Origin of the sequence: Jannaschia sp. GRR-S6-38, from assembly GCF_029853695.1 — a bacterium.
Classification (GTDB): domain Bacteria; phylum Pseudomonadota; class Alphaproteobacteria; order Rhodobacterales; family Rhodobacteraceae; genus Jannaschia; species Jannaschia ovalis.
The window spans coordinates 57,672-115,342 of sequence record NZ_CP122537.1 but is presented as its reverse complement, the minus strand read 5'-3'; the positions used below and the strand labels follow the sequence as shown (position 1 = coordinate 115,342).

Here is a 57,671-nt window from a genome sequence, read left to right as displayed (position 1 = left end):
GCGCGCGGCGCTGGCGCGCGACGGCCGGGTCGCGCTGCCGTCGGATTACGGCGAACCCTATGTCATCACCCGTCGCCTGATCGAGGAGGGGCGCGACCGGCTGGTCCTGCGCGCGCCGCTGTCCCTGCCGGTCCCGACGCGGTTCCTGCAGGGCACGGCGGATGCCGATGTCTCGGTCGAAACCGCGCTGCGCCTGCTCGATCACGCCGAGGGGCCGGACATGCGGCTGACCTTGGTCGACGGGGCCGATCACCGCTTCTCGACCGACGACCTGCTCCGCCTGATCGAACGCAGCGTCGCCGAGGTGATCGAACGCGCCACCGCTTGACGCGCGCACGCCCCGCCTGTCCCATCCGCGCGGGGAGGACGCGACGATGACGATGCTGCTGAGGGGGCTTCTGGCGCTGGTCATGGGCCTGGGCGTGGCGCTGGCCGGGCTCTGGGCCGCGGGGCCCTATGAGCCGGTCGATACCGAGATCGCCTTCGACGCCTCCGCGATGCCCGCCGACTTGGAGGGCTGGCTGGCCGATGCCGAGGCGCAGGTTGCGGGGCTGGACCCCGAGGCGGCCAAGCGCATCCTCTGGGCCGGCGCGCCGGGCGAACGGACCGACCTGGCCCTCATCTATGTCCACGGCTTCTCGGCCACGGGGTGGGAGCTGCGGCCCGTGCCCGACCGGCTGGGCGAGATGCTGGGCGCGAATGTCTTCATCACGCGGCTGACGGGGCATGGGCGCGATGGCGCGGCGCTGGCGCAGGCCCGCGCGGGCGACTGGCTGGAGGACATGGCGGAGGCAATGGAGATCGGCCGCCGCCTGGGCGAGCGCGTGGTGGTCATGGGCACCTCGACCGGCGGCACGCTGGCCGCCATCCTCGCCGCCGATCCGGCGCTGGAGCCGCAGCGCGCGGCGCTGACCGGCCTGATCCTCGTCTCGCCCAATTTCCGCGTCGCCAACCCCGCCGGCGCGCTTCTGTCCTGGCCCGCCGCCCGCGCCTGGGTGCCGCTGGTCGCGGGCGAGACGCGCAGCTTCGCGCCCCTGAACGACCGCCATGGCCGCCATTGGACGACCGAATACCCGAGCGTCGCGCTGTTGCCGATGCAGGCCGCGCTGGACCATGCGAGGGCGCTCGATTTCGCCGCGGCGCAGGTCCCCGCGCTCTTCTGGTTCGCGCCCGCCGACGGGGTCGTCGATCACGCCGCGACCGAGTCGGTCGCGGCCGCCTGGGGCGGGCCGGCGACGGTCTCGCGGGTGACGGTGCCCGCGGGCGACGACCCGCTGGCGCATGTCATCGCGGGCGAAATCCTGAGCCCGGGGGGCACGCCGGCGGCCATCGTGGCGATGGCGGATTGGTTGCGCGGGCTCTGACGCGCGGGTTGCAATCGTATGCAAAAGCCGCTTCCGCCGGGCGGCGGGGCGGCCTATCCTGCCTGCAAGCACCGGGGAGGGCGCCATGGCCGAGCATCTGAAGACCGCGAAATCGCAGGCCGATCGCGCCGAGGCCGATGCCCGGGTCCGCGCGACGGTCGAAGAGATCCTGAAGGATATCGAGGCCCGCGGTGACGCCGCGGTGCGCGACTTGTCGGAGCGCTTCGACGGCTACGCGCCCGAGAGCTTCCGCGTGTCGCAGGGCGAGATCGACGCGCTGATCGGCGCGCTGTCGGAGCGCGAGCTGGCCGATATCCGCTTCGCGCAGGAGCAGGTGCGCAACTTCGCGCGGGTCCAGCGCGAGTCGATGCGCGACGTCGAGGTCGAGACCCTGCCCGGCGTGATCCTCGGTCACAAGAACATCCCCGTGCAATCGGTCGGCTGCTACGTGCCCGGCGGCAAGTTCCCGATGGTGGCCTCGGCCCATATGTCGGTCGCCACGGCCAGCGTCGCGGGCGTACCGCGCATCGTGGCCTGCACGCCGCCCTTCAAGGGCCGCCCCAACCCCGCCGTGATCGCCGCGATGCATCTGGGCGGCGCGCATGAGATCTACGTCATGGGCGGCATCCAGGCCGTCGGCGCGATGGCCATCGGCACCCAGACGCTGGAGCCGGTGCACATGCTGGTCGGCCCCGGCAATGCCTATGTGGCCGAGGCCAAACGGCAGCTCTTCGGGCGGGTGGGCATCGACCTCTTCGCCGGGCCGACCGAGACCATGGTGATCGCCGACGACACCGTCGATGCCGAGATGGTCGCCACCGACCTGCTGGGCCAGGCCGAGCATGGCTATGACAGCCCCGCGGTGCTTCTGACGACCTCGCGCCGGCTGGCCGAGGCGGTGCTGGTCGAGATCGACCGGCTGCTGACGATCCTGCCCACGGCCGAGACCGCCGGCGCGAGCTGGCGCGACTACGGCGAGGTGATCCTTTGCGACGACCATGACGAGATGCTGCGCCTCGCCAACGAGATCGCGTCCGAGCACGTGCAGGTCATGACCGATCGCGACGACTGGTATCTCGAGCACATGCACAGCTACGGCGCGCTGTTCCTGGGCCCGCGCACAAATGTGGCGAATGGCGACAAGGTGATCGGCACCAATCACACGCTGCCGACGCGGAAGGCGGGGCGCTATACCGGCGGGCTGTGGGTCGGCAAGTTCCTGAAGACCCACAGCTATCAGAGGATCCTGACCGACGCGGCGGCAACGATGGTCGGGGAATACGGCTCGCGGCTCTGCATGCAGGAGGGGTTCGTCGGCCATGCCGAGCAGTGCAACATCCGCGTGCGGCGCTATGGCGGGGTCAACGTGCCCTATGGCGCGGGCGCGCCGCATCGCGATGCGGCCGAGTAGGGCGCGCGGCGCGGGGGATCGACCCCCGCACCGCCCGGCGAGAGGCACCGCCTCTCGCGCTCTCCGAAGTACTTCCGGCCAGGGGAAGCGGACATGATCGCCGCGCTGACGGATTGCGATGCCGGGGGCATGCGCGCGGCGCTGCGGGCGGATTTCGCGCCGGATGCGGCGATCCACCTGTTCCACCCGCTGGGCGATCTGCGCGGCCCCGAAGCGCTGGCCTCGGCGGCGTTCGATCCGCTCTGGGCGGCGCTGCCGGATGTCGAGCGGCGGGTCGATATCGCGATCCGTGGCCGCGACGGGCACGGGCAGGACTGGCTGGGGCAGGCGGGGCACTACGCGGGGTGCTTCGCGACGCCGTTTCTCGGCATCCCGCCGACCGGCCGGCTGGCGGCGCTGCGGTTTCACGAGTTCTTCCGCATCGAGGACGGCCGCGCGGTCGAGATGCAGGCGATCTGGGACCTGCCCGACCTGATGGCGCAGGCGGGCGTCTGGCCGATGGCCCCGCCGCTGGGCGCCCCGGGCCGGGTGCCGGGGCCGATGACGCAGGACGGCACGCGGGCCGCGGGCGACGGCGCGGCGGCGAAGCGCGTGGTGGGCGCGATGCTGGATCACCTGCACCTGAGCCCGCAGGGCGAGGCCGCGATGCGCCTGCCCGATTTCTGGCACCCGCGCTGCAGCTGGTACGGGCCGGGCGGGATCGGCACGGCGCGCGGCATCCGCGGGTTTCGCGATCACCACCAGATCCCGTTCCTCGACGCCATGCCCGACCGCCGCGGACTGGTCGACCAGGGGCATTTCTTCGCGCAAGGCGATTATGTCGGCTTCACCGCCTGGCCGGGGATGGAGATGACGCTGTCGGGCGGCGGCTGGCTCGGCCTGCCCGCCACGGGGCGGCGGATCACGATGCGCTCGCTCGATTTCTGGCGCGTGGAGGACGGGTTGATCCGCGAGAACTGGGTGACGGTGGACCTGCTGGACGTGCATGCGCAGCTGGGCACCGATGTGCTGGCGCGGATGCGGGTGCTGGCCGCGCGCTAGCCGCCGCCGGGCCAGAGCGTCACCACGCCGATCAGCGCGCCCACCCAGGCCACCCAGCCCAGTGCCATCAGCCGACCGTCCTGGAACAGGATCCCCAGCCCGAAGATCACGATCGTCCCCATAGGCAGCGAGGAGGCGAAGGGGATGAGTTCGAGCGGCGGCACGGTCAGGCAGAGCGCGAGGATCGCGGCGGCGACGACGCGCTGCGCGGGCGGGTCGACGAAGAGGGTCATGTTTCGGCCGAAATGCGCATCCGCCCAGCGCGCGGCGGGCCGGAGCCGGTTCACCGCGTTCCTCAGTTTCTCCCAGGCGACGCTGCGCCGCTCCAGAAGGCCCGGCAGCCACATGTGATCGCGTCCCAGCGCGACCTGGACGGCGAGGATGGCGATGACGGTGGCGAGGAGCGTGGGCACGCCGGGGACGCCGCCGATCGGCGTCAGCTCCAGCGAGGCGGGGATGGCCATCAGCGCGCCGACCGACCGGTTGCCCAGCCGTTCGTTCACGTCGCCGATGCTGGGCTGCTCTTCCTGCTCGGCCAGGTCGTCGAGCTGGTCGAGGATGTCGGTGGCTTGCGGCATCGGCGTCTCGGCTTCTCCGGAGGGCGTCGGAACCCGAACGCGGGGCGCGCGGGCCGGGTTCAGATATCGATCCCGCGATAGCGCTTGAACGGGTGGGGGGCGAGTGGTTGACTACGTATGCACCTTTCCGGAGAGCCCATGGACCTGCCCCGCACCCCCTCGTTCCGGCTGGACGGTCGGCGCGCCTTCGTGCCCGGCGGCTCGCGCGGGATCGGGCTGGGCTGCGCGGTGGCGCTGGCCGAGGCGGGCGCCGCGGTCACGCTGGCCGCGCGCAGCGCCGCCGCCGTCGCGGAGGCCGCGGAGGCCATGCGCGAAGTCGGGCTGGAGGCGGACGGGCTGGCGCTGGACGTGACCGACCTGGCGGCGGTGGAGGCGGCGCTCGACGATCGCGCGCCCTTCGATATTCTGTGCAATTCCGCGGGGCTCGCGCGGCACACGCCCGCCCTCGACACCATGCCCGGCGATTTCGACGCGGTGACGGCGATCAACCTGCGCGCGGCCTATTTCCTGGCGCAGGGCGTGGCGAAGCGCATGACCGGGCCGGGCTCGATCATCCAGATCTCCAGCCAGATGGGCCATGTCGGCGGGCCGGAGCGGGCGGTCTATTGCGCGACCAAGCACGGGGTCGAGGGCATGACCAAGGCGATGGCGCTGGAATGGGGGCCGCGCGGCATCCGGGTGAACACGATCTGCCCGACCTTCATCCGCACGCCCTTGACCGAGCCGACCTTCGCCGACCCCGCGCGCCGCGCCTGGATCGAGGACAAGATCGCGCTGCCGCGGGTGGGCCGGGTCGAGGACATCATGGGCGCCGTGGTCTATCTGGCCTCCGAGGCCGCGGCGCTGGTCACCGGCACCGCGCTCCGGGTCGATGGCGGCTGGACGGCGGCCTGATGGGCAAGCGGGTCACATCGCTCGACGTGGCGCGGGCGGCGGGGGTCAGCCAGTCGGCGGTGAGCCGCGTCTTCTCGAAGGGTAGCTCGGTCAGCGCGGGGATGGAGGCGCGGGTCCGCGCGGCGGCCGAGACGCTGGGCTACCGGCCGAACGTGTTGGCGCGCAGCCTGATCACCGGGCGGTCGCGGATCATCGGGCTGGTGGTGGCCTATCTGGACAATGCCTTCTTCGCCGACGCGGTCGAGAAGCTGAGCCATGCGCTGCAGGCGCGGGGCTATCACCTGCTGATCTTCACCGTGGGCAATTCCGGGGCCGAGCTGGACCGCGTCGTGGGCGAGCTGATGGATTACCAGGTGGACGGGCTGATCGCGGCCTCGGTCAACCTGTCGGGCGAGCTGGTGCGGCGCTGCGCGGCGGCGGGGCTGCCGGTGGTGCTCTTCAATCGCGGGGTCGCGGGCTCGGGGCTGTCGGCGGTGACCTCGGCCAATCGGGCGGGCGGCGGGAAGGTGGCGCGGTTCCTGATGGCGGGCGGCCATCGGCGGATCGCCCATGTCTCGGGCTGGCAGGGCTCGTCCACCGGGCGCGACCGGCTGGAGGGGTTCCGCGACGCGCTGGCGGGCGAGGGCCGGGCGCTGCACGCGCTGGCCGACGGGCTCTACCGCCGCGACGCCGCCGCCGAGGCCGCCCGCGCGATGATGGCGCGGTCCGATCCGCCCGACGCGATCTTCGTGGGCAACGACCACATGGCGCTGGCGGTGATGGACCTGTTGCGCCACGACCTGGGCCTGTCGGTGCCGGAGGATGTCAGCGTGGTGGGCTATGACGACAGCGCGCCCGCGGGCTGGGCCGCCTATGACCTGACGACGGTGCGCCAGCCCGTGCGCCGCCTGGTCGAGGCCGCGGTCGCCGAGATCCTGGCGCTGATCGAGACCCCGCAGCGCCAGCCGCAGCGCATCGAGATCGAGGGCCCGCTGGTCCTGCGCGGCTCGGCGCGGATACCCGAAGGATGGACCGAATGACCGGCTACATGGACCGCTGGGCGGATATCCCCGGCTACATCATCGGCATCACCAAGGAGATCTGGGAGGATCGGGGGATCGCGACCCTCCACGACTATTACGCGCCGGACATCATCGTGCGCTCGCCCGGCTCGGTGGTCGAGGGCAACCGCAATGTGATCGGCGCGACCATGGCGACGCTGGCGGAGTTTCCGGACCGGACGCTGCTGGGCGAGGACGTGATCTGGTCGGGCGAACCGGAGACGGGGGTCCTGTCCTCGCACCGGCTGTTCAGCCAGGCCACCCATCTGGGCGACGGCGTCTATGGCCCCGCGACGGGGAAGCGGCTGACCTACCGGATCATGGCCGATTGCCATGTCGCGGGCATCCGGATCGACGACGAATGGCTGATCCGCGACCAGGGCGCGATCGCGCATCAGCTGGGCATGGCCCCGCGCGACTATGCCGCCGACCTGATCGCGCGCGAGGGCGGCCCCGAGGCCTGCATCCGGCCGCTGACGCCCGAGACCGACCGGCCCGGGCCTTACTCGGGCCGCGGCAATGACAATGAATGGGGCGCGCGGCTGGAGGAGTTGCTCACCCGGATCATGGGCGCCGACCTGCGGCTGATCGGGCAGACCTACGACCGGGCGGCGCAGCTGGAATATCCCGGCGGCCAGACCTGTCACGGCCCGGCGGAGGCCGACCGGTTCTGGATGCAGCTGCGCGCGTCCTTCCCCGACGCGGAATTCGCCGTCCATCACGTGATCGGCCGCGAGGACCCGATGATGCCGCCGCGCGCGGCGGTGCGCTGGTCGCTCTGGGGGCGGCATTCGGGCTGGGGCGGCTTCGGCGCGCCGTCGGGCGCGATGGTCTACGTGCTGGGCATCACCCATGCCGAGTTCGGACCCTGGGGGCTGCGGCGGGAATGGACGCTCTATGACGAGACGGCGATCTGGAAGCAGATCCATCTGGGCCAGGCCTGACCGGACGGCCCCGCGAGGAGGAGAGAGATCATGACCCCCGACATCGTCCGCTACGGCGAGCTTCGGCCCTGCAAGACCGCCTTCATCGACGCGCATACGCCCGGATCGGACCGCAAGGAGAACTTCACCATCATCGGCGGCGGCGTGTCGGAATCGGCCGACCAGTTCGTCCACATCACCACGCCGCACGGCTTCAACATCGGCGCGGCGGGGCAGCCGCCGAAATGCCGCAACTCGCTGCACAGCCACCGGACGGCGGAGGTGTTCTTCGTGCTGTCGGGGCGCTGGCGCTTCTTCTGGGGCCGGCATGGCGACGCGGGCGAGGTCGTGCTGGAGGAAGGCGACATCATCGACATCCCGACCGGCATCTTCCGCGGATTCGAAAATATCGGCACCGATTACGCGATGATCATGGCGATCCTGGGCGGCGACGACGCGGGCGGCGGCGTGATCTGGGCGCCGCAGGTCATCGAGGACGCGGCCGATCACGGGCTGGTGCTGGGCGCGAACGGCAAGCTCTACGACACGAAGCGCGGCGAGCGCCTGCCCGCGGGTGTGGGCCCGATGCCCAAGCTGACCGAGGCGGAGCTGGCCGACTATCCCGAGATGTCGCCGATGCAGGTCGTGGGCTGGGGCGTGCGGCGCTACTGGGACATGGTGGCGCTGGCGAAGGACAAGCCGGTCAAGGTGATCGGCGCGACCGGGATCATCCGCGACCGGCCGGGCTTCGAGGTCGATTTGATCACGCGGAGCTCGGCGACCGAGACGCGGCACCGCCACGACCGGCCTTCGGTCCTTATGCCCGCGAAGGGGCATTGGAAGCTCGTCTGGGAGGGCGGCGAGACGGTGCTGGCGCCGGGGGACACGGCCTCGGTGCCCGGCGGGCTGGATCACGCGGCCTGGCCGTCGATGGAGGGCGAGGCCGCGCTCTACCACGTCGTGGCGACGGACGACCCCGCGGGCCCCAGCGCCATCGGCTGAGGCGTCACGCGCGGGGCGGACGCTTCATCTCGGCCACCTCGGCCCGCAGGGCGCGCACCTCGGCGAGGATCATCTCGGTCTCGCCCATCAGCCCCTCGCGCTCGGCCGCGGCCTCGCGCGCGTGCTCGGATTGCATGGCGTCGACGATGACCCCGATGAAGAGGTTGAGCACGGTGAAGGCCGTGGCGAGGATGAAGGGCAGGAACACCGCCCAAGCCCAGGGATAGGCCTCCATCACCGGGCGGACGATCCCCATCGACCAGCTTTCCAGCGTCATGATCTGGAAGAGCGTGTAGGCCGACCGGCCCAGATCGCCGAACCAGTCCGGGAAGTCGGCGCCGAAGGCCTTGGTCGTCAGGACCGAGAAGATGTAGAAGATCAGGCCCAGCAACAGCACGATCGATCCCATGCCCGGCAGCGCGTCCAGAAGGCCCTGCACCACGCGTCGCATCGCCGGCACCGTCGAGATGAGTCGCAGGCCGCGCAGCACCCGGAAGGCCCGCAGCGCCGAGAGCGCCCCCGTCGTCGGGATCAGCGCGACCGCGACGATCACCGTGTCGAACCATCGCCACGGATCCCGGACGAAGCGCGTGGGCGAGGCGACGAAGCGCAGCGCCAATTCGGCCACGAAGATCATCACTACCAGGCGGTCGAAGGCTGTCAGCAGATCGCCGATCGCGGCCATCACGGGATCGACGGTCTCGAGCCCGAGGCTGATCGCATTGGCCACGATGAGCCCGATCACCGCCCGTTCGAAGAGGGGGTGATCGACAAGCGCCCTGATCCGGTCCCGCATGTCCGTTCTTCCTGTTGTCCCTCAGGGCAGATGCGGACCGGGGGGCGGGTGTTCAAGGGCGAAATGCCGGGTCGCGCGTGCCGGGTGGCCCGCATTCCTAGGGCGCGTCATCCGGATCGGGCCCGTCGGCAGCGGGATGGGTGCCGTCCCCTTGCGCGGACGACGCCCTAAGCGGTGGACGGATGGGCGATCGCCCCGGTGGCCACCCGGGCCGGACCGGATTGCCGTGCGTCAAGGCCGCCCGTTCCGATCCGTGGCAAGGCTTCGCGCAAATGGCGGAGGGCCCATGGAAAATCTCGATCTGACGATCTCGACAGATGACGCGATCGACGCGCTGGTCGCCGACCTGCGCGCAAGGGTGGCGGAGGCGCGGGCGGAGGGGCTGATCTTCGGGCTCAGCGGCGGGCTGGACAGTGCTGTCCTCGCGGCGCTGGCCGTCCGCGCCGTCGGGCCTGCGGGATGCACGGCCGTCTATATGGGGGACCGGGTGAGCGAGCCCGAACTGGACCGGAAGGCGCGCCGGGTCGCGGAGGCGCTGGGCCTCGATCTCGAACGGCGCGACATCACGGCGGATCTGGTCGGGACCGGGGTCTATCGCCCGCTCTTCCTGCGCCTGCTCCAGGTCTCGCCGCTCGTCGCGCGCCTGTCCTCGGCAAGCTATTGGCGCATCTGCCGCGAGAATCCGTTCCGCTCCAGCCTGCGGGCCGGGGGCGGAGAGAGGCTGCGCCCGTGGTACAAGCGGCTGCTCTTCGATTTCTCGATGCGCCAGGTGGATGCCGGCTTTCGCGTCCGGCATATCTTCCGGCGCACGCTTCTGGAGGAGATGGCGGCCAGCCGGAACCTGCTGCCCGTGGGGGCCGCCAACCGCTCCGAATGCGAAGTCGGTTGGTTCGTGAAGGACGGCATCGACGATTTGCCCTATCAGCCGATGACCGGCCTTCTGAAAACGCAGCTGCGGCAGCTGGCGGTGGCGCTGGACATTCCGCCCGACATCGTGGCTCAGAAGCCGTCGCCCGACATGGCCCGCGGCGTCACCGACGAGTTCGGGATCGGGCATGACTACGCGGTCATCGATACCGTCATCGACGCGCTGGATCGCGGTCTGTCGGAAGACGCGATCGCTGGCTTGGGCATCGCGCCGGCCGAGGTCGAGGACATTCGCGCGCTGATGCGCCTGTCGGCCTGGAAGCGGGGCCCGGTCCGGATCCTCCCGCCGGTCGATGGCCGCTTCGGGTCCCCGATCCGCGCGCGCGGCGCGCGGCGCCTGCCGGCCGGGGCCGCGACGGCGTCGTCCTGAGCGACACGCGGCGAGCGGCGGCCTTGGCTTGTGCGCGCGAGGGCTGCGTGGCACGCAGGCCCTGCGCGATCAGGGGAGGGCCGCCGAATGACCATCCGCACAACCCATGTCGGCTCGCTGCCGCGAACGCAGGAAACGGTGGACATGATCTTCGCCCGCGAACGCGGCGAGCCCTACGACCCGGACGCCTTCGCCGCACAGATGCGCGATGCCTGCGCCGAGACGGTGCGCCGGCAGGTCGAGGCGGGGGTGGATATCGTCTCGGACGGCGAGACGTCGAAGATCAGCTACGCCACCTATGTGAAGGATCGCTATACCGGCTTCTCGGGCGACAGTCCGCGCAACGCGCCGGCCGATCTGAAGCTGTTTCCGAGCTTCCTGAAGCGCCTGGCGGCGGATGGGGGCACGCCGAAATACGCGCGGCCGATGTGCACGGGCGAGGTCCGCTCGAAGGGGCAGGGCGAGTTGCAGGCCGATATCGCCAACCTGAAATCCGCGATGGCCGCGCATGGCGCGACCGAGGGCTTCATGAACGCGGCCAGCCCCGGCGTCATCAGCCTGTTCCTGCAGAACGACCATTACCCGACGCGCGACGCCTATCTGGCCGCGCTGTCGGACGCGATGGCCGCGGAATACCGCACGATCGTGGATGCCGGCCTCTATCTGCAGCTCGACTGCCCCGACCTCGCGCTGTCGCGGCACATGCTGTTCCAGGACCTGAGCGACGCGGAATTCGTCAAGATCGCCGAAAGCCATGTCGCGGCGCTGAATGCCGCGCTGTCGGGCATCGATCCGAGCCGGGTGCGGGTGCATATCTGCTGGGGCAATTACGAGGGGCCGCATGTCTGCGACATCCCGATGGACGCGGTCTTCGCGACCTTCCTGAAGGTCGCCGCCTCGCAGCTTCTGTTCGAGACGTCGAACCCGCGCCACGCGCATGAATGGCAGGTCTGGCGCGACCGCGCCGCCGAGATCCCCGACGACAAGGTGCTGGTGCCGGGCGTCGTCGACACCACGACGAATTTCGTCGAACATCCGGAGGTCGTGGCCGAGCGGCTGGAGCGTTTCGCCCGTATCGTCGGCCCCGAGCGCGTCATCGCGGGCAGCGATTGCGGCTTCGGCACCTTCGCGGGGTTCGGCGCAGTCGATCCCGATATCGCCTATGCCAAGCTCGCCGCCATGGCGGAAGGCGCCCGGCTGGCGAGCGCGCGCGTCTAAGCGCGCGGCGCGCCGCCCCCAAGCCCTAGCGCCTCAGCGGCGGATGCTGCGGCGGTTCTGGCGGCCCTGGACGGTGATCGTCCGGATCCCGGCGAGGTCCTGGTCACTGATGAAGGTGCCGGCGAGCACTTCGCGCGAGGGCTGGGTGCCGGCGGGCTTGGGCTCGATCGGCGGAAGGATGCGGAATTCCAGGAGCAGCGTGCCCGGCGCTTCGGTGGGCAGGCGGACGAGCTGGGCCTCCCAGAAGCCCTGGGTCGGCGGCAGGCCCACGGTCGAGATGATCGCGCCGCCCGGCATCGGCGCCGCCGAGAGCGAGACGACCTGATCCACGACCGGCCGCGTCGGCACGGCGGCGGCGGCCTCGATCCGCTCGGAGCTGTCGCGGCCGAACCAGTTCAGCGGATTGAGCCGCGTCTGGCCAAGTCCGCAGCCCACAAGTGCCAGCAGCGCGGCCGCCGCGGCGATCCGTCCCGTCCATCCCATACCGTCCCTCCGTCTCTTGCCCGAAGGGGCTAGCCCAAACGTCGCGCTTTGGGAAGCGGGCTGGACCTCGGCGGGCGGCGCGCCTACCTGCGGGACAGGCGAATGGAGGATGGCGATGGCACAGGAACGTTTCGAGGAGCTGGTCGAGACCTTCGCGTTCCTCGACGACTGGGAAGACCGCTATCGCCACGTGATCGACATGGGCAAGGCGATGCCGCCGCTGCCCGACGCGCTGAAGGTGCCGGCGACCAAGGTCGACGGCTGCGCCAGCCAGGTCTGGCTGCATCCGCGGATCGAGGGGCAGGGCGCGCAGGCGCAGTTCGATTTCGAGGGCGAGTCGGATGCGATGATCGTGCGCGGCCTGATCGCGATCCTGCACGAGCTCTATGCCGGGCTGTCGCTTCAGGAGGTGCTGGAGGTCGATGCCGCGGCCGAGCTGGGGCGTCTGGGCCTGAACGACCATCTGTCGTCGCAGCGGTCGAACGGGTTGCGCGCGATGGTGGAGCGCATCCGCTCGGTCGCCGCGGCCAAGGCGGCCTGAGGGCGGCGCCCCCGAACAAAAAAAGAGCCGGGCACGAGGCCCGGCCAAGTCCAACAGGGAGGTGAAGCACGCTTTCGCGTCCTTCGATTGCCCAGATAGTTTGCGCTTTGCCCTCGGACAAGGCAGAACCTGAACCGATCGGTGCAAACCAGCTATGCGCCCCGCGCATGACTGTCAGGTCGGGTTTTCCTGCCGGGCCTTGCGGTAGGCCACGACCTCCTCGACCACGAAATCGCGGAACGCCTCGATGCGGCGCGAGCCGCGCAGCTCCTCCGGGAAGGCCAGGAAGACCGGAACCTCGTTGGATTCGACCGAAGGCAGCACCCGGACGAGGTTGGGAAAATCCTGGCTGAGATAATCGGGCAGGACGCCGATGCCGAGATCGCTCAGCACGCCCTGCAGCACCCCGAAATAGTTGTTCACCATTAGCGTGCGCCCCAGCTCGTAGGCCATCAGCTCGCGCACCAGCGTGGCGCCGGCGCTGACCTGCGTGGCGCCGGTGCTCTGGCAGATGAGGCGGTGCTTGGCGAGGTCGTGCAGCGTCTCGGGCTTGCCGTTCGCGGCGATGTAGGCGGGCGTCGCGAAGAGCTGCATGCGGATGTCCATCAGCCGCTTGCGGACCAGGTCCGCCTGGCTGGGCTCCTTCATGCGGATGGCGACATCGGCCTCGCGCATGGGCAGGTCCAGGACCCGCTCCTCGAGCATCAGGTCGAGGTTGAGGTCGGGGAAGCGCTCGTAGAGCTTGGGGAGGCGCGGCGCGAGCCAGATCGAGCCGAACCCGATCGTGGTGGTCACGCGCAGGTTGCCGAACACCTCCTCCTCCGCGTCGCGGATCCGCGCGGCGGCCGCTTCCAGGCGCTTGGTCATGTGCTGCGTCGCGTCGAAGAGCAGCTCGCCCTGCTCGGTCAGGATCAGCCCGCGGGCGTGGCGGTGGAAGAGCGTGGTGTCGAGGCTTTCCTCCAGCGCGCGAATCTGCCGGCTGACCGCGGATTGAGACAGGAGCAGCACTTCGCCCGCATGGGTCAGCGACCCCGCGTCGGCGACGGCATGAAAGATACGAAGCTTGTCCCAGTCCACCGGCGTCCCTCATGTTTGGAAAGGCTTTGGCACATTCGGCGTCACAAGATAAGCTTGGGCGGCGCACAAAGATTCCGCTTTATGGGTCAATATTTGTGACCTATAATCGTTGCGGGAGGAACGACCATGCGCCACGACGTCTCTCTTTCGGACCGCTACGACCTGACGAAGGATACCGTCCTGCTGAACGGCACGCAGGCGCTCGTCCGTCTGATGCTGATGCAGAAGGAGCGGGACCGCCGGGCCGGGCTCAACACGGCCGGCTACTGCACCGGCTATCGCGGCTCGCCCTTGGGCGGGGTCGACCTGAATATGGCGAAGGCCCGCAAGGTGCTGGAGCCCAACGACATCACCTTCCAGCCGGGTCTGAACGAGGACCTGGCCGCGACCGCGCTCTGGGGCAGCCAGCAGGCGGAGCTGCGCGGCGAGGGCAAGTTCGACGGGGTGTTCGGCCTCTGGTACGGCAAGGGCCCCGGCGTCGACCGTTCCGGCGACGTGATGCGGCATGCGAACATGGCCGGCACCTCGAAGCATGGCGGCGTGCTGATGGCGATGGGCGACGACCACACGGGCGAGTCCTCGACCACCTGTCACCAGTCCGACTGGGCGCTGGTCGACGTGCACATGCCGGTGCTGTCGCCCGCGGGCGTGCAGGAGATCCTGGATTTCGGCCTCTACGGCTGGGCGCTGTCGCGCTACGCGGGGGTCTGGGTCGGGCTGAAGACGATGAAGGACACGGTCGAGGTCACCAGCGTGGTCGACGGCCGTCCCGACCGGCTGAGCTTCATCACGCCCGAGTTCGACCTGCCCGAGGGCGGCGTCAATATCCGCCTCAACGATCACTGGATCCCGCAGGAGGACCGGCTGTTGGGCTACAAGCGCTGGGCGGCCGAGGCCTTCGCCCACGCCAACGGCATCGACAAGCGCATGCATGGCAAGCCCGGCGCCAAGATCGGCTTCGTCGCGGCGGGCAAGAACTGGCTGGATCTCGTGCACGCGATGAACCTGCTGGGGCTCGACGCGGCCGAATGCGAGCGGCTGGGCATCACCACCTACAAGGTCGGGCAGACCTGGCCGATGGACATGCGCGGCCTGCATGACTGGGCCGAGGGGCTGGAGCTGATCGTCTGCGTCGAGGAAAAGCGCAAGCTGATCGAGGTGCAGGTCAAGGAGGCGATCTTCGACGACCGCCGCGGGCGCCGCGTCTACGGCTATCGCAAGTCCAGCGCCGGGCCGATCCTCTTCCCGCAGGCCTATGCGCTCGACCCCGCCGACATCGCGCTGAAGCTGGGCGGCATCCTGAAGGAGGAAGGCCGCGGCACCGACCGGATCGAGGCGGGCCTGGCCCGCGTGACCGAGGCCAAGCGCGCCGACAACGCCCCCGAGATCGCCACCCGCACGCCCTGGTACTGCTCGGGCTGTCCGCACAACACCTCGACCAAGGTGCCCGAAGGTTCGCGCGCGGGTGCGGGCATCGGCTGCCATGTCATGGCGCTCTGGATGGACCGCAACACCGAGGGCTACACCCATATGGGCGCCGAAGGCGTCAACTGGGTGGGCGAAAGCCAGTTCTCGACCCGCGAGCACGTGTTCCAGAACCTGGGCGAGGGCACCTACAACCATTCCGGTATCCTGGCGATCCGCGCCGCGCTCGCCGCGAACACCACCATCACCTACAAGATCCTCTACAACGACGCCGTCGCCATGACCGGCGGCCAGCACAACGAGGGCGACCTGCAGCCCGAGCAGATCGCGCGCGAGCTGCAGGCGATGGGCGTGAAGACCATCGCCGTGGTCTACGACGAGAAGGAGGGCGTCGACCGCTCGCTCTTCCCGTCCGGGCTGGACTGGCATGAACGGGCCGAGATGCCGCAGGTGCAGGCGGCGATGACCCAGGTGAAGGGGGTCAGCGCGATCCTCTACATCCAGACCTGCGCCGCCGAGAAGCGCCGCCGCCGCAAGCGCGGCCAGTTCCCCGATCCCGACCGCCGCATCTTCATCAACACCGATGTCTGCGAGGGCTGCGGCGATTGCGGGGTGCAGTCGAACTGCGTGAGCCTGGTGCCGGTCGAGACGGCCTTCGGGACCAAGCGCGCGGTCGACCAGTCGACCTGCAACAAGGACTATTCCTGCGTGAACGGCTTCTGCCCGTCCTTCGTGTCGGTCGAGGGGGCCGAGCTGAAGAAACGCGCGACGACCGAGATCGACACGGGCCACCTGGCCCAGCCTGAGCTGCCGGTGATCGACCATACTTGGAACACCGTCATCACCGGCGTGGGAGGCACCGGCGTGATGACCATCGGCGCGGTGATGGCTATGGCCGCGCATCTGGACGGCAAGGGCGCCGGTCTGATGGAGATGGCGGGCCTGGCACAGAAGGGCGGGGCCGTCGCGCTGCATTGCCGGCTGGGCGAGACGCCCGACGACATCTCGGCCATCCGCGTCGCGCTGGGCGAGGCCGACGCGCTGATCGGCGGCGACCTGGTGGTCAGCGCGGGAGCGAAGACCCTGGCGCTGACGACGACGGGCCGCACTGGCGCGGTGGTCAACGCCCACGAGATCGTCACCGGCGATTTCACCGGCAACCCCGATTTCAAGCTGCCCGCCGACCAGCTGACGCTGTCGCTTAAGGCGCGCCTGCGGGACGGGCTGACGATGTTCGACGCCTCCGCGCTGGCCGAGGCGACGCTGGGCGACACGATCTTCTCGAACATGATGATCCTGGGCGCGGCCTGGCAAAAGGGCCTGGTGCCGCTCAGCCACGAAGCGATCCACCGCGCGATCGAGCTGAACGGCGCGGCGGTCGAGCGCAACCAGCGCGCCTTCGAGCTGGGCCGCTGGGCGGTGCTGAACCCCGAGGAGGTGACGCGTGTCCTGGCGCCGAGCGTGGTCGCGCTGCCCGAGACGCCCGAGCGGGCCGAGGCGCTGCGCGCGGCGCACCTGCGCGCCTACCAGTCCAAGCGCTATGCCCGCCGCTATACCGAGCGGCTGGAAACGATCGCCGACCCGGCGGTCCGGGACGCGGTCGCGAAGGGCTATCACAAGCTTCTGGCCTACAAGGACGAGTACGAGGTCGCGCGCCTCCTGACGGAGACGCGCGCCAAGGCCCGCGCCGCCTTCGACGGCGATCTGAAGCTGACCTATCACCTGGCCCCGCCCTTCCTGTCGAAGCCGGGTCCCGACGGCCGCCCGCAGAAGCGATCCTTCGGCCAGTGGATCGAGCGGTTCTATCCGCTGCTCGCGCGCGGCAAGGTCCTGCGCGGCACGCCGCTCGACCCGTTCGGCCGCACCGCCGAGCGTCGCATGGAGCGCGCGCTGATCGCGGAATACGAGCGCGATCTCGACGCGGTGCTGCCGCTGGTGACCGACCGGACGCGCGAGGCCGTGGTGGCGCTCGCCGAACTGCCGCTGAGCATCCGCGGCTTCGGGCCGGTCAAGGACGCCAATGCCCGGAAGGCCGCCAAGCGCCGCGAGGACTTGCTGGCCGCCATCCGGGCCGGCGGGCCGAACCTGGCGCAGGCGGCGGAATAGCGCCGCGCCTCAGCGCTTGCGGATGGTGAAGGCGTGGCCGTCGACGCCGACGAATTCATGCCCGGCCTCGGCGCAGAAATGCGGCACGTCGACATGGGCGGCGGGATCGTCGGCATGAAGGATGACGAGCGCGCCCGCGGGCAGCGACCCCATCCGCTTGCGCAGCCGCAGGACGGGGAGCGGGCAGAGAAGTCCCAGCGCGTCGATCTCCAGATCCGCCATCATCATGGTCCTTAATTTCGCCGCGGGCATCTGCCAGTATCGCGCAAGGCAGGACAAGGCATGACGACCCGATGACGCAGACCGTTCGGCGCCGCAAGGTGCTCTATGTTCCGGGCTACGACCCGTTCCACCCGCGCCGCTACCGGGAGCTCTATCGCAGCGAGGGTGCGAAACAGGCGGCGATCTCGGGCTATGCGATCTCGCAGGAGAAGGGCGACGGTCTCTGCGCCTGGCGCGTCCGCAGCGAAATGGACGGGGCGGTGACCGAGGCCGAGATCGAGGTGCTCGTCTGGTCGGATATCGTCGCCGAGAGCATGGAGGCGACGATCCCCGCGACCTATGCCCAACTCGTCCGCACGGCCTGGGCCTATATCGGCTCGGGCGCGCTGTTTCGCCTGATGCGGCTGCGGCAGGGGCCGGTGCTGGCCGCGCTCTATCCGATCGCCGTGCTGCTAGGGCAGCTTCTGGTGGCGGCCGGGATCGGCGCCCTGGTGATCTGCGCGCTGGTCCAGGCCCTGACCTGGGCCGTCGCGGGCCCGATCTGGGATTTCGCGGTGACGATCGGCGTTGTCTCCGGGCTGGCGGGCCTCGGCGTCGCCTGGGCCCTGCTGCGCTGGTTCAAGCGGCTCGATGGCCGGATCTTCGCCTACTACCTGATGCATGATTTCGCCTTCACCGCGCGGTGGGACGGCGCCTATCCGCCCCGGCTCGAGGCGCGGCTGGCGGAGTTCGGCGACAGGATCGCCGCGGCACTGGCCTCGGAGGTGGACGAGGTGCTGGTCGTGGGCCATTCCTCGGGGGCGCATCTGGCGATCTCGGTTCTGGCCGACATGATCCGGGCGGGGCGGGTGCCGGCCGGCAAATGCGCCTTCCTGAGCCTCGGGCATGTCGTTCCGATGGTCAGTTTCCTGCCGCAGGCCAATCGGTTGCGCGCCGATCTTCACGTCATGGGCGGGCAGGACCGGATCGCCTGGCTGGACGTGACGGCGCCCGGCGACGGCTGCGCCTTCGCGCTCTGCGACCCGGTCGCCGTCTCGGGCGTCGCGCCTGAGACGCAGACCGGCCCTCTGGTGATCTCGGCGGCCTTCACCCAGACGCTGAGCCTCGCGGCGCAGGCGGCGCTGAAGCGGCGCTATTTCCGGCTGCATTTCCAGTATCTCTGCGCCTTCGACCGGCCCGGCGATTACGACTATTTCCGCATCACCGCCGGGCCCCTGACGCTGGGCCAGCGGTTCGCGGGCCGCGCGCCCAGCCCCTCGCGCCTGACGGCGCCGGTGAACGGCTTCACGGCGATGGCCGCGTGATCCCGCCCAAGCCGTCGGCGCGGGCGGGGACGGTCGGGCTTCTGGCCTATGCGCGCGCCTTTCGGGCCGACATCCTCTCGGCCCAGCCCGCGCGGCTCTACCGGGCCTGGATGGCCGAGTTCCGGACGCCGTTCTTCCGCAGCTACATGATGAACGACCCGGCGCTGATCGATCTCGTGCTGCTGCAGCGGCCCGACGACTTTCCGAAATCCGACCGGGTGCGCGAGGGGCTGGCGCCGCTTCTCGGGCGGTCCGTCTTTGTCACGAACGGCGCCGAGTGGAAGCGACAGCGCCGGATCATCGATCCGGCCTTCGCGGGCGGGCGGCTACGCGACGCGTTTCCGGGGATGCTGGACGCCGCCGCGGCGATGGTCGCGCGGCAGGAGGACGGGGAGCACGAAGTCGAGCGGCTGGCGAGCTATGCGGCCGCGGACGTGATCTTCCGGACGCTCTTCTCGGTCCCGATCGAGGACCGCCTCGCGGCGCAGGTCTTCGCCGAGTTCCGCGCCTACCAGCGGAGCCAGCCGCTCCTGAACCTCGCCGCGCTGGTGCCGCTGCCGCGCTGGCTGCCGCGCCCGCACCGGCGCGGGACGCTGGCCGCCGCGCGGTCGATCCGGGCGGCCATCGCGGCCCTGGTCGAGCGGCGCGGGGCCCAGATCGCGGCGGGGACGGCGCCCGACGACCTGGCGACCAAGATCATGACCTTCGCCGACCCGGAGACGGGCCACCGCTTCTCGCCCGGGGAAATGGTGGACCAGGTCGCGATCTTCTTCCTCGCGGGCCACGAGACCAGCGCCTCGGCGCTGGCCTGGGCGCTCTACCTGCTCGCCACCCATCCAGACGCGCAGGACCGCGTCGCGGCGGAGGCGGCGCGCGACTGGGATGGCATGGCGATCGGCGATCTGTCCCGGCTGCCCTTCACGCGCGATGTTTTCCGCGAGACGCTGCGGCTCTATCCGCCCGTGCCGATGATGGTGCGGCAGACCACGCGGCCCGAGAGTTTCCGCGACCGGGCCGCGCCGAAGGGCGCGCAGGTGGTGCTGAGCCCCTGGCACCTGCACCGCCACGAGCGGCTGTGGGACGACCCCGACGGGTTTGACCCCGACAGGTGGGGCCGGGCGGCGACGGCCGAGAGCGCGCGGCGCGCCTATATGCCGTTCAGCGCCGGGCCGCGGGTCTGCACCGGCGCGGGCTTCGCGATGGCCGAGGGCGTGGTGCTGCTGGCGCGCATGATCGCCGCATTTCGGGTCGCGCCGGTAGGCCCGCCGCCGGTGCCGGTCGCGCATCTGACGGTGCGGGCGCGCGACGGCATCCGGCTGCGCTTCGCCCGCCGCTGAGCGCCGTCAGTCGGTGCCGCGATAGGGCTGCACATATTGCAGCGCCATATCCCAGGGAAAGAAGATCCAGGTGTCCTGGCTGACCCCGGTGATGAAGGTGTCGACCATCGGCTCGCCCTTGGGCTTGGCGTAGACGGTGGCGAAATGCGCCTTGGGATAGAGCTTGCGGACGACTTCCAGCGTCTTGCCCGAGTCGACGAGGTCGTCGATCACCAGAACGCCCGTGCCGTCGCCGACCATGCTCTCCTCGGGCTTCGACAGGACCTGCGCCTCGCCCTGGGTCTGGTGGTCGTAGGACTTGACCGAAATCGTGTCGACCAGCCGGATGTCCAACTCGCGCGCGACGATCATGGCCGGCGCCATGCCGCCGCGGGTGATGGCCACGATCGCGCGCCAGCCGCCATCGTCGGGGCCGCGCCCGTCCAGGCGCCAGGCCAGGGCGCGGCTGTCGCGATGGATTTGGTCCCAGCTGATGTGAAAGCCTTTTTCATGGGGCAGTTTTTCGGACATGGAAGCCTCCGGGACGGATCAGGGAAGGACGAGGCGGACGCCCAGCGCGCCCAGCGCCACGCCCAGCGACCGGTCGAGCGCGGTCTTGAACCGGCCGTAGGCGGCGCGGGCGCGCGGCAGTGAGAAGAGCCGGGCGACGAGGATGTACCACGCCGCCTCGACCCAGAAGATGTTGAATAGGACCAGCGCCTTCTCGGCCGGCGTTGAGGTGGCCGGGACGAGGCCCACGAAGATCGCGCCGAAGAAGATCGCGGGCTTGGGGTTGGCCAGCATCGCCAGCGTACCCAGCCGGATGGCCGAGCGCATGCCCCGCGGCGGGCCGGCTTCGGCGGCGGGGATCGGGTCGGGCGCGTGGCGCCACATCCGCACGGCCAGCCAGACGAGGAAGGCCGCGCCCAGGAACTTGAGCGCGGTGAAGAGCAGCGGCGCGATCTCGAACAGAAGCGACAGCCCCAGCAGCGCCGCGCCCGCCCAGATCGTCGCGGCGAGGCCGAAGCCGAGGGCGAGGCCCAGTGCCGGGCGGTAGCCCTCGGCCGCGGCGGTCTTGACCGACAGCACGAAGGACGGGCCGGGTGAGATCGCAGCCAGCAGATGCGCCAGCGCCAGCGTGACGAAGGCCAGCGCGCTCATGCCGTCACCAGAAGCCGCAGGCCCAGCCCGCCCAGCACGAGCGCCATGGCGCGGCTGATCAGCGGCTTGAAGGCGAGGTAACGCGCGCGGACGCGGTCGCGCGACATCAGGAAGGCGAGGGTGGAATAGACCGCGATTTCGAGCGCGATGTGGTTCGCGGTGATCAGCGCGATCTCGGCCGCCGACAGGCCGGGCGGGAAGATCACCAGCAACACGCCCGCGGCGAAGAGGATGGATTTCGGATTGCCGAGATTCAGAAGGAAGCCCCGCAGGAAGGCCCGCCGGCGCGACACCGGCGGAGCCGCGGTCACCGGCGCATGCGCGCCGCGCCAGATCTGGATCGCGAAGACGAGAACCAGGAGCGCGCCGCCCAGCTTCATCGCGGTGTAGGCCAGCGGGAAGAGCTCGAACAGCGCCTCGAGCCCGAGGAGCGCGGCCAGCGTCCAGAGCCCGGCCATGACGGCGAGCCCGAGGCCGGTGACGACGCCTTCCTTGCGTCCGCCCCGCAGGCTGGCCTGGGTGCAGACCAGGAAAGCCGGCCCGGGTGCGGCACAGGCGACGAAGAGCGCCGCGTTGAAGGCGGCGAGCTGGGCGACCGTGAGGGTCTCCATCACTCGGGCTTCTTCTCCCGCGTGATGTCGGGCGCGTCGGGGTTCTTCATGCCGATGACATGATAGCCGCTATCGACATGGTGTACCTCGCCGGTGACGGCCGAGGCCAGGTCCGAGAGCAGGTACATGGCGGATTTGCCGACCTCCTCCTGCGTGACGGTGCGGCGCAGGGGCGAGTTGTATTCGTTCCATTTCAGGATGTAGCGGAAATCGCCGATGCCCGAGGCCGCGAGCGTCTTGATCGTGCCCGCGCTGATCGCGTTCACCCGGATGCCGTCGCGGCCCAGATCCTCGGCGAGGTATTTCACGCTGGTCTCGAGCGCCGATTTGGCGAGGCCCATAACGTTGTAATGCGGCATCACCCGCTCGGCACCGAGATAGCTGAGCGTCAGGGCGCTGCCGCCTTCGGTCATCATCTTCTCGGCGCGCTGCATCACGGCGGTGAAGCTGAAGACCGAGATGTTCATGGTGGTCAGGAAGTTCTCGAGCGAGGTGTCGAGATAGCGGCCACGCAGCTCGGACTTGTCGGAGAAGCCGATGGCGTGGACGACGAAATCCAGCCGGTCCCAGTGCTCGGCCAGCCCGGCGAAGAGCGCGTCGATCGAGGCGCCGTCGCCCACGTCGCAGGGCAGCACGATGTCGCTGCCCACCTGGGCGGCCAGCGGATCGACGCGCTTCTTCAGCGCCTCGCCCTGGTAGGAGAAGGCCAGCTCGGCCCCTTGTTCGGCGCAGGCCTTGGCGATGCCCCATGCGATCGACTTGTCATTGGCGAGGCCCATGATGAGCCCGCGCTTGCCTTGCATGATCCCCGCCATTCGTCCCCTCCGCCTTGCGTCCCAACCGGCTTTAGGCGATTGCCCCTATACCGGCAAGGATAACGGGTACGGGGACAGGATGGCCGAACGGGACGGCATTTTCGCGGGCGACGATCCCTTTGCGTTGGCGCAGGCCTGGCTGACCGAGGCCGAGGGCAGCGAGCCCGAGGACGCGAACGCCATCGCGCTGGCGACCGTCGATGCCGACGGTCTGCCCAATGTCCGGATGGTCCTGCTCAAGGAGATCGAGATCGTCGGCGGCGCGGATGGCGGCTTCGTCTTCTACACCAATTTCGACGGTAAGAAGGGGCGCGAGCTGGCCGAGACGCCGAAGGCGGCCTTCGTCGTGCACTGGAAGAGCTTGCGGCGCCAGATCCGGGTCCGCGGGCCCGTGGAGCGCGTCTCGGACGCGCAGGCCGACGCCTATTACGCCTCGCGCAGCCTGAAGTCGCGCCTGGGGGCCTGGGCCTCCAAGCAGTCGCGCCCGCTGGAGAGCCGGACCGCGCTGATGTCGGAGGTGGCCAAGGTCACCGCGTCGCATGGCCCTAATCCGAAGCGGCCGCCATTTTGGGGCGGCTTCCGGATTCGGCCGGTGGAAATTGAGTTCTGGGCAGACGGCGCATTTCGCCTACATGACCGATTCAGATGGTCGCGACGCATGGATGGCACGTGGGAGGTGCAGCGTCTCAACCCCTGAGGGGCCTTCGACGGCGGGTATTTGCCGCCTGACCCCACGAAAACTATGTCCATTCTTTATTAAGATTGTCTTCATTCATTTCCTGACTATGGAAGGGGCCTTTGCGAAGAGGCCCTCGACGGGCGATGGCAAGAACAAAAGGGCAGTGGGATGAAGGATGTGGATCGCGAGGCGGCGATGGGTGGCGGGGAAGACGTCATCGTCGAGGGGGTCGTCAAATGGTTCGACCCGACGCGCGGCTTCGGATCTCGTCGTGGCCGATGACCTCGAACGCGACGCCCTTCTGCATGTGAACGTGCTGCGCAATTACGGGCAGAGCTCGGTCGCCGATGGCAGCGCCGTGCGCTTCCGCCACCAGGCGACGCCGCGCGGATTGCAGATCACCGAGGTCCTGGCCGTCGACGCGCCCGCGCCGGCCCTGGCCGAGGAGCCGCCCGCCTTCCTGGCCGACGTGCCCTCCGACCTGCCGTTCCTGGCCGCGCGCGTGAAGTGGTTCGACAAGAACAAGGGATTCGGCTTCGCCAACAGCTTCGGCGAGACCGACGACATCTTCGTGCATATGGAGGTGCTCCGGCGCTTCGGTCTGGCCGATCTCGCGGCGGGGGAGGCGATCTGCCTCCGCGCCATCGACGGCGAACGGGGACGTCAGGCAGTCGAGGTGCGCCGGTGGGAATACTACATCGCCTGATCCGGCGGGGGCTCGGCGGTGCAGCCGCCTGGGCCCTGACCTGCGGCGCGGCCCTCGCGGCCTGCGCCGCCGACCGCGTCGATATCCGGGGCGAATTCGGCAAGGCGCAATTTCGGGTCGAGCTGGCGCTCACCACCGAGGAGCAGGCGCGGGGTCTGATGTTCCGCGAGGAGCTGGCGCGCATGGCGGGCATGCTCTTCGTCTACCCGCGCACGCAGGAGGTCGGCTTCTGGATGCGCAACACGCTGATCCCGCTCGACATGATCTTCCTCGACGAAGCGGGGCGCGTGGTGAAGGTCCATGCCAACGCGATCCCGCGCGACGAGACGGTGATCCGCTCCGGCGCGCCCACGCGCGCGGTGCTCGAGATCAATGGCGGGATGGCGGAGACGCTGGGCATCGATGCGGGCGACGAGCTGCGCTCGCCCGTGATGCCGCAGGACGGCGCGGCATGGCCCTGCGAGGATGCTTCCCAATAGCGCGCGTCCCTGCTAACCCGCCGCGCAGGTCGGGGCGTGGCGCAGTCTGGTAGCGCACCTGTTTTGGGTACAGGGGGTCGTGAGTTCGAATCTCGCCGCCCCGACCAGTCGGACACAAGATCTTGCGGCCCGGAGGGGCATCGCCCCGAGGGGTGCGGGGCGGCGAGGGCATGTCGTGGTGCGGGGTCCGGGCTTCGCTGTGCTCCGAAAACCACATCGCCGGCGACGGGGTACGGCGATTTCTCCCCGATCGCTCCACAGGGAGGACCTTGCGTAAACCCCTGCGAAACGGGCCCCGCGCGCGACGCTCCACCGCCTCGGCGCGGCGGCGACAAGCGCTCAGCCGGGGCTCACAACTTACCCACAGGAACGGCCCACAATTTCTTTGTGACGAATCGTTGACGCTTTGCGCGAACGCCCTCTAATTTGCGGTCCTGTCGGGGGTATACACCATATATGGTGCGGTCCGGCGGAACAGGACGAAAGCACCGGCCCCGGCGAAAGGGGCCCGCCCGGGTGGCAGACGCCGGGGGCGGGAGAGTGCGCGCGTCCGGCAGGACACGGACATTTGGCAGGAGAGCCCCGATTATGCGCATCGAACGGAAATTGACCGAAGCCGGCAAGGACGCCTACGCGGCGCTGGCCTTCACCACGACCACCTCGGAGATCCGCAATCCGGACGGCACCACGGTGTTCAAGCTGGACGCGGTCGAGATCCCCGAGGGCTGGAGCCAGGTCGCCTCCGACGTGATCGCGCAGAAATACTTCCGCAAGGCCGGCGTCCCGGCGCGGCTGAAGGCCGTCAAGGAAAAGGGCGTGCCCGAGTTCCTGTGGCGCCGCACCGCCGACGAGGCCGCACTGGCCGAGCTGCCCGAGGAGGCGCGCTACGGCGGCGAGACCTCGTCCAAGCAGGTCTTCGACCGGCTGGCGGGCGCCTGGGCCTATTGGGGCTGGAAGGGCGGCTATTTCTCCTCCGAAGACGACGCGCGCGCCTATTTCGACGAGATGCGCGTCATGCTCGCCCGCCAGATGGGCGCGCCGAACAGCCCGCAATGGTTCAACACCGGCCTGCACTGGGCCTATGGCATCGATGGCCCCGCGCAGGGCCACCACTATGTCGATCCGTTCACCGGCAAGCTGGTGAAGTCGAAATCCTCCTACGAGCATCCGCAGCCCCATGCCTGCTTCATCCAGTCCGTTGGCGACGACCTGGTGAACGATGGCGGCATCATGGACCTGTGGGTCCGCGAGGCGCGGCTCTTCAAGTACGGCTCGGGCACGGGGACGAATTTCAGCCATCTGCGCGGTGAGGGCGAGCGCCTGTCGGGCGGCGGCAAGTCGAGCGGTCTGATGGGCTTCCTGAAGATCGGCGACCGCGCGGCGGGCGCGATCAAGTCGGGCGGCACCACGCGCCGCGCGGCCAAGATGGTCATCGTCGACATGGACCATCCCGATATCGAGCAGTTCATCGACTGGAAGGTGATCGAGGAGCAGAAGGTCGCGGCGCTGGTCGCGGGCTCCAAGGCGCACCAGGCGCAGCTGACCGAGGTCATGCAGGCCGTGCGCGCCTGGGACGGCTCGCTCGACGATGCCTGCGACCCGGCGGTCAACGAGTCGCTCAAGGCGGTGATCCGCACCGCCAAGAAGCACATGATCCCCGAAGCCTATATCATGCGCGTCCTGCAATACGCGCGGCAGGGCTATGACAGCATCGAATTCCCGACCTACGACACCGACTGGGACTCGGAGGCCTACAACTCGGTCTCGGGCCAGAACTCCAACAACTCGGTCCGCGTCACCAACGCCTTCCTGCACGCCGTCGAGAAGGATGCCGATTGGGAGCTGACCAACCGCACCGACGGGAAGGTCTCCAAGACCGTCAAGGCGCGCGATCTGTGGGACAAGGTGGGCCACGCCGCCTGGGCCTGCGCCGATCCGGGCATCCAGTTCCACGACACCGTCAACGATTGGCACACCTGCCCCAAAGACGGCCCGATCCGCGGCTCGAACCCGTGCTCGGAATACATGTTCCTCGACGACACGGCCTGCAACCTGGCCTCGATGAACCTGCTGAAGTTCCTCAAGGCGGACGGCGGCTTCGATCACGAGCTCTACATCCACGCCTCGCGGCTCTGGACCGTTACGCTGGAGATCAGCGTGATGATGGCGCAGTTCCCCTCCAAGGAGATCGCGCAGCGCAGCTACGACTTCCGCACGCTGGGCCTGGGCTATGCCAATATCGGCGGCCTGCTGATGAACATGGGGCTGGGCTATGACAGCCGCGAGGGCCGCGCGCTCTGCGGTGCGCTGACCGCGCTGATGACCGGCGTCAGCTACGCCACCTCGGCCGAGATGGCGGGCGAGTTGGGCCCGTTCCCGGGCTACAAGAAGAATGGCGCGCATATGCTGCGGGTCATGCGCAACCACCGCAACGCCGCGATGGGCAAGACCGAGGGTTACGAGCAGCTCGCCGTCGCGCCGGTCGCGCTGGATATCGCGGGCTGCCCTGACACCACGCTGACCAAGCTCGCCGCGGAGATCTGGGACGAGGTCGTCGCGCAGGGCGAGAAGCATGGCTTCCGCAACGCGCAATCGACGGTGATCGCGCCCACCGGCACGATCGGCTTGGTGATGGATTGCGACACCACCGGGATCGAGCCCGATTTCGCGCTGGTGAAGTTCAAGAAGCTGGCCGGCGGCGGCTATTTCAAGATCATCAACCAGTCGGTCCCCGCCGCCCTGCGCAAGCTAGGTTACGGCGAGGCGCAGATCGCCGAGATCATCGCCTACGCGGTGGGTCACGGCTCGCTCGGCCAGGCGCCCGGCATCAACCACACGGCGCTGATCGGGCACGGCTTCGGCAAGGCCGAGATCGAGAAGATCGAGGCCGCGCTGCCCTCGGCCTTCGACATCCGCTTCGTCTTCAACCAGTGGACGCTGGGCGAGGAGTTCTGCACCCAGACGCTGGGCATCCCGGCGGCCAAGCTGAACGATCCCAGCTTCGACCTGCTGCGCCATCTCGGCTTCTCGAAGGCCGAGATCGACGCGGCGAACGACCATGTCTGCGGGACGATGACGCTGGAAGGCGCGCCGGGCCTCAAGGACGCGCATCTGAGCGTCTTCGACTGCGCCAATCCCTGCGGCAAGAAGGGCAAGCGCTTCCTGTCGGTGGACAGCCACATCCGGATGATGGCCGCCGCGCAGAGCTTCATCTCGGGGGCGATCTCGAAGACGATCAACATGCCGAACGCGGCCACGATCGAGGATTGCAAGGCGGCCTACGAGCTGTCCTGGAGCCTCGGGGTGAAGGCCAACGCGCTCTATCGCGACGGCTCGAAGCTGAGCCAGCCGCTCGCCGCCTCGCTGGTCGAGGATGACGACGAGGCCGCCGAGGTTCTGGAGACGGGCACTTCAGCGCAGAAGGCCGAGGTGCTGGCCGAGAAGGTCATCGAGAAGATCATCGTCAAGGAGATGGTCCGCAGCCACCGCGAGAAGATGCCCGAGCGCCGCAAGGGCTACACCCAGAAGGCGGTCGTGGGCGGGCACAAGGTCTATCTGCGGACCGGCGAATATGCCGACGGCAACCTAGGCGAGATCTTCATCGACATGCACAAGGAAGGTGCGGGCTTCCGGGCGATGATGAACAACTTCGCCATCGCGGTGTCGGTGGGGCTGCAATACGGCGTGCCGCTCGAGGAGTTCGTCGACGCCTTCACCTTCACCAAGTTCGAACCGGCGGGGATGGTGCAGGGCAACGACTCGATCAAGAACGCCACCTCGGTGCTCGACTACATCTTCCGCGAACTGGCCGTCAGCTATCTCGACCGCGAGGACCTGGCCCATGTGAAGCCGCAGGGCACGACCTTCGACTCGATCGGCGAAGCGGAGGACCCGGGGACGGGCGACGGCAATGTCAGCGCGCCCACCCAGTCCGCGGCGTCGAAGTCGCTGGAGGTGATCAAGTCGGTGACCTCCTCGGGCTACCTGCGCAAGCGCCTGCCCGAGGATCTGGTCGCGCTGCGCGGCGGCATGGATGCCGTCGCCGCCGAGATCGCCCAGACGGGCGGCACGGTGGCGCTGAAGGCCGAGACCTCGACGATCGCCGTGGCCGCCACGAGCATGGACGCCCGCACGAAGGCGAAGATGCAGGGCTACGAGGGCGAGGCTTGTGGCGAGTGCGGAAACTACACGCTGGTGCGGAACGGCACCTGCATGAAATGCAACACCTGCGGGGGGACCAGCGGATGCAGCTGATGAATGCCCTTGGGGCTGAAATGAAGAAAGAGCTTCCGTTCAGCGACGAGAGCGGCATCATCTATCGCTTCGGCTTATGGCAGCTACTCGGCGTTCCGGACTTCGGCCCATCAATTTACGCCTTTTGCTACAACGATGGAGTTGCATGGCAGGTCCTTTACATCGGGAAGGCAAAGAGACTTCGCGCGCGCATCTCAGGACATGAGAAGCTCCAGGTGGCGAGGGAACTCGGCGCAACACACCTTGCGGTGTACCCAATGAATGCGCTCGCTGAGGTTGGATTGGACGCTTTGGAAGAGCGACTGATCAAAAGGTACCAGCCGATTCTAAACGTTCGAGATAACCCGAGCGCGAACCCTATTGTGCGAGCGCTTCTTCAGCGTCGCGCCAAATGAAGAGTTCGGAATGCAATACCTGCGGCGGAACAAGCGGGTGTAGCTGAGGCCGGCGGACAGGCGGCGGGGGCCCTTCGGGGCCCCCGTTTTCATTCTCGGCGCAGGAAATCGGCGCCGGACCGGAGGGGAGAAAGGCAAAGGCCCGGCACGCTGGCGGCGTGCCGGGCCTTGTCATGTCCGGGACGCGCCCGCGGGCTACTCGGCCGCGGTGTCGATCTCGATGACGGGCTCCATGCCCTGCAGCTTCTCGTCCGAGAGGTGGCACTTGATCTGGTGGCCGTTGAAGCCCTTCATCGGGGGCACCTGCGTCTCGCAGAGATTGCCCGGCACTTCCGACTTCCAGCGGCAGCGGGTCTGGAAGGGGCAGCCCGACGGCGGGTTCATCGCCGAGGGAATATCGCCTTCGAGCACGATGTGCTTCTTCTTCACCCGCGTATCCGCGATCGGCACGGCCGAGAGCAGCGCCTCGGTGTAGGGGTGGTAGGGCGGGGCGAAGACCTCGTCCGTGGTGCCCAGCTCGACGACGTGGCCGAGATACATGACCATGACGCGATCCGCGAGGTAGCGGACGATCGACAGGTCGTGGCTGATGAAGAGGAGCGTCGTCTTGTGCTCGCGCTGGATCTCCATCAGCAGGTCCGTCACCGCGGCCTGGACCGAGACGTCGAGCGCCGAGACCGGCTCGTCCGCGACCACGATCCGGGCGTCGCCCGCGAAGGCGCGGGCGATGCCGACGCGCTGTTTCTGGCCGCCGGAGAGCTGGCGCGGCATCCGGTCGGCGAATTCGCGCGGCAGCTTCACGAGGTCCAGAAGCTGCAGCATCCGCTCGCGCCGGGCGGCGTCGCTGTCGCCGACATCGAAGACCTCGAGCGCGCGGATGATCTGGCGGCCCACGGTCATCGAGGGATTGAGCGTATCGAACGGGTTCTGGAACACCATCTGGATGTCGGCGATCTGCTTCGTGCTGCGCTTCTCGATCGGGGTGTCCTGGATGTCCTGGTTGCCCATCGTGATGGCGCCGTCGGTCGCGGTCTCGAGCCCCATCAGGACCTTGGCCAGCGTTGACTTGCCGCAGCCCGACTCGCCCACGATGGCCAGCGTCTCGGATTCGCGGGCCTCGAAATCGAGGGTCTCGTTCGCCTTGACGACCTTCTCGTCGCCCGCGCCGAACAGCGCGTTGGCCGAGACCTCGTAGTATTTCTTCAGCTTCTGGACCTTCAGGACCGGGTCGCCGATCGGGTTCGAGCTGGCCTCAATCACATCCGCGAGCGGGGCGTTCCAGTCGATCTCGTCGAACTTCACGCAGCGCGAATGGTGCCCGGGTCCGGCGTCGCGCATCGGGATCGACCCCTGGTCGCAGCGGCCAGCTTCGAAATAGTCGCAGCGCGGGCCGAAATTGCAGCCCGGCGGGCGTTCGTGGGGCAGGGGGAAGTTGCCCGGGATGGCGATCAGCGGTCGCATGTTCTTGTTGGCGCCGGGCAGCGGGATCGAGCGGAACAGCGCCTGGGTGTAGGGATGGCGCATCCGGTCGAACACCTCGGCGATGGCGCCGTCCTCGACCGCCTCGCCGGAATACATCACGCAGACACGGTCGCAGGTTTCGAGCACCAGACCGAGGTTGTGCGAGATGAACAGCATCGAGGTCCCGTATTTCTTGCCGAGATCCTTCACGAGATCGACGATGCCCGCCTCCACGGTCACGTCGAGCGCGGTGGTCGGCTCGTCCAGGATCAGGAGCGCGGGCTTCGACATCAGCGCCATCGCGATCACGATCCGCTGCTGCTGGCCGCCAGAGAGCTGGTGCGGATAGCTGTCGAGCATCCGCTTCGGGTCGGGCAGCTTCACGTCGGTGACGACCTGCAGGGCGAGCTCGTAAGCCTCCGCCTCGGAGACGTTGTCGTGGATCTGCGGCACTTCCATCAGCTGCTTGCCGATCCGCATGGCCGGGTTCAGCGAGGCCATCGGCTCCTGGTAGATCATCGCGATCTCGTTGCCGCGGATGTCGCGCAGCTCCTCCTGGGACATCTCGCCCAGATCGCGGCCCTTGAACTTGATCGAGCCGCCGACGATGCGCCCGTTCTTGCCGAGATCCTGCATCACGCCCAGCGCCACGGTGGACTTGCCGCAGCCCGACTCGCCCACGAGGCCCACGGCCTCGCCGGGTTCCACCGAGACCGAGAAATCCATCACGGCCGGGATCTCGCGCAGGCGGGTGAAGAAGCTGATCGACAGCTGGTCGATTTCGAGGATCGGACCCTTGTGGTCGGGGTTCTGTTTCATGTCGTATCGTCCCTCTGGTGGAAGGCGCCGGGGGCACTGCCCCCGGACCCCCGGAGTATTTTCGGACCCGTGAGGATCAGTCGCGCAGGCTCTCCTCGCGCAGGCCGTCGGCCAGCAGGTTGAGACCCAGCACCAGGCTGAGCAGGGCCAGCGCCGGAACGATGGCGGCATGCGGATAGATCGACAGGAGCTTGCGGCCCTCGTTGATCGTGGATCCCCAATCCGGGCTTTCGGGCGGCAGGCCGAGGCCGAAGAAGCCGAGCGTTCCCAGAAGGATCGTCGTGTAGCCGATGCGCAGGCAGAAATCGACGATCAGCGGCCCGCGCGCATTGGGCAGGATCTCCCACAGCATGATGTACCAGGGCGTCTCGCCCCGGGTCTGGGCCGCGGCCACATAGTCGCGCGTCTTGATGTCGAGGGTCAGGCCCCGGACGATCCGGAACACCGTGGGCGAGTTCACGAACACCACCGAGACGAAGACGATCAGCACCTGGCCCGGGATGTCGAACAGGTCGAGGAAACCCGGCCAGGCGCGGAACAGCGCGATCTCGGAGGTTTGGTCGGAGACGAGCGAGAAGTAGAGCAGAAGCCCTACCGCCATCGTCACCCCGAGATAGAGGTTCCGCGTCGGCGGCTGCGTCCGGTAGCGCGAGTTGATCAGCACCGCGAGGAAGGCCAGCGGGAAGATGAACAGCACCGCCGCCATGTAGTTGGGCAGGCCCGTCGCGACGATTTCCGGCGTGACCAGCAGGTAGAAGAGCAGGATCACCGGGAAGGCGAGGATCAGGTTCGCCATGAAGGACAGGACCGTGTCCAGCCGGCCGCCGTAATAGCCCGCGGGCAGGCCCAGCGTGATGCCGACCATGAAGGCGAAGAGCGTGGCCAGCGGCGCGATCTGCATGACGATGGTCGAGCCCTGCACCATTCGGCTGAACACGTCGCGCGCGAGGTTGTCCCCGCCCAGGAGGTAGAACGGATAATCCGCGCCCTCGGCGCCCATCAGGGGCGTGCCCGGCGGCTCGTTCTTCATGCCCGAGACCTGGCTGAGCGGATCATGTGTGTAGATCAGCTCGGTCACGCCGGAATAGAAGGCGGTGAAGGTCCAGAACATGACCAGCGCGAAGCCGATCATCCCGATGGTCGAATCGAAGAGCTTGCCGTAAAGGCCCAGCCGCCGCTTGAAGACGAAGCTCAGCGTGAACATCACAGCGAGCGACAGCCAGACCGGGGTGAAGGCCTGGCTCATCCCGCCGAAGATGCCGGCGCCTTCGTGGCCGACGACCATGCCGGCGACGATATAGGCCACGATCGTCGCGACCGTGGCCCAGAGCGCGTAGGTCTGGGCGCGGCTGACGAGACCGGGGAAGCCCTCGGCCACGGCGGCGGTGCCGTCGGTGTTGATGACCACGCGGTCGGCGGTGGCGACGAAGCTGGTGGCGACGGCGAGCGCGGTGGTCACCAGAAGCGCGATGACGGCGATGGCGAGGATCGGGTCGAGAACGTCGCCGAGATCGCCGGTCCAGGTTAGCAATTCCATGAGCTCTCCTCCCTCAGGCCATTCGGATCCGCGGGTTCAGGAACACGTAGCCGATATCGGAGATCAGCTGCGTGACCAGAACGACCACGACCGAGATGATGGACACGCCCAGAAGCAGGTCGATGTCGTTGTTGCCGGCGGCCTGCACCAGCGTCCAGCCGAAGCCCTTGTAGTTGAACAGGGTCTCGACGATCACCACGCCGTTCAGCAGCCACGGGAACTGCAGCATGATGACGGTGAAGGGCGCGATCAGCGCGTTGCGCAGCGCGTGGCGCAGGACGATGGTCTTGAACGCGACGCCCTTGAGCCGCGCGGTGCGGATGTATTGCGCGGTCATGACCTCGGTCATCGAGGCCCGCGTCATCCGCGCGATATAGCCCATCCCGTAAAGCGCGATCGTCAGCACCGGCAGGGTGAAGTTCTCGAAGGTGATGTTCTCCATCGCCGAGGTGGCCGTGCCCTTGAACCATCGCAGGCCCACCGCCGAGGAGGCGAAGACCGCGATGAAGATCACGCCCGAGACGTATTCCGGCGTCGCCGTCGTGGCGATCGAGACGGTGGAGAGGGAGCGGTCGAGCTTGGAGCCTTCTTTCATGCCGGCCAGCACGCCGAGGATCAGCGCGCCGGGCACCATGACCAGCATCACGAAGAACATGAGCTTCGCCGTCTGCCAGCCGCGTTCGGCCAGGATCGCGAGCACATCCGCCTTGAAGACCGTCGAGAACCCCCAGGAGCCCTGCAGCACGCCGCAGAAGGATGGCGCATCCGCGGGATCGACCCCCGGCGTGGCGCAGCGCGAGAACACGACCTCGCCGCCTTCCTCGCGGGTGAAGGCCGGCGCGAGGCCCAGCCAGCGCGCGTATTTGATCGGCATCGGATCGAGATAGCCGCGCGAGTCGAGCCAGGTGACCACCTGCTCGTCCGACATGCGGTTGTTGGCCTGGTTCTTCGCCAGCTTCTCGAGATTGGGTTCGAGATTGGTCAGCAGGAAGACGATGAATGTCAGGCAAAGCGCCGTCAGCAGCATGACGCCGACGCGACGCAGGATGAACAGACCCATGTGGTGCCCCCGGTCCCTGTCGTTCTTTTTGCGGAGGTTTGATCGCACCTCCGGGCGTGAAGTGAACCGGGGCCGCCCGGCGAAGGGCGGCCCCGATCAGGTCGTCAGGCCGCGAGGCCCCACTTATACATCTGCGGCAGGTAGGCGATGTGCATGTCGATGCCGACCACGCCCTCGCGATAGTGCCGGAAGAGCGAGCGCCAGTAGGGCTGGATGGTCACGCCCTCCTCGATGACGATCCGCTCGATCTTGCCCATCACCTCGCGACGCGTGTCGGCGTCGGCGATGGCGTTGGCCTCCGCAAGCAGGGCGTCGAACTCGGCATTGGACCAGCCGAACTCGTTCCAAGCGACGCCCGACTTGTAGGCGAGACCCAGGACCTGCGTGCCCAGCGGGCGGTGGTTCCAGTTGGTCGAGCTGAACGGGTATTTCGTCCAGTCGTTCCAGAAGGTGGAGCCGGGCAGGATCGTCCGCTTCACCGGGATGCCCGCGTCGCGCAGCTGGGCTGCCACGGCATCGGTGGTGTTGCGGCGCCAGTCGTCGTCGATCGAGAACAGCTCGTGCTCGAAATCGGCCATCCCGGCTTCCTGCAGAAGCTCCAGCGCGCGGGCCGGATCATAGGGCAGACGCTCGGCCGTGTCGTCGAATTCCGGGTGCACCGGGCCGACATGGCAGTTGATCGCGTCCACGCCCTGGCCGGCATAGCCCAGCTCGAGCAGGACCGAGTTGTCGCAGGCCATGACCAACGCCTGGCGGACGCGCTTGTCCTCGTAGGGGCGCATGCCGTTGACTTCGGTCTGCTGGTTCGGGCGGATCACGATGGTCGAGCCCGTGACCACTTCCGACTTGGCCCAGCCGATGCTGTCGAAGATGTCGACATATTCGCCCACGTTCTCGTAGATCGCGTCGACTTCCTCGGACTCGGCGGCGGCCAGCCAGGCCGAGGGGTCCGTGCCGTAATCGACATATTCGATCCGGTCCAGCGCGGCGCCCCAGCCGGCGTCGTAGCCCCACCAGTCGTGATCGGTGTTGCGGACCAGGACCGACTTCACGCCGACCTCGTGGCTTTCGCTGAGATAGGGGCCGGTGCCGAGCTGCTGCCCCAGCAGGTCCGTCGGGTCCTGATCGGGGTGGATGACATGCGCCGGGTAGTCGGCGATGCCCGGGATCAGCGTGATGTCGGGCTGCAGCAGGTTCAGGCGGACGGTCAGGTCGTCCACGACCTCGATCGCGCCCTCGGCGGCCATGTTGGTCTCCGGATCGACGATGGAGGTAACGCGCGCGGCCATCGAGTTGCCCTCGGCGTCGGCTTCGGCCCAGCGGGCGAAGTTGAAGGCGACATGCTCGGCGGTGAACGGATCACCGTTGTTCCAGGTCACACCCGGGCGGACCTTCAGCGTGTAGACCGTGGCGTCGTCATTGGTTTCCCAGCTGTCGAGCAGCATGCCGCGGAACGAGCCGTCGGAATTGTACTCGACGAGGTATTCCAGCCAGCCGGCGGCGACATAGGACATCTGGGTCCAGTCGAAGGTGCGCGGATCCTTCAGCGCACGGACTTCCATCTGCATGCGGACGGTGCCGCCCTGCTGCATGTGGGCATCCGCCTTGGCGGGTGTCGCGCCGATCATCGCGTAAGCGGCCGGGATCGACACACCGAGCGCCGTGGCCCGCGTCAGGAACTCGCGCCGGTCCATCAGGCCGCGCTTGTGTTCGTCCGCAAACATCACGGCGCCGGGGTGGATCCCCTCGGCCAGGTTCGGATCGTGCTTCGTCATACGTCGTCATCTCCCTTTATTCGTTTCTCCCGCGGCCTCATTTTCGGGCTGCGGGCCTTGCCGGGATCCAGTCGAACCCCGGGACCGTGCCAATAGGGCCCATCGACCCCCGAGGGTCAACGGCGCAAATCGACTTGACTCCGCCTGAAAACGACAACGGAGCCCGCTTTCTGGTGTCGCTTTCAGACAATCGCGCGCGATCGGGGCCCTCTGTCCGGGCGCGATGTCGCAGGTGACGCAACGGCAACCCGGCGCTCGCGCTTGCGAAAGGCGGACGGGGTCTCGCCTGTGACGCGACCGAAGGCGCGGGTGAAATAGGCCGCGGAGCCGAAGCCCAGCGCCGCCGCGATGGTCGCCGCGCTGTCGTCGGTATCGGCCAGGCGCCGGCGCGCTTCGTGCATCACGCGCTCGCTCATGTAGCGCGCCGCGGTGATGCCGCAGGTGGCGCGGATCGTGCGGGTCAGATGCGTGGGCGTGACGTCCAGCAGGCCGGCCATGTCCTCCAGCCGGAGTCCCTCGCAGAGCCGGTCCTCGACGGCGCGGGCGAAGGCGGCGGCCAGCCGGTCGGCGGCGTTGCGGGGGCGGTCGGGGTGCAGCCGGTCGATCCGCTCGACCAGCGCCGAGAGCAGGATGACGCGCGCGAGCGCCGCGCGGCCCGTGGGCGGATCGGCCAGGTCGCCGGCGCGCCCCAGCCGGTCGAGCAGGCCCGACAGCTCGCCCTGCGTGGCCATGTCGGACACGCGCAGCGTCCGCGGCTCGGACGGCATCGGCGCCTCGAAAAGGTCGGGCAGGCGGGTCAGGCTGCCTTCGGTCATCGCGCCGGGCTGGATCGCGAAGGGCGTGCGCGGCGGCAGGACGATCGCCGTGGCGGGCGCATAGCCCCGGGTCTTGGCCAGGGTGGTGATACGGCCCTGCCCGCGGGGGATCCAGATCAGGACGGCGTGGTTTTCGACATGCGGGCGCTCGCGCCGCCAGCGCCCGACGCGGGCCAGCGGCGTCACCATCTCCTGATGCAGGCCGGCAAGGCGGTCGGCCTCGGACAGCCCGCGCGACTCGAAGAGGCGGATGCGCGACATGGGTCGAGCCTCCATGTCCCGGGCGGGGATGTCAAAGCCCCTCGGGCGCGAGGTCAGCCGGACGCCAGTTCCGGCGCCGAGATGCGCCGCCAGCCGCCCATCCGCGCGCGGAACCAGGTCCGCTGGCGCTTGGCGTAGCGGCGCGAGGCCAGGATGGCGCGGTCGCGCGCCTCGCTGAGCGGAAGCTCGCCGCGCAGATGCGCGATGAGCTCGGGCGCGCCGATGGCCTGCGCGGCATTGAGCGTCGGATCCCAGCGCGGCAGGACCCGGCGCGCCTCCTCCAGCGCGCCGGCGGCCAGCATCTGGTCGAACCGGCGGACGATCCGGGGATCGAGCCATTCCTTCGGCGCGTCGAGGACCAGCGCGGTCGCGGCGGACAAGAGCAGGGCGGGGGGCGGCGTCTCGGCCTGCCAGTCGCGGATCGAGCGGCCGGTGGCGCGCGCCACCTCCCAGGCGCGCATCACCCGCATCGGGTTGTTGCGGTCGAGCCCCGCCGCCGTCGCGGGATCCAGATCGGCCACCAGTGCGGGCAGCCCGCAGTCGCGCAGCCGGGCCTCCGCCTCGGCCCGGATCGCGGGCGGGGTCGGCGGGATGTCGGCCAGCCCTTCCGTCAGGACCCGGAAATAGAGCCCCGTGCCGCCGACGATCACCGGGCGGCGGTCCAGAAGCGGCGTCACGTCGCGCAGCCAGTCGCCTACGGAATAGGCCCGGGTCCATTCGACATGGCCATAGAGATGGTGCGGCGCGCGCGCTTCCTCGTCGGGCGAGGGCCGGGCCGTCAGGACGCGCCAATCCGCGAAGACCTGCAGGGCGTCGGCATTGACGACGGGGCGCTCCTGCGCCTCGGCCAGCGCCAGCGCCAGCGCCGATTTCCCGCTGGCCGTCGGCCCCGCGATCAGCACGGGCCGGTCCGCCGCGATATCCTCGATCAGCCGCTTCATCCGGGCTCCCGTCTCTCCCCCGCGGACCGATCCGGTCCGGTTGCCCCCGAGGGGGTATTCGGCCATAGACGGGCCCGCAACAGCCGCGGGGGATCCGACATGACCGAAGCCCAGTCCGAAGCCATCCCCGCCCGCCCCGTTCTGAACCGCGTCATGCTGAAGATCTCGGGCGAGGCGCTGATGGGCGACCAGGGGTTCGGCCTGCATCCGCCCACCGTCGAACGCATCGCCCGCGAGGTGCAATCCGTCCAGCAGATGGGCGTCGAGGTCTGCATGGTGATCGGCGGCGGCAACATCTTTCGCGGGCTGCAGGGCTCGGCCCAGGGGATGGAGCGGACGACGGCCGATTACATGGGGATGCTCGCCACGGTGATGAACGCGCTGGCGATGCAGGGCGCGCTGGAGGCGCTCGGCCTGCACACCCGCGTCATCTCGGCCATCCCGATGGACCAGGTCTGCGAGCCTTATATCCGCCGCCGCGCCGTGCGCCACCTCGAGAAGAAGCGGATCGTCATCTTCGCCGCCGGCACCGGAAACCCGTATTTCACCACCGACACGGCGGCCACGCTGCGCGCCTCCGAGATGGCCTGCGAAGCGATCTTCAAGGGCACCAAGGTGGACGGGGTCTACGACAAGGACCCGATGAAGCACGCCGACGCCAAGCGCTACGAGCAGATCAGCTACGACGAGGTGCTGTCGAAGCATCTCAAGGTCATGGACGCCTCGGCCATCGCGCTGGCGCGCGAGAACGGGCTGCCGATCATTGTCTTCTCGCTGGACACGCCGGGCGGCTTCCGCGGCATCCTCGCGGGCGAGGGGACCTATACGCGGGTGTCCGATTAACCTGCGGTCCCGGGTCCCGCCGACCCGGAAAGACCATCTTCACGTCTTTCGTCGTACCCCGTCGGCCGCAGCGATGCGGGAGGGGGTGATGATTTCCTGCAAGCCTGCGCCCGGCATGCCGCATCTGCCCGCTTCCCTCCCCGGGACGCGCCAGCTATAGCGTTCCGAGGCCACGGAAGGACGAGAGATGGCAGACGATTTCGAGCTGGACACCGATGATCTCGAACGCCGGATGGATGGCGCGATGACCAATCTGCGCACCGAGTTCGGCTCGCTGCGCACCGGGCGGGCCTCCGCCTCGATGCTGGAGCCGGTGATGGTCGACGCCTACGGCCAGCCCACCCCGATCAATCAGGTCGGCACCGTCAACGTCCCCGAGCCGCGGATGGTAACCGTCAACGTCTGGGACAAGTCGCTGGTCGGCAAGGTCGAGAAGGCCATCCGGGAAAGCGGCCTCGGCATCAATCCGCAGCTCAACGGCACCATCATCATGCTGCCCATCCCCGAGCTCAACGAGGAGCGGCGCCGCGACCTGACCAAGGTCGCCGGCCAATATGCCGAGAACGCCCGCGTCTCGATCCGCAACGTCCGCCGCGACGGCATGGACCAGATCAAGAAGGGCGAGCCGCCCGAGGACGAGCGCAAGATGTGGGAAAGCGAGGTCCAGGAGATGACCGACCGCTACATCAAGGCCGTCGACGAGGCGCTGGAGCGCAAGCAAGCCGAGATCATGCAGGTTTGACCGGGTTGATGCGGGCCGCAGGCCAGGAAGGGCGGATGAGATGAGCGAAGCGGCGAAAGCCATCACCGCGGGGCCGGACGGCCCCGGCACGGGGCCCCGCCACGTCGCGATCATCATGGACGGCAACGGCCGCTGGGCCGAGAAGCGGGGCCGTCCCCGCCTTCTGGGCCACCGCGCCGGCGCGCGGCGCGTGCGCGAGATCGTCCAGGCCTGCCCCGACCTGGGCATCAGCTTCGTGACGATCTTCGCCTTCTCGACCGAGAACTGGAAACGCACCCAGGAGGAGGTGTCGGGCCTGATGGGCCTGTTCCGCCGCTACATCGAGGCCGAGGCGCAGAACCTGCTGGCCGAGGGCGTGCGCGTGCGCTTTATCGGCGACCGGGTGCGGCTCGATGCCAAGCTGCGCGGCCTCATGGACATGATCGAAGCGCTGACCGCGCATAACACGCGGATCAACCTGACCATCGCGCTGAATTACGGCGGCCGGGACGAGGTCGCGCGCGCCACCAAGCGGCTGGCCCGCGACGTCGCCGCCGGGAAGCTCGACCCCGAGGCGATCTGCGACGAGACGCTGCCGCGCTATCTCGACACCCATGTCCTGCCCGATCCGGATCTGGTCATCCGCACCTCGGGCGAGGCGCGCATCTCGAATTTCCTGCTCTGGCAGTCGGCCTATTCGGAGTACGAGTTCGTCGACACGCTCTGGCCCGATTTCACGCGCGCGCATTTCGAAGACGTGATCGCCCGCTATGGGCGGCGCGAGCGCCGATACGGCGGCGTCACGGCGTGAGCCGAGAGCCCGAGGACAGCGAGGCGGAGGAGCCGCCGCTCTTCGACTTCGCGCTCGACCCGCCGCTCGAGCCGCAGGTCGCGGGCCGCTTCCAGGACCTCGCGCCGCGTCTGATGACGGCGGTCGTCCTGGCCGCGGTCGGCGGCGTCGCGATCTGGATCGGCGGGCTCTGGTTTGTGGCGCTGATTTCGCTCGCCGTGGGGCTGATGCTGTGGGAACTGGCGACCATGCTGCGCTGCGGACCCAAGCGCGCGCGCCTGATGGCCGGGCTGGGCGGGGGCGGGCTGTTCCTGGCCAACCTGCTGCCCATCGGCTTCGGTCTGCCGATCCTCATGCTGGTGCCGATGGCGGGCGTGGCTTTCCTGCACCGCCACCGCCGCATCATGGTGGGCTTCTCGGCGGCCATCGTGCTGGCGGGGCTCAGCCTTACGCAGCACCTGACGCAGTTCGGCCTGCTCTGGATGCTCTGGCTCATCGCCGTCGTGGTGATGTCCGACGTGGCGGGCTATTTCGCCGGCCGCATGCTGGGCGGGCCGAAGTTCTGGCCGCGGGTCAGCCCGAAGAAGACCTGGTCGGGCACGATCGCGGGCTGGATCGGCGCGGCCCTGGTGGGCCTCGTCTGGGCGGTCTGGCTCGATGCCGGGTGGGAGACGATCGGCATCTCCGTCGCGCTGGCGATGATGGCGCAGATGGGGGACATCGCGGAATCGGCGGTGAAGCGGAAGGTCGGCGTGAAGGACAGCTCGAACCTCTTGCCCGGTCATGGCGGACTGTTCGACCGGTTCGACGCCATGCTGGGCGCGGCGCTCATGCTGCTGGTGATCGAGTCGATCTCGGAATTCCCGCCGGTGCCGGGGGTCGGATGACCCGCCGCCGCGTCAGCGTCTTCGGAGCCACTGGCAGCATCGGGCAGAACACGCTCGATCTGATCGGGCGCGACCCCGAGGCCTACGAGGTGGTGGTGCTGACGGGCGGCGCCAATATCGCGTGCCTGGCCGAGGATGCCCGTCGGCTCGGAGCCGCGCTGGCCGTCACCGCCTACGAGGAGCGGCTGCCGGAGCTGCGCGCGGCGCTCGCGGGATCGGGCGTCGAGGCCGCCGCGGGGCAGGGCGCGCTGGAGGAGGCCGCCGACCGGCCGGCCGACTGGGTGATGAGCGCCATCGTCGGCGCCGCGGGCCTCGTCCCCGGGCTGCGCGCGCTGCACCACGGCGGCACGCTGGCGCTGGCCAACAAGGAGAGCCTGGTCTGCGCGGGCCCGCTCCTGATGGCCGAGGCCCGGCGCCACGGCGCGACCGTCCTGCCCGTCGACAGCGAGCATTCCGCCGTCTTCCAGGCGCTCGTCGGCGAGCGGATGGAGGCGGTCGAGCAGGTCGTCATCACCGGCTCCGGCGGGGGGCTGCGCGACTGGCCGCTGGAGCACCTGGCCTCGGCCTCGCCCGAGCAGGCGGGCACGCATCCGAACTGGGACATGGGCCAGCGCATCACGATCGACTCGGCCACCATGTTCAACAAGGCGATGGAGCTGATCGAGACCAAGGAATTCTTCGGCCTGCCGCCCGAGAAGATCGCCACGGTCATTCATCCCCAATCGCTGGTCCACGCGCTGGTGCAGTTCAACGACGGCGCGCTGATGGCGCATCTGGGCGCGCCGGACATGCGCCACGCCATCGGCTACGCGCTGCACTGGCCCGAGCGCCGGCACCTGCCGGTCGAACGGCTGGACCTCGCCCGCGTCGCATGCCTCGACTTCCACGCGCCCGATCCCGCGCGCTATCCGGCGCTGGCGCTGGCCACCCGCGTGATGGAGGAGGGCGGCCTGACCGGCGCGGCCTTCAACGCCGCCAAGGAGGCGGCGCTGGACCTGTTCCTCGACCGCGCGCTGCCCTTCACCGGGATGGCGCCGCTGGTCGAGACGGTTCTCGACCGGATGGCGGCCGATGGTCGCCTTGAAGCTGACACCTTGGATCTCGATATGGTGCTTCACACCGACCGGGCCGCCCGCGCGATCGCGTGTGAGCTGGCGCGCGCAGACGTAAGGACCGCCTGAATGGATCTCAGCCTCATCCCGCAATTCGGCGGCCTGATCTACACGGTGCTGGCCTTCGTCGTGGCGCTGTCGATCATCGTCGCGATCCACGAATACGGGCATTACATCGTCGGGCGCTGGTGCGGCATCAAGGCGGATGTCTTCTCGATCGGCTTCGGCCCGATCTTGTTCTCGCGCATGGACCGGCACGGCACCCGATGGCAGGTCGCCGCGCTGCCGCTGGGCGGCTACGTCAAGTTCCGCGGCGATGCCAATGCCGCGTCGGTGGGCGCGGATGGCGAGGTCGCGACCATGTCGGCGGAGGAACGGGCGCAGACCATGACGGGCGCCGCGCTCTGGCGCCGCGCCGCGACCGTGGCGGCGGGACCGATCTTCAACTTCATCCTATCGATCCTGGTCTTCGGGGCGTTCGTGATCGTCGCGGGCCAGGCGGTCGAACGGCCCGTTATAGGTGAAATCAAGGACTTGCCGGCCGACGTTCAGACGCTGCAGCCCGGCGACGAGGTGCTGTCCATCGCGGGCCAGCCCGTCGCCACCCTGGCCGAGCTGACCGAGGCCGGGCGCGCGCAGCCGCCGGCGCGGACGCTACCCTACGAGATCCGCCGCGACGGGGCCGTCCTCGACGTCGAGGCGGCGCCGCCCATGCCGGCACGCGTCGACGTGGTGCAGCCGCGCTCCGCCGCCTGGGATATCGGGCTGCAGCCGGGCGACACCATCCGCGCGGTCGAGGGCGAGCCGATCCATTCCTTCGGCGAGCTTCAGGACCGCGTCGCCGCCAGCGAGGGCGCGCCGCTCGCGATCACCGTCTGGCGCGACGGCGAGCTTCTGGACTTCACTATCGCGCCGCGCAGCAGCGACCTGCCGCTGCCCGATGGCGGCTTCGAGACGCGCTATCTTCTGGGCATTTCGGGCGGGCTGTTCTTCGAGCCGGTCACCGAGCGGGCGGGCCCGATCGCGGCTTTGGGCTACGGCGTCGACCAGACGCTGTTCATCCTGCGCTCCTCGCTTTCGGCGCTCAGCCATATCGTCACCGGCCAGATCAGCACCTGCAACCTGTCCGGCCCGATCGGCATCGCCGAAACCTCGGGCGCCGCGGCCAGCCAAGGCTTCGCCAATTTCATCTGGTTCATCGCGGTCCTGTCGGCGGCGGTGGGCATGCTGAACCTGTTCCCGATCCCCGTGCTCGATGGCGGCCACCTGGTGTTCCACGCCTACGAGGCCGTCTCGGGGCGGGCGCCATCCGACGGGGCGGTCAAGGTGTTGATGACGGTGGGGCTTGCGCTGATGGGCGCGCTGATGGTCTTCGCGCTCTTCAACGACCTGACCTGTCCCTGAGGGGGCTTCCGCGCGCCTGCGCGAAATCGCCCAAAGGCCGCCCAATTCCTGCCATGTTGCCTCGGCATTCCACATCCGTCGAGCAACGCCGGAGGATCTCAGGATGCGTCACGTGCAAAACGGATATCGCGGGCTTTCCGTCTTCATGGGCCTGAATATCGACCGCTTTCTGTCGGTCTTCGCGATCGCGCTTGCCATGATGCTGGCGGGCTGGATCCAGTCGATCTGACGCCATTCGACCCAGCTGTTTCATTCCCGCTACAGCCGCTCCGTTCGGGGCGGCTGTCGCTTTGACAGGCCTCCGCCCCTTCGCTACTGACTCGACGCAAGAATTGCGAGGACGGGGCGGATGGACATGGACGATTTCGGCAAGGCCTGCACACGGGCCGGTCGGGGGCGCGAGCCCCTGTTTCGCAGGGGCTTCCGCATGGCGGTCGCGGCGTTGGCGGCCTTCGTGCTGGTCGTCGCGTCCCAATCGGTCCAGGCGCAGACCTTCCGCTTCGACAGCTTCGAGGTGCAGGGCAACCAGCGCATTGAGACCGCGACCATCCTGACGAATCTCGGTGTCGCCCGCGGCCAGGCGATCGACGCGGCCACGCTCAATGACGGGTTCCAGCGCCTCCAGGCCTCGGGCTTGTTCGAAACCGTCGAGATCGTGCCGCAGGGCAACCGCCTGCTGGTCATCGTCGAGGAATATCCCACGATCAGCCGCATCTCGATCGAGGGCAATCGCCGCATCGCCGACGAGGACCTGGAAAGCGTCATCCAGAGCCAGCCGCGCCGGGTCTACAGCCCCACGCTGGCCGAACAGGACGCCGCCGCGATCACCGACGCCTATGTGGCCGCCGGGCGGCTCGCCGCGACCGTGCAGCCCAAGATCATCCGCCGCAGCGACAACCGCGTCGATCTCGTCTTCGAGGTGGCCGAGGGCCGCGTCTCCGAGATCGAGCGCATCAGCTTCGTCGGCAACCGCGCCTTCTCGGACCGGCGGCTGCGCCGGGTGCTCGAGACGACGCAGGCGGGCATCTTCCGCCTGCTGATCGGCTCGGACACCTTCGTCGCCGACCGCATCGCGTTCGACAGCCAGCTTCTGCGCGATTTCTACCTGTCGCGCGGCTATGCCGATTTCCAGCTGCTCTCCGCGACGCCGGAGCTGTCGCCCTCGCGCGACGCGTATTTCCTGACCTTCCGCGTTCAGGAAGGGCAGCAGTTCCGCTTCGGCCAGCTGACCGCCGTCTCGGACCTGCCGCAGATCGACGTGGCCGAGTACCAATCCGAGATCCGCGTCCGGCCCGGCAACGTCTTCTCGCCCCAGGCGATCGAGCGCACGATCGAGCGGCTGGAGCTTCTGGCGACGCGCCAGGGCCTGACTTTCATCCGCGTCACGCCGCAGATCACCCGCAACGACCGCGACCTGACGCTGGACGTCGATTTCGTGGTCGAGCGCGGCGAGCGGCTCTTCGTCGAGCGCATCGACATCGAGGGCAACGCAACCACGCTGGACCGCGTCATCCGGCGCGAGTTCAACACGGTCGAGGGCGACCCCTTCAACCCGCGCGAGATCCGCGCCGCGGCCGAACGCATCCGCGCCCTCGGCTATTTCAGCCAGGCCGAGGTCAGCGCGCGCGAGGGCACCGCGCCGGAGCAGGTGATCGTCGATGTCGATGTCGAAGAGCAGCCCACCGGCTCGCTGGGCTTCGGCGTCAGCTATTCGGAAGACTCTGGCGCCGGCGCGTCCGTCAGCTTCTCGGAGAGCAACTTCCTCGGCCGTGGCCAGCGCCTCGCCTTTGCCTTCGACACCAGCAGCCAGTCCTCGGCCTCGAACCTGACCTTCGTGGAGCCCTATTTCCTGGGCCGCGATCTGGCCGCCAGCTTCTCGATCTTCTACCGCGAGAGCGACAACGACAACTTCACCTTCGACACTCGCTCCGCAGGGCTGTCCTTCGGCGTCTCCTTCCCCGTGGGCGAGTTCCGCCGGCTGGCGCTGCGCTACTCCTACTCGGACGACAAGCTTAGCGCGCGCGACGGCACGCCCGCCGACCTCTCGGCGATCCTGGCCGCCGATGTCGGCTCGAACGTGACCTCCGAGATCGGCTATACCTACAGCATCAACACCATCGGCCGGGGCCTCGATCCGACGCGCGGCGTGCGGCTGAGCTTCGGCCAGTCCTTCGCGGGGCTGGGCGGCGACGCCGAGTTCGTGAAGAATACCTTCGCCCTGGTCGGCCGGCGCGCGATCCGCAACGAGGAGGTCATCCTGAACGGTGTTCTGGAAGGCGGGGCCCTGATCTCGAACAGCGGCCAGAACTCGCTTCAGGCCAACCGCTTCTTCAACACCCAGTCCATCATCCGCGGCTTCGAGTCCGGCGGCATCGGCCCGCGCGACCTTAATGCCAACAACGCCTCGCTCGGCGGCAACTATTTCGTCGCGGCCCGGCTCGAAGCGCAGTTCCCGCTCGGTATCTTTCCGGAGGAATACGGCATCTCGGGCGCGGCCTTCCTGGACGCTGCGTCGATCTGGGGTCTGGACGACACCAATGGCGGGACCGCCGGCCTCGACCCGGTGGATGACAGCTTCTTCCTGAACTCGGCGGTGGGCTTCGGGATCCTCTGGGACACGCAGATCGGACCGCTTCGGTTCAACTTCACGCGCGCGATCAACAAGCGCGATTACGACCGCGAGCAGACCTTCGATCTGACGATCTCGACGCGCTTCTGATGCGACGTCTCGCGGCCGCGATCTCGGTCGCCCTGGGCCTGTGGCCGGCGCTCGCGCCGGCCGAGGGCCAGCCGATGCGGCAGGGCATTCCGCAATCGGCGGTCGTCGTGCTCGATCGCGACGCGCTCTATTCCGGCAGCCTGTTCGGCCAGCGCGTTGCGCGCGATATCGAGGCCGCCTCGCAGGAGCTGGCGCGCGAAAACCGCCGCATCGAGCAGGAGCTTCAGGCCGAGGAGCGGGACCTGACTGAGCGCCGGGCGACGCTGCCGGCGGAGGAGTTCCGCGCGCTGGCCGGGGATTTCGACGCCCGCGTGACCGAGATTCGTGAGACGCAGGACGCCAAGGCGCGCGCCATCGCCCAGCAGAGCGAGCGGGCACAGCAGCTGTTTCTGGAACGCGCGAACCCGATCCTCGTCGACCTGGCCCGCGAGACGGGCGCGCTGGTGATCCTCGATCGCCGCTTTGTGCTGGCCAGCGCCGATCAGGTCGACATCACCGCGCTCGCCGCACAGCGCATCGACGCGGTCCTGGGCGAGGGTGGCGATATCGGAAACGCCCCGCCCGGCCCGCGGCCCGACGCGCCGCTCGCCGCCCCGGAGGCGAGCCCCGATCCCGCCGACTGACGCCGGACAGGCCCCACGCTTGCGTCCCGCACCGGCCGCGCGCTAAGCCCGCCCGAGAGCCGCGACAGGGAAAGACCGCATGACCGAAATCGCCACCGAGGCCGACATCCACCTGATCCAGCGGATCATCCCGCATCGCTATCCCTTCCTATTGATCGACAAGGTGCGCGATATCGAGCCGAACGTCTCGGCCACCGGCATCAAGAACGTCACCTTCAACGAGCCGCATTTCCAGGGCCATTTCCCCGGCACGCCGATCATGCCCGGCGTCACGATCATCGAGGCGATGGCGCAGACTGCGGCGGTTCTGGTGGGGATCAGCCAGAACCTCATCGATACGGGCTTCCTCGTCTATTTCATGGGCATCGACAACGCCAAGTTCCGCCGCAAGGTCGTGCCCGGCGACGTGCTCGAGCTGCGGCTCGAGGTGCTGCGCGGCAAGCCGGGGGGCAAGGTCTGGCGCTTCAAGGGCGTCGGCTCGGTCGAGGGCGAGATGGCCGCCGAGGCCGAGCTGATGGCCATGTTGGACGTGCCGAAGTGAGCGTCGACCCCTCGGCCCGGATCCATGCCTCGGCCATCGTCGAGGAGGGCGCCACGATCGGCGCGTCCTGCCGGGTCGGCCCGTTCTGCATCGTCGGGCCCGAGGTCACGCTCGGCGAAGGGGTCGAGCTGCGCAGCCACGTGGTCGTTGCCGGCTGGACCGACATCGGCCCCGGCACGACCGTGTTCTCCTTCGCCTCGATCGGCGAGATCCCCCAGGACCTGAAATTCGGCGGCGAACGCACGCGGCTGGTGATCGGCGCGCGCAACCGGATCCGCGAACACGTCACCATCAACGCGGGCACCGCGGGCGGGGGCGGGCTGACCCGGATCGGGGATGATGGGCTGTTCATGGCGGGCTGCCACGTCGCCCATGATTGCCAGATCGGCGACCGGGTGATCGTCGTGAACCAGACCGCCGTGGCCGGGCATTGCGTGGTCGAGGACGACGTCATCATCGGCGGCCTGTCGGGCATCCACCAATTCGTGCGCATCGGGCGCGGCGCGATCATCGGCGCGCTGTCGATGGTCACGAACGATGTCGTGCCCTACGGCCTGGTGCAGGGGCCCCGGGCCGAGCTCGACGGGCTGAACCTCGTGGGGCTGAAACGGCGCGGCGTGCCCCGGGCCGATATCCAGGCGCTGCGCATCGCGCTTCTGACGCTGAAACAGGGCGAGGGCACCTTTCTCGAGCGGGCCCGCCGTCTCGGTGAGGAGACCGAGAGCCAATACGTGCAAGACATGGTGCAGTTCATCACCGGCGCCTCGGACCGCAGCTTCCTGGTCCCGAAATGAGCCGTCTCGCGCTGATCGCGGGGCGGGGCGGCCTGCCCCGCGTGCTGGCCAACGCGTTGGCCGGGCAGGACTGGTTCGCCTGTCACCTGCAGGGCTTCGCGCCGGAGGGGGTCGGCCAGTCCCGCGCATTCCGGCTGGAGCATCTGGGCAGCTTCATCGCCGATCTGCGCGACCGCGGCGTGGACCGCGCCTGTTTCGCCGGGGCCGTGTCGCGGCCGAAGGTCGACCCGTCCGCCATCGACGCGGCCACCGCGCCGCTGGTGCCGCGCATCATGCAGGTGCTGGGCGCGGGCGACGACGCGGCGTTGCGCGCCGTCATGGAGATCTTCGAGGAGGCGGGCATCGCGGTGCTCGCCCCGCAGGAGGTGGCCCCGCAGCTTCTGGACTTGCCCACGCAGGGCACGCCTTCCGAGCGGGACCTGGTCGATATCGCCCGCGCCGCCGAGGTGCATGAGGGGCTCTCCGCGCTCGATATCGGGCAGGGCTGCGTCGTGGCCGGCGGCCAGGTCCTCGCGGTCGAGACGCTGCCCGGCACGGATTGGATGCTGGCGAGCCTCGCCCGGCGTCCGGCCGCCCCGCCGCGGGGCGCCGGCGGGTTCGACCTTTTCGGCGGGGCCGCGGATTGGCTGTCGGGCGGCGGCGCGCAGCCCGGCCTTCCCGCCTTCGAGCGGCCCGAGGGCGGCGTGTTCTTCAAGGCGCCGAAACTCGGCCAGGATCGCCGCGTGGACCTGCCCACGATCGGCCCCGAAACCGTCCGGCGCGCGGCCGCGGCCGGGCTGAACGGGATCGCGGTCGAGGCGGGCGGCGTGCTCGTGCTGGAGCGCGACGAGGTGGCCGCCCAGCTGCGCGGCGCGGGCCTGTTCCTCGCCGCCTGGTCGCGGTGACGCATCTCTTCCTGATCGCGGGCGAGCCGTCGGGCGACCGGCTGGGTGCCGCACTGATCGCCGGGCTGCGCCAGCTCGAGCCGGGCCTGACGGTCTCGGGCATCGGCGGCCCGCTGATGGCGGAGCAAGGGCTCGACAGCCTCTTCCCGATGGAGGCGCTCTCGGTGATGGGCCTGGCCGAGGTGCTGCCACGCCTGCCCGAGCTGTTTCGCCGCCGCGACGAGGCGGTCGCCGCCATCGCCGACGCCCGGCCGGACGCGCTTGTCACGATCGACAGCCCCGATTTCTGCCTCCGCGTCGCCCGCAAGGCCCGCGACGCGCGGCCCGACCTGAAGACGATCCACTACGTGGCCCCCTCAGTCTGGGCCTGGCGGCCCGCCCGCGCGGACCGCATGGCGCGCGTCATCGACCACGTGCTCGCGCTCCTGCCCTTTGAGCCGCCCTATATGGAGCGCGCCGGGATGAGCTGCGATTTCGTGGGCCACCCGGTCGTGGCCGAGCCGCGCGCCACGCCCGAGGAGGTCACCGCGTTCCGCGCGGCCCACGGCATCGACGGGCCGGTGGCGCTGGTCCTGCCCGGATCCCGCCGCGGCGAGATCTCGCGCCTCGTGCCGATCTTCGGCGCGGCGCTGGCGCGGCTGCCCGACGACGCGCGGGTCGTCATCCCGACCCTGCCGCATCTCGAGGGCGCGCTCCGCGAGGCGTCGCGCGGATGGAAGGGCGCCGCCGTCCTCGTGACCGACCCGGCCGAACGGCGGGCGGCCTTTGCGAGCGCCCGCGCGGCGCTGGCCGCGTCGGGCACCGTCAGCCTGGAGCTCGCGGCGAACGCCGTGCCGATGGTGATCGCCTACGACATGAACTGGTTCAGCTGGCAGGTCATCTCGCGGATGATGCGGGTCGATACCGTCACGCTGGTCAACCTGATTTCGGAGACCCGGGCCGTTCCGGAATTCCTGGGTCCGGCCTGCCGCGCCGAAGATGTGGGCCGCGCCTTCGCCGCGCTGATGCTGGTTCCCTCGCAGCGCGAACGCCAGCGCGACGCGATGGCCGTGACGATGGAGCGGCTGGGGCAGGGCGGCGAGGCGCCGGGCCTGCGCGCCGCGCGCTCGGTGCTGGCACAGCTCGACAGGTGACGCTTGCGGGGCCGGGTCATCCCGGCTATCCCGACGCGCAAGGCACCCATAGCTCAGCTGGATAGAGCGCTGCCCTCCGAAGGCAGAGGTCTCAGGTTCGAATCCTGATGGGTGCGCCACTTCACATACAGATCATGCATCGCCGTTTGTCGCTCTGGCAGGTGCCGGATCATCTGAACGGGGTGCGGGGCGCGCCATCGGCATCCGTGGACGCGACGGTCACGGAAGACCGCGCGAAAATCATCAGCCTTGCCAAATGGTTCATCTGTCCGAAGACTGCATCCGGGAGAGGGGTACTCTCTTGAGATACGGTTCAACGCGCCCAGACCCAACCGCCGGGACAGCGATCTTGTCGGCCAGCAGTCCAGATACGGATATCGCGGATGTCTGCCTCATCCTCGAGGGCTGCTACCCCTTTGTCTTTGGCGGTGTCAGCAGCTGGACCCATACGCTGATTGCGTCCTTGCCCGAGACGACCTTCCACGTCGTGTCGATTCAGCCCGAAGGCGCCGATCTGACCTCGAAATACGGGCCGCTTCCGAACTTGATCGGCCAGACGACGATCATTCTGAAGCGCGACCGGTCCTTGCCCAGGGCCGCGCTCCGCGGAGAGCGGCCCCTGGCTGACGTGCTCGAAGGGGCCTTCTTCGAGGCGTCCGCAAAGGATTTCGCCGAGCTGATTGACCTGCTGCCGCCATCCGCGCCTCTCAGGAATGCCCGGGACGCGGAGATCTGGAACCTCGCGCGGGACATGTACAACCGTCTCGCGCCGGCCACTTCGTTCCAGCAGTTCTTTTGGGTCTGGTACACGCTTCAGAACAGCGTGATGCAAGTCCTGCAGTATGCGGCGCCGAGGGCCGGCGTCTATCACGCGATTTCAACGGGCTATGCAGGGCTGTTCGGGGCCGCCGCGACCCGGCGCACGGGGCGGCCTCTGCTCCTGACGGAGCACGGGATTTACACCAACGAGAGGACCGTCGAGCTCATGGCCTCCGTTGCGCTGCATGACAGCTTCGAGAGCGACGCCTATCTCTCCGACCAGAGGCCGGACGCGCGCGACGTCTGGATCAGGGCGTTCGAGAGCATGGGCAGGCTCTGCTACGACAGCAGCAGCCGTATCACGAGCCTGTCTCGAAGCGCGCAGGCCGCGCAGCATCGCCTTGGGGCCGCCCCGGAGAAGACGCAGGTCATCGCCAACGGGATCGACCTCGAACGGTTTTCGGGCATCCAGTTGAAAGGGCCGCGATCCGGGAAGGTCGTGGCCTTCATCGGCCGGGTCGTATCCATCAAGGATGTCGACACCTTCATCCGCGCCATGGACATCGTGTTCCAGGCGCATCCGGATGCCGAGGGATGGATCGTGGGCCCCGAAGACGAGGAACCGGAATACGCGCGCAAATGCCACGAGACGGTGGCGTCACTCGGCATCGGCAGTCAGCTGAAATTCCTCGGGATGCGCGACGTGGCGAAGATCATCGCGCAGGTCGACATGATCGTTCTGACAAGCCTCAGCGAGGGCCAGCCGCTGACCCTCCTCGAAGCGGGGGCCGCGGGGCTTCCATGCGTGGCGACGGATGTCGGCAGCTGCCGCGATATCATCGAGGGATTCGGCGATGGCCCCTCGGACGAGACGCCCGGTGGCTACATCACGGAGCTGATGTCGCCTCAGGGAACGGCCGAGGCGATCATGAAGCTTCTCAACGATCCTGAGGAAGCGCGCAGACGGGGTGCGGCGTTGAAGGCCCGTGTCCGCGATCAATTCGGTCTCGAGAAGATGTGCAGGGCCTATGCCGACCTCTACGAGGCCCATTCGGGGCGCGAGGCGCTTCCGGACGTCTCGGAGGCATAGCGTGGCGGGAATTGGGTTCAGGCTCGAACGCCTTGCGGTCGAGGGTGGGTTGGCAGGGGGGCTCGTGGCGGTCTTCACCGGCGCCCTCGTCGCCTCGGGCCATTGGTTGCTGACGATCTTCGGGATCGGCCTGGTCAGCGCGGTCTCCCGCATCTCGGTCACGGCGCCGGTCTCGGAAGACTTCCGCCTCATCGCGATCTACTCCTTCGCGATAGCCTCGATCGGCAGCGCGGCCATCCTGCTGCCCGCCACGCGGCGGTTCTCGGATGCGCTCTACAAGCGACAGCCGGAGAAGGCGCCGGCCCTTCTCTTCGCATGCTTCGCGGTCGCCGGATTGGCAGCCGCCGCTCTGGCCCTTGTCGTCTTCGGAATCGTCCTCGATCAGCCGATCGCGATCATTCTCACGGGCGTGACGTTTTCGACCCTCGTCGCGATGATTTGGACGGCGTCGACGTTCTGCAGCGCGATCTTCGCCGTGCGCGCAGTTCTGGCCGCCTATTTCACAGGCACGTTGATCGGCCTCGTCGCCGCCGTCATCGCCGGAATTCAGACCGGCATCGCCTGGGTCATGGCGATGGCCTATGCCGCGGGGCTCGCGGTCAGCCTCGGTGCCCTGATCCCGGTCTTTCTGTCGTCATTTCCGTTTCCGATCCGGTCGGCCACATCGGCCATTCGCGGGGTCCTGAGAAGTCTCTCGAAATTCGCGTACCTATCCTTCGGCGCCTTCATGGGGGCGCTCGCGATCTGGGCGAGCACCTTGGTCGTCTGGCTGTCCGCGTTCGGCGAAACCAATGCCTCCGGATTCCGGGCCGCCGAACTCTACGACACGCCGCATTTCTTCGGGCTTCTGGCGCTTGTGCCGGGCTTTGCCCTGTTGATCGTGTTTTTCGAGACGACCCTGTTCAGAGGTCTCCGACGCCATCACGACCTGATCGAGCAGCATGGCTCGCTGAAGCAGCTCCAAGCATCCGCGGCGCGTCTGACGTCATTGGTCGCGCGAAGCGCCGTGACGCTCGTGGCAGCGCAGATCCTGACCGCGATCGCGTTCGTCGCGGCGGCCCCGCTCGCCGCGGAGGCGAATATCCTGCAATCGAGCCAGGTCTCGGTGATGCAGATCACCGCGATGGGCTCGGTCATGCATCTCATCGTGATCCTCTCGAGCGTCGTCTTGATCTACCTCGATGCACGGCGCCTGTTCTGCCTTGTCCAGGGCGCCTTTCTTCTCGCGACGGTCGCGGCTTCGGCCGGGCTGCTCGAATTCGGGGAGCGGTGGTTCGGCGTCGGCTACCTCGTCGGCGCATCGGTCGGCGCTATCGTCGCCGCGATTGCCACGCAATCGGTTCTGGCGCGCTTGAACGAGCACATCTTCATGATCGCCGCCGGTCGGCTTCAATCCATCCTCGGGAGCCGGCGCAGCTGATTGACCGAGCCCGCGCCGGCCGGGATCGGCAGCGTGAGCCGCGCGAGGTCCCGCCGCCCGAATGTTCCGAGCAGCCCGTTCGCGCGAAGCTGTCGTACGGTGTAGTCCCTCTTGCCCGCGTCCGACACGTACTCGACCACGAGCACGGGCAAATCGTCATTTGTGGCAAGTCGCAGCTGTCTGAGCGACCAGCTCACGAGGCTGAGACTGTTCGGGCGGCCGTCGCCGCCGACCCCGAAGAAAAGATCCTCTTTGACGATGGCATCGATCGTCGACCGGTAGCGCGGGTTGTCGAGCAGCGCTTCGGCGTTGTTCGGGATGATGAGAAAGCCCGGCGTGCGGGCCCGCGCGTAATTGGCGATCCGATCCACGAGCGTATACATGTCGCGCTCGGACTGCGCGCGCCGACCGGGCCAGACGGCGTATTTGTCGACGCCGTCCATGAACACGCCGTCGAAGCCGGCGGCAACGATCCGGTCGAGCTTCGAAGCGGGGCTGCCGAAGAGGATCCTCTGCCACTGCGGGTCCCAATAGGCCGTGTAGTAATGGTTGGCCCAGTCGGGGTTGGCGGCCCCGAGCCAGCGCGGCGGGGTCGCGTTCCAGGCCGTTCGCCAATAGTCGCGGTAGGTCTCCGCCTCCGCGATGTTGATGTAGGCGACGACGACACGCCGCGCGCCGTCGGGTCTGGTCTTCAGGCGGGCGACTTCCTGACGATCCAATCCGGTCGGGTCGATGATGACGAAGTCGGTATCCGATCGGTCGACTTCCGAAACCCCGGTATGGGTCAGCTTGACCGAGAACTGGCGGATCTCGAACCTGAGGCTAGGCGATGCCGGCGAAGCGCTTCCTGAACTGTTCCGGGCGGATTGCGCGTCGGGGATCGGGGACGCGCTCGGCGATTGCACGCAGGCCGCGCAAATGACGAAAAAGAACGACGCGGCCAAAAGCACCAGGGCTCGCCGCCATTTCGCTGCGATGGATCCTGTTCGAGTCGCAGTCCAAGGCATGGGCCTATCTCCGGGCATTTGGGGCCTGAGCGCGTGGTCCAGTGCCGATCCATGATCGTTCGTCACAAAGGCTTTGAAACGCCGGGCGGCACGAGCGATCCAAACCGGCGGAAATGTGCCAGCACGCATCAATTTCGCGCTTCTTCCCGGGCAAAGGCAACATCGAGCTGCGCGATCCCTTCGACCAGCTGTTCTGACCCCGGGCCCGCCGCCCACGCGGCCGCCCGCTCGGCCGCTTCCTGCACAGACCCGGACGCGAGCAGGACGCCGTAGAATTGCAGCATCCCGCGGTGATCGAGCTCGCCCTTCTGATCGAGGGCACGGAAAACCTCGAGGCTTTCGCGCGATTGCCCGCTGGCGGCGAGGAGCTCCGCATAACGCTGTGTTCCCGCCTGATCCAGATTGCCGCCGCGCAAGACCGCCGCGAGAAAGGCGCGTTCCGTCTCCGGGTCGCGAGCGCGCCGAAGCCAGCCCGCGACATAGGCCTGTTCACCTTGTGTGAGCGTCTCGGCCGGCAGCTCCAGGAAGTACGCGGCTGCGTCCTGCGGCCGCCCGAGAGAGCGATAGAGGCGCCCAAGATCGAGAAGGGCGAGATGCGTGGGGCCGGTGACGTCCATGCGGCGTCGCAACGTCGTCTCGGCAGCGCGCGTGCGACCCAAATGCATCTGGGTCTGCGCGAGGATGCGCAGCGCGCGCTCGTCCGCGGGATCGGCCTCGATCGCGTCTTCCGCGACTGAAAGTGCCAGGCGTGCCTTTCCATCCCGGAGGAGCAGCGTCGCCTCGTCGGCGCGGCTGGGCACCAGCAGGACGGCCGCCGCCAGAAGGACGACTGCCAAGACCGAAACCATGAACCCGCCAGTGAACCGCATCGCTCAGCCTAGCGCCGACATCTGATGTCGAGGCGTGTCGCCTCGTCGACGGCCTCGGGAAGCCCGATATCGAGCTGGCCGTCTTCGACCGGGACGTCCCCGTCGAAGATGATCATACCGTCACGATGCGCGACGATTTCGACGCGTTTGGCGTCGATGCCGGCGATGCGGATACGACCCTCGCCGAACCCTTCGGCATCGACCGCCAGGCTGCAATCGTCGACGGCGAAGCGCGTGATCTCCCAGCTCGCCTCGACGAGATGGATCGCGGGCTCCGGCTCCGCTGCAAGCCGCAGGACCGGCGCGGCGTCGGCCGGATCGAGGCTGACATAGAGAGCGTCGCCGAACCGGCGCTGGCCGATCACGCCTGAACTCGCGCCGAAATCCACCGAGAGGGAGCCGAGCCGATCGATGCGCAGCGTCTGCAGATCGCCGCGGTCGCGGATGGCCCACGCGTTTTCTCCGATCTGCTCGATCTCGGCCGAAAAGAAGCCCGTCACGGTGTCGATGTAGCGGGACGGGAAGACGCGAATGAACTCCTCGGAGGCGGCAAGCTCATGGAGGAAGAACAGCGCTTCGAGGCTTGCGAACCTCTCGCCCGCGAATGTGTGGTAGTAGAGATTGAACGGCTTCAATCGGCGTGGGGACCCCGTGCGCTCGACCGTCTCCGCGACCAGTCGCATTCCGTGGAAGTCCCGCGTCCAGCCGGAGGTATAGATATTGTCGTTGGCATTGGCCGTGTAGATCTGCCGGTGCGCCCCGACCTTCAGGCCGAGCGGCGAGAGGTAGGCCATGGAGGGGTAGACGCTGTCGAACCGGCTGTCTCCGCCGTTGATGTTGCGCACGCCTGCGGCAACCGTCGCTGCGATCGCTTCCGGGAAGGGCCGCGTGTCGCCTGTCCAATAGAAGGCCTGCGCGGTCTTGCCTTCCGGGGCGATGGCATTGGCGACGGCGATCGCCTCGTCGATCTCCTCCTCGAGCGAGAATGGCCGCTGCGCATGGGCCCGCGGGAGCATGAGCCCGTAATTGACCGACATGCGCGAGGAGTCGTTCTCGCCCCTGACGCGGCGAAGGAACCGATCGAGCGGCGTCGCGTCCGGGTCACCGCGCTGTTCGGCGATGAGATCCAATTCGGCCTGCCGATCGTAATCCTCATAATACCACCAGAGGAAAGGATGAGTGTATCCGTGCACGCCGATTTCGACATTCGGCAGCGCGAAGGCGTCGCGCGCCAGGCGCGCGCCCGCGTCAGGGGCCCCGAGCGTCGGATCGACGTCGCCGCCGATGAGGCCGACGCCCACGGGGAACGCGGGGTAGGCCTTCAGGATACGCTCGTTGATGACCTCCGCCGACAAGGGTCTCTCGTCCCACGGAAGCGGGATCTCGGACACATTGTTCCAGCCGTCACCGTCGATATGGCTGAAATAGAGGCGCCGTCCCGACAGCGTCGTGGTATCGGGAACCGGCCAGCGGCCGAGATCGAAGGCCCGCGAGAAGAAGGTGAAGGGGTCGATGAGCCATTGAACCGTCTCGGTTTCGGGCAAACGGCAGAGCGCGAATCCGAAGGCGACGAATCCACCCGCATCGCTGGTCGTGACGAGGCTGGTTTCGCCCTGAAAGCGCGGCAGGTTCGGCCGCACCGTGAGGTGGCTCGTGATGTCCTGACGTCTCGGAACGAGGACGGGGAAGGGCGGGAGAACGGCGTCCGGAGTGCATTCGAAGCCGACGACGTCGCTGTCCATATCGACGATCTCGGCCCCGAACGTGACCGGGACAAAGCCCACCGAGGACAGTCCGTGGATTTCGAGAACGCCATCGGCCCCGGTCTCGTCGTCCCCATAGGGCAGCCCGGAAACGCCGATCGTCGCGATAAGGATCTCGCGGCCCCGCGCCTCCTGCATCCAAGCGAGATAGGCGTCGGGGTCGGGGACCGGCGCTTGGAACCAGGAGACGACGAAATCGGGGTCCACATTCGCCCAGTCCGGCATCCCTTCGGCGACATCCCAGTAGGACACGCGCATCCCCATGTGGTTCAGCGGAAACTCGACGAATCGGTGGAGCTGCGAGACGACGACGCTCTCGTCGGTCGTGCTGTCGAAAAGCGCGAGGACGTCCCTGGCCACAGGCTGGGCCGCGGCTGCGAGAGGGATCCAGACCGATGCGCCGACTGCCAGGAGCACCCGGGGTATCCGTCGCAGAAGGACGATGAGAAAGGCCAATCGGTGGAGCCTTCCGACGAGACGTCTCATAGCTCCCTCGTACAAGAAA

Annotated in this window: 52 protein-coding genes and 2 tRNA genes (1 of these 54 only partly in view); 36 read left to right on the top strand and 18 right to left on the bottom strand. The window is 68.5% G+C overall.

The features are described from left to right. From P8627_RS00535 to P8627_RS00520, 4 genes are all read left to right on the top strand, one after another. Positions 1-328, top strand: the 3' end of a protein-coding gene (locus tag P8627_RS00535) for an alpha/beta hydrolase (protein WP_279965531.1). The gene continues 419 nt to the left of window position 1, outside the view; 328 of the gene's 747 nt are visible here — the last part of the coding sequence; the start codon falls outside the window, past its left edge; it ends in the stop codon at positions 326-328. A gap of 46 nt (positions 329-374) precedes the next feature. Beyond that, on the top strand, positions 375-1,364 hold the full coding sequence (locus P8627_RS00530; RefSeq protein WP_279965530.1) for an alpha/beta hydrolase: 990 nt from the start codon (positions 375-377) through the stop codon (positions 1,362-1,364). Positions 1,365-1,449: 85 nt separating this feature from the next. Then, a complete protein-coding gene (gene hisD, locus P8627_RS00525) occupies positions 1,450-2,775 on the top strand; it encodes a histidinol dehydrogenase (RefSeq protein WP_279965529.1) in 1,326 nt (441 codons plus the stop codon). A 93-nt stretch (positions 2,776-2,868) separates the two neighbouring features. Continuing rightward, positions 2,869-3,816, top strand: coding sequence for an ester cyclase (locus P8627_RS00520; RefSeq protein WP_279965528.1), 948 nt, complete (start codon positions 2,869-2,871; stop codon positions 3,814-3,816). On the opposite strand, the gene P8627_RS00515 is transcribed toward P8627_RS00520, so the two are convergent. Further along, positions 3,813-4,394 (bottom strand): exopolysaccharide biosynthesis protein, encoded by a 582-nt coding sequence (locus tag P8627_RS00515; RefSeq protein ID WP_279965527.1) that lies wholly within the window; start codon positions 4,392-4,394, stop codon positions 3,813-3,815. The two genes, P8627_RS00520 and P8627_RS00515, sit on opposite strands and share 4 nt — an antisense overlap. A 138-nt stretch (positions 4,395-4,532) precedes the next feature. Between P8627_RS00515 and P8627_RS00510 the strand changes: the two genes are divergently transcribed. From P8627_RS00510 to P8627_RS00495, 4 genes are read left to right on the top strand one after another with little or no spacing between them, the layout of a single operon-like run. Then, the gene (locus P8627_RS00510; RefSeq protein WP_279965526.1) at positions 4,533-5,288 is read left to right on the top strand and encodes an SDR family NAD(P)-dependent oxidoreductase; all 756 of its coding nucleotides are present in this window, start codon (positions 4,533-4,535) and stop codon (positions 5,286-5,288) included. Then, positions 5,285-6,307 carry a LacI family DNA-binding transcriptional regulator gene (locus P8627_RS00505; protein ID WP_279967515.1) on the top strand — a complete coding sequence of 341 codons (1,023 nt, stop codon included), beginning with the start codon at positions 5,285-5,287 and terminating at the stop codon, positions 6,305-6,307. The genes P8627_RS00510 and P8627_RS00505 overlap by 4 nt, the downstream gene beginning before the upstream one ends. After that, on the top strand, positions 6,304-7,272 hold the full coding sequence (locus tag P8627_RS00500) for a nuclear transport factor 2 family protein (protein WP_279965525.1): 969 nt from the start codon (positions 6,304-6,306) through the stop codon (positions 7,270-7,272). Before P8627_RS00505 ends, P8627_RS00500 begins: the two co-directional genes overlap by 4 nt. A 30-nt stretch (positions 7,273-7,302) precedes the next feature. After that, positions 7,303-8,253, top strand: coding sequence for a cupin domain-containing protein (locus tag P8627_RS00495; protein ID WP_279965524.1), 951 nt, complete (start codon positions 7,303-7,305; stop codon positions 8,251-8,253). Positions 8,254-8,257: 4 nt separating this feature from the next. Here the strand turns inward: P8627_RS00495 and P8627_RS00490 are convergent, their stop codons facing one another. Next, a complete protein-coding gene (locus P8627_RS00490) occupies positions 8,258-9,049 on the bottom strand; it encodes an ion transporter (RefSeq protein WP_279965523.1) in 792 nt (263 codons plus the stop codon). Positions 9,050-9,335: 286 nt separating this feature from the next. Between P8627_RS00490 and nadE the strand changes: the two genes are divergently transcribed. Continuing rightward, complete coding sequence (gene nadE, locus P8627_RS00485; RefSeq protein ID WP_279965522.1) at positions 9,336-10,346, top strand: NAD(+) synthase; 1,011 nt, start codon at positions 9,336-9,338, stop codon at positions 10,344-10,346. Between the two features lie 87 nt (positions 10,347-10,433). Then, positions 10,434-11,564: a cobalamin-independent methionine synthase II family protein gene (locus P8627_RS00480; RefSeq protein ID WP_279965521.1), complete on the top strand. Its 1,131-nt coding sequence runs from the start codon at positions 10,434-10,436 to the stop codon at positions 11,562-11,564. A 33-nt stretch (positions 11,565-11,597) separates the two neighbouring features. On the opposite strand, the gene P8627_RS00475 is transcribed toward P8627_RS00480, so the two are convergent. Next, complete coding sequence (locus tag P8627_RS00475) at positions 11,598-12,047, bottom strand: hypothetical protein (protein WP_279965520.1); 450 nt, start codon at positions 12,045-12,047, stop codon at positions 11,598-11,600. Between the two features lie 115 nt (positions 12,048-12,162). Here P8627_RS00475 and P8627_RS00470 point away from each other — a divergent pair, with 115 nt between their 5' ends. Continuing rightward, positions 12,163-12,588 carry a SufE family protein gene (locus tag P8627_RS00470; RefSeq protein WP_279965519.1) on the top strand — a complete coding sequence of 142 codons (426 nt, stop codon included), beginning with the start codon at positions 12,163-12,165 and terminating at the stop codon, positions 12,586-12,588. A gap of 174 nt (positions 12,589-12,762) precedes the next feature. On the opposite strand, the gene P8627_RS00465 is transcribed toward P8627_RS00470, so the two are convergent. Next, a complete protein-coding gene (locus P8627_RS00465; RefSeq protein ID WP_279965518.1) occupies positions 12,763-13,665 on the bottom strand; it encodes a LysR family transcriptional regulator in 903 nt (300 codons plus the stop codon). A 126-nt stretch (positions 13,666-13,791) separates the two neighbouring features. Between P8627_RS00465 and P8627_RS00460 the strand changes: the two genes are divergently transcribed. Next, entirely contained in the window at positions 13,792-17,196 is a 3,405-nt protein-coding gene (locus tag P8627_RS00460; RefSeq protein WP_279965517.1) for an indolepyruvate ferredoxin oxidoreductase family protein, read from the top strand. Between the two features lie 9 nt (positions 17,197-17,205). Here P8627_RS00460 and P8627_RS00455 read toward each other — a convergent pair whose 3' ends face one another. Then, positions 17,206-17,448, bottom strand: a complete 243-nt coding sequence (locus tag P8627_RS00455; protein ID WP_407932955.1) for a sulfurtransferase TusA family protein — start codon at positions 17,446-17,448, stop codon at positions 17,206-17,208. 41 nt (positions 17,449-17,489) lie between these two features. On the opposite strand from P8627_RS00455, the gene P8627_RS00450 reads away from it, so the two are divergent. Continuing rightward, a complete protein-coding gene (locus tag P8627_RS00450; protein WP_279965516.1) occupies positions 17,490-18,722 on the top strand; it encodes a hypothetical protein in 1,233 nt (410 codons plus the stop codon). Next, positions 18,719-20,059, top strand: coding sequence for a cytochrome P450 (locus tag P8627_RS00445; RefSeq protein WP_279965515.1), 1,341 nt, complete (start codon positions 18,719-18,721; stop codon positions 20,057-20,059). Before P8627_RS00450 ends, P8627_RS00445 begins: the two co-directional genes overlap by 4 nt. A gap of 6 nt (positions 20,060-20,065) precedes the next feature. On the opposite strand, the gene gpt is transcribed toward P8627_RS00445, so the two are convergent. Genes gpt through fabI form a run of 4 tightly spaced genes read right to left on the bottom strand, consistent with a single transcriptional unit; the run spans position 20,066 to position 22,625 of the window. Then, a complete protein-coding gene (gpt, locus tag P8627_RS00440; protein WP_279965514.1) occupies positions 20,066-20,569 on the bottom strand; it encodes a xanthine phosphoribosyltransferase in 504 nt (167 codons plus the stop codon). A gap of 18 nt (positions 20,570-20,587) precedes the next feature. Then, on the bottom strand, positions 20,588-21,199 hold the full coding sequence (locus P8627_RS00435) for a LysE family transporter (RefSeq protein ID WP_279965513.1): 612 nt from the start codon (positions 21,197-21,199) through the stop codon (positions 20,588-20,590). Beyond that, on the bottom strand, positions 21,196-21,810 hold the full coding sequence (locus P8627_RS00430; protein ID WP_279965512.1) for a LysE family translocator: 615 nt from the start codon (positions 21,808-21,810) through the stop codon (positions 21,196-21,198). The genes P8627_RS00435 and P8627_RS00430 overlap by 4 nt, the downstream gene beginning before the upstream one ends. Next, the gene (gene fabI, locus P8627_RS00425) at positions 21,810-22,625 is read right to left on the bottom strand and encodes an enoyl-ACP reductase FabI (RefSeq protein WP_279965511.1); all 816 of its coding nucleotides are present in this window, start codon (positions 22,623-22,625) and stop codon (positions 21,810-21,812) included. Before fabI ends, P8627_RS00430 begins: the two co-directional genes overlap by 1 nt. Positions 22,626-22,704: 79 nt before the next feature. Here fabI and pdxH point away from each other — a divergent pair, with 79 nt between their 5' ends. From pdxH to P8627_RS00395, 6 genes are all read left to right on the top strand, one after another. Further along, the gene (gene pdxH, locus P8627_RS00420; protein ID WP_279965510.1) at positions 22,705-23,322 is read left to right on the top strand and encodes a pyridoxamine 5'-phosphate oxidase; all 618 of its coding nucleotides are present in this window, start codon (positions 22,705-22,707) and stop codon (positions 23,320-23,322) included. A gap of 253 nt (positions 23,323-23,575) precedes the next feature. After that, complete coding sequence (locus tag P8627_RS00415; RefSeq protein ID WP_347882284.1) at positions 23,576-24,010, top strand: cold-shock protein; 435 nt, start codon at positions 23,576-23,578, stop codon at positions 24,008-24,010. Further along, positions 23,989-24,489, top strand: coding sequence for a DUF192 domain-containing protein (locus tag P8627_RS00410; protein WP_279965509.1), 501 nt, complete (start codon positions 23,989-23,991; stop codon positions 24,487-24,489). The genes P8627_RS00415 and P8627_RS00410 overlap by 22 nt, the downstream gene beginning before the upstream one ends. Positions 24,490-24,519: 30 nt before the next feature. Then, a tRNA-Pro gene (locus P8627_RS00405) sits at positions 24,520-24,596 on the top strand. Between the two features lie 481 nt (positions 24,597-25,077). Continuing rightward, complete coding sequence (locus tag P8627_RS00400; protein ID WP_279965508.1) at positions 25,078-28,743, top strand: vitamin B12-dependent ribonucleotide reductase; 3,666 nt, start codon at positions 25,078-25,080, stop codon at positions 28,741-28,743. Further along, entirely contained in the window at positions 28,734-29,138 is a 405-nt protein-coding gene (locus P8627_RS00395; protein ID WP_279965507.1) for a GIY-YIG nuclease family protein, read from the top strand. Before P8627_RS00400 ends, P8627_RS00395 begins: the two co-directional genes overlap by 10 nt. Before the next feature lie 195 nt (positions 29,139-29,333). Here the strand turns inward: P8627_RS00395 and P8627_RS00390 are convergent, their stop codons facing one another. The 6 genes from P8627_RS00390 to miaA form a co-directional block, all read right to left on the bottom strand. Then, the gene (locus tag P8627_RS00390; RefSeq protein ID WP_279965506.1) at positions 29,334-31,418 is read right to left on the bottom strand and encodes an ABC transporter ATP-binding protein; all 2,085 of its coding nucleotides are present in this window, start codon (positions 31,416-31,418) and stop codon (positions 29,334-29,336) included. A 76-nt stretch (positions 31,419-31,494) separates the two neighbouring features. Beyond that, positions 31,495-32,955, bottom strand: coding sequence for an ABC transporter permease (locus tag P8627_RS00385; RefSeq protein ID WP_279965505.1), 1,461 nt, complete (start codon positions 32,953-32,955; stop codon positions 31,495-31,497). 13 nt (positions 32,956-32,968) lie between these two features. Beyond that, positions 32,969-34,015, bottom strand: a complete 1,047-nt coding sequence (locus P8627_RS00380; protein ID WP_279965504.1) for an ABC transporter permease — start codon at positions 34,013-34,015, stop codon at positions 32,969-32,971. Positions 34,016-34,119: 104 nt separating this feature from the next. Continuing rightward, the gene (locus P8627_RS00375) at positions 34,120-35,790 is read right to left on the bottom strand and encodes an ABC transporter substrate-binding protein (protein ID WP_279965503.1); all 1,671 of its coding nucleotides are present in this window, start codon (positions 35,788-35,790) and stop codon (positions 34,120-34,122) included. 182 nt (positions 35,791-35,972) lie between these two features. Then, entirely contained in the window at positions 35,973-36,866 is an 894-nt protein-coding gene (locus P8627_RS00370) for a helix-turn-helix domain-containing protein (protein ID WP_279965502.1), read from the bottom strand. A gap of 53 nt (positions 36,867-36,919) precedes the next feature. Then, positions 36,920-37,807, bottom strand: coding sequence for a tRNA (adenosine(37)-N6)-dimethylallyltransferase MiaA (miaA, locus tag P8627_RS00365; protein ID WP_279965501.1), 888 nt, complete (start codon positions 37,805-37,807; stop codon positions 36,920-36,922). A 99-nt stretch (positions 37,808-37,906) separates the two neighbouring features. Here miaA and pyrH point away from each other — a divergent pair, with 99 nt between their 5' ends. The 16 genes from pyrH to pelG all read left to right on the top strand — a co-directional run bounded on the left by pyrH (position 37,907) and on the right by pelG (position 53,527). Next, positions 37,907-38,650, top strand: a complete 744-nt coding sequence (gene pyrH, locus P8627_RS00360) for a UMP kinase (protein WP_279965500.1) — start codon at positions 37,907-37,909, stop codon at positions 38,648-38,650. 187 nt (positions 38,651-38,837) lie between these two features. After that, positions 38,838-39,392 carry a ribosome recycling factor gene (gene frr / locus P8627_RS00355; protein ID WP_279965499.1) on the top strand — a complete coding sequence of 185 codons (555 nt, stop codon included), beginning with the start codon at positions 38,838-38,840 and terminating at the stop codon, positions 39,390-39,392. Between the two features lie 40 nt (positions 39,393-39,432). Further along, positions 39,433-40,182 carry a polyprenyl diphosphate synthase gene (gene uppS, locus P8627_RS00350; protein ID WP_279965498.1) on the top strand — a complete coding sequence of 250 codons (750 nt, stop codon included), beginning with the start codon at positions 39,433-39,435 and terminating at the stop codon, positions 40,180-40,182. Beyond that, positions 40,179-41,048, top strand: coding sequence for a phosphatidate cytidylyltransferase (locus tag P8627_RS00345; RefSeq protein WP_279965497.1), 870 nt, complete (start codon positions 40,179-40,181; stop codon positions 41,046-41,048). The genes uppS and P8627_RS00345 overlap by 4 nt, the downstream gene beginning before the upstream one ends. Beyond that, positions 41,045-42,229: a 1-deoxy-D-xylulose-5-phosphate reductoisomerase gene (dxr, locus tag P8627_RS00340; RefSeq protein ID WP_279965496.1), complete on the top strand. Its 1,185-nt coding sequence runs from the start codon at positions 41,045-41,047 to the stop codon at positions 42,227-42,229. The genes P8627_RS00345 and dxr overlap by 4 nt, the downstream gene beginning before the upstream one ends. After that, complete coding sequence (gene rseP / locus P8627_RS00335; RefSeq protein ID WP_279965495.1) at positions 42,230-43,564, top strand: RIP metalloprotease RseP; 1,335 nt, start codon at positions 42,230-42,232, stop codon at positions 43,562-43,564. It abuts the gene before it with no gap. 103 nt (positions 43,565-43,667) lie between these two features. Beyond that, entirely contained in the window at positions 43,668-43,793 is a 126-nt protein-coding gene (locus P8627_RS00330; protein WP_279965494.1) for a hypothetical protein, read from the top strand. Positions 43,794-43,919: 126 nt separating this feature from the next. Further along, complete coding sequence (gene bamA, locus P8627_RS00325) at positions 43,920-46,283, top strand: outer membrane protein assembly factor BamA (protein ID WP_407932987.1); 2,364 nt, start codon at positions 43,920-43,922, stop codon at positions 46,281-46,283. Then, entirely contained in the window at positions 46,283-46,906 is a 624-nt protein-coding gene (locus tag P8627_RS00320) for an OmpH family outer membrane protein (RefSeq protein ID WP_279965492.1), read from the top strand. Before bamA ends, P8627_RS00320 begins: the two co-directional genes overlap by 1 nt. Before the next feature lie 79 nt (positions 46,907-46,985). After that, positions 46,986-47,447: a 3-hydroxyacyl-ACP dehydratase FabZ gene (gene fabZ, locus P8627_RS00315; RefSeq protein ID WP_279965491.1), complete on the top strand. Its 462-nt coding sequence runs from the start codon at positions 46,986-46,988 to the stop codon at positions 47,445-47,447. Continuing rightward, positions 47,444-48,241, top strand: a complete 798-nt coding sequence (gene lpxA / locus P8627_RS00310) for an acyl-ACP--UDP-N-acetylglucosamine O-acyltransferase (RefSeq protein WP_279965490.1) — start codon at positions 47,444-47,446, stop codon at positions 48,239-48,241. The genes fabZ and lpxA overlap by 4 nt, the downstream gene beginning before the upstream one ends. Continuing rightward, positions 48,238-49,125: an LpxI family protein gene (locus tag P8627_RS00305; protein ID WP_279965489.1), complete on the top strand. Its 888-nt coding sequence runs from the start codon at positions 48,238-48,240 to the stop codon at positions 49,123-49,125. The genes lpxA and P8627_RS00305 overlap by 4 nt, the downstream gene beginning before the upstream one ends. Further along, a complete protein-coding gene (gene lpxB, locus P8627_RS00300; RefSeq protein WP_279965488.1) occupies positions 49,122-50,258 on the top strand; it encodes a lipid-A-disaccharide synthase in 1,137 nt (378 codons plus the stop codon). Before P8627_RS00305 ends, lpxB begins: the two co-directional genes overlap by 4 nt. A 42-nt stretch (positions 50,259-50,300) precedes the next feature. Beyond that, positions 50,301-50,377: transfer RNA gene (locus tag P8627_RS00295), tRNA-Arg, on the top strand. Between the two features lie 230 nt (positions 50,378-50,607). Then, positions 50,608-52,107, top strand: a complete 1,500-nt coding sequence (pelF, locus tag P8627_RS00290) for a GT4 family glycosyltransferase PelF (protein ID WP_279965487.1) — start codon at positions 50,608-50,610, stop codon at positions 52,105-52,107. Positions 52,108-52,171: 64 nt separating this feature from the next. Further along, positions 52,172-53,527, top strand: a complete 1,356-nt coding sequence (pelG, locus tag P8627_RS00285) for an exopolysaccharide Pel transporter PelG (protein ID WP_279965486.1) — start codon at positions 52,172-52,174, stop codon at positions 53,525-53,527. Here the strand turns inward: pelG and P8627_RS00280 are convergent. From P8627_RS00280 to P8627_RS00270, 3 genes are all read right to left on the bottom strand, one after another. Next, a complete protein-coding gene (locus P8627_RS00280; RefSeq protein ID WP_279965485.1) occupies positions 53,497-54,477 on the bottom strand; it encodes an MJ1477/TM1410 family putative glycoside hydrolase in 981 nt (326 codons plus the stop codon). The two genes, pelG and P8627_RS00280, sit on opposite strands and share 31 nt — an antisense overlap. A gap of 185 nt (positions 54,478-54,662) precedes the next feature. Beyond that, complete coding sequence (locus P8627_RS00275; RefSeq protein WP_279965484.1) at positions 54,663-55,403, bottom strand: tetratricopeptide repeat protein; 741 nt, start codon at positions 55,401-55,403, stop codon at positions 54,663-54,665. A gap of 8 nt (positions 55,404-55,411) precedes the next feature. Further along, on the bottom strand, positions 55,412-57,583 hold the full coding sequence (locus tag P8627_RS00270; RefSeq protein WP_279965483.1) for a polysaccharide deacetylase family protein: 2,172 nt from the start codon (positions 57,581-57,583) through the stop codon (positions 55,412-55,414). Positions 57,584-57,671: the final 88 nt, after the last annotated feature.

Coding starts and splice junctions, on each gene's coding strand:
- P8627_RS00530 (WP_279965530.1), top strand. CDS start 375: ATGACGATGCTGCTGAGGGGGCTTCTGGCGCTGGTCATGGGCCTGGGC.
- hisD (WP_279965529.1), top strand. CDS start 1,450: ATGGCCGAGCATCTGAAGACCGCGAAATCGCAGGCCGATCGCGCCGAG.
- P8627_RS00520 (WP_279965528.1), top strand. CDS start 2,869: ATGATCGCCGCGCTGACGGATTGCGATGCCGGGGGCATGCGCGCGGCG.
- P8627_RS00515 (WP_279965527.1), bottom strand. CDS start 4,394: ATGCCGCAAGCCACCGACATCCTCGACCAGCTCGACGACCTGGCCGAG.
- P8627_RS00510 (WP_279965526.1), top strand. CDS start 4,533: ATGGACCTGCCCCGCACCCCCTCGTTCCGGCTGGACGGTCGGCGCGCC.
- P8627_RS00500 (WP_279965525.1), top strand. CDS start 6,304: ATGACCGGCTACATGGACCGCTGGGCGGATATCCCCGGCTACATCATC.
- P8627_RS00495 (WP_279965524.1), top strand. CDS start 7,303: ATGACCCCCGACATCGTCCGCTACGGCGAGCTTCGGCCCTGCAAGACC.
- P8627_RS00490 (WP_279965523.1), bottom strand. CDS start 9,049: ATGCGGGACCGGATCAGGGCGCTTGTCGATCACCCCCTCTTCGAACGG.
- nadE (WP_279965522.1), top strand. CDS start 9,336: ATGGAAAATCTCGATCTGACGATCTCGACAGATGACGCGATCGACGCG.
- P8627_RS00480 (WP_279965521.1), top strand. CDS start 10,434: ATGACCATCCGCACAACCCATGTCGGCTCGCTGCCGCGAACGCAGGAA.
- P8627_RS00475 (WP_279965520.1), bottom strand. CDS start 12,047: ATGGGATGGACGGGACGGATCGCCGCGGCGGCCGCGCTGCTGGCACTT.
- P8627_RS00470 (WP_279965519.1), top strand. CDS start 12,163: ATGGCACAGGAACGTTTCGAGGAGCTGGTCGAGACCTTCGCGTTCCTC.
- P8627_RS00460 (WP_279965517.1), top strand. CDS start 13,792: ATGCGCCACGACGTCTCTCTTTCGGACCGCTACGACCTGACGAAGGAT.
- P8627_RS00455 (WP_407932955.1), bottom strand. CDS start 17,448: ATGCCCGCGGCGAAATTAAGGACCATGATGATGGCGGATCTGGAGATC.
- P8627_RS00450 (WP_279965516.1), top strand. CDS start 17,490: ATGACGCAGACCGTTCGGCGCCGCAAGGTGCTCTATGTTCCGGGCTAC.
- gpt (WP_279965514.1), bottom strand. CDS start 20,569: ATGTCCGAAAAACTGCCCCATGAAAAAGGCTTTCACATCAGCTGGGAC.
- P8627_RS00435 (WP_279965513.1), bottom strand. CDS start 21,199: ATGAGCGCGCTGGCCTTCGTCACGCTGGCGCTGGCGCATCTGCTGGCT.
- P8627_RS00430 (WP_279965512.1), bottom strand. CDS start 21,810: ATGGAGACCCTCACGGTCGCCCAGCTCGCCGCCTTCAACGCGGCGCTC.
- fabI (WP_279965511.1), bottom strand. CDS start 22,625: ATGGCGGGGATCATGCAAGGCAAGCGCGGGCTCATCATGGGCCTCGCC.
- pdxH (WP_279965510.1), top strand. CDS start 22,705: ATGGCCGAACGGGACGGCATTTTCGCGGGCGACGATCCCTTTGCGTTG.
- P8627_RS00400 (WP_279965508.1), top strand. CDS start 25,078: ATGCGCATCGAACGGAAATTGACCGAAGCCGGCAAGGACGCCTACGCG.
- P8627_RS00395 (WP_279965507.1), top strand. CDS start 28,734: ATGCAGCTGATGAATGCCCTTGGGGCTGAAATGAAGAAAGAGCTTCCG.
- P8627_RS00390 (WP_279965506.1), bottom strand. CDS start 31,418: ATGAAACAGAACCCCGACCACAAGGGTCCGATCCTCGAAATCGACCAG.
- P8627_RS00385 (WP_279965505.1), bottom strand. CDS start 32,955: ATGGAATTGCTAACCTGGACCGGCGATCTCGGCGACGTTCTCGACCCG.
- P8627_RS00380 (WP_279965504.1), bottom strand. CDS start 34,015: ATGGGTCTGTTCATCCTGCGTCGCGTCGGCGTCATGCTGCTGACGGCG.
- P8627_RS00375 (WP_279965503.1), bottom strand. CDS start 35,790: ATGACGAAGCACGATCCGAACCTGGCCGAGGGGATCCACCCCGGCGCC.
- P8627_RS00370 (WP_279965502.1), bottom strand. CDS start 36,866: ATGTCGCGCATCCGCCTCTTCGAGTCGCGCGGGCTGTCCGAGGCCGAC.
- miaA (WP_279965501.1), bottom strand. CDS start 37,807: ATGAAGCGGCTGATCGAGGATATCGCGGCGGACCGGCCCGTGCTGATC.
- pyrH (WP_279965500.1), top strand. CDS start 37,907: ATGACCGAAGCCCAGTCCGAAGCCATCCCCGCCCGCCCCGTTCTGAAC.
- frr (WP_279965499.1), top strand. CDS start 38,838: ATGGCAGACGATTTCGAGCTGGACACCGATGATCTCGAACGCCGGATG.
- uppS (WP_279965498.1), top strand. CDS start 39,433: ATGAGCGAAGCGGCGAAAGCCATCACCGCGGGGCCGGACGGCCCCGGC.
- dxr (WP_279965496.1), top strand. CDS start 41,045: ATGACCCGCCGCCGCGTCAGCGTCTTCGGAGCCACTGGCAGCATCGGG.
- rseP (WP_279965495.1), top strand. CDS start 42,230: ATGGATCTCAGCCTCATCCCGCAATTCGGCGGCCTGATCTACACGGTG.
- P8627_RS00330 (WP_279965494.1), top strand. CDS start 43,668: ATGCGTCACGTGCAAAACGGATATCGCGGGCTTTCCGTCTTCATGGGC.
- bamA (WP_407932987.1), top strand. CDS start 43,920: ATGGACGATTTCGGCAAGGCCTGCACACGGGCCGGTCGGGGGCGCGAG.
- P8627_RS00320 (WP_279965492.1), top strand. CDS start 46,283: ATGCGACGTCTCGCGGCCGCGATCTCGGTCGCCCTGGGCCTGTGGCCG.
- fabZ (WP_279965491.1), top strand. CDS start 46,986: ATGACCGAAATCGCCACCGAGGCCGACATCCACCTGATCCAGCGGATC.
- P8627_RS00305 (WP_279965489.1), top strand. CDS start 48,238: ATGAGCCGTCTCGCGCTGATCGCGGGGCGGGGCGGCCTGCCCCGCGTG.
- P8627_RS00275 (WP_279965484.1), bottom strand. CDS start 55,403: ATGCGGTTCACTGGCGGGTTCATGGTTTCGGTCTTGGCAGTCGTCCTT.